The sequence below is a fragment of the Desulfobulbaceae bacterium DB1 genome, assembly GCA_001914235.1.
Taxonomy (GTDB): Bacteria; Desulfobacterota; Desulfobulbia; order Desulfobulbales; family SURF-16; genus DB1.
Genome location: MQUF01000021.1, coordinates 57672 through 115342 on the forward strand (window position 1 = coordinate 57672; position 57671 = coordinate 115342).

Genomic DNA, 57671 nt, shown 5'->3' on the forward strand with positions numbered 1-57671 from the left:
ATGGGTTACGCTGACACCGGCAAGTCCTCTTGTCGGCAAAAGTATTAAAGAGGCTGCCGTTCGCACCAGTACCGGAGCATCCATCGTCGGTATTATTCATGAAAAAATATTTCATTCCAATCCAAAAGCAAATTATTCCTTTCAGGAAGGAGATCTGGTGGCGGTTGTCGGCAATCAACAGGAACGCAATGAATTTAAAAGACTGGCCGGATGTTGCTGACACATCCGGCCCGGGGGAAGGTTTTATGAAAAAGATATGTTTCTTTTTGTTTCTCGCGGTATGGGCCATGGCGAGCAACGTTTCATCCTCGGCCTTTGCCGATGAAACAATAAACTTGTCGAAAGGGCAAACGGTTTATGTGCCCGCATATTCCCACATTTACAGCGGCGACCGTGAACGGCCTTTCTTGTTGACGGTAACGCTCAGTATCAGAAATATTGATCCGGCGCATCCGATTCAAGTCACGACAGTTGATTATTACGAAACGCAGGGCAATCTTCTGAGGAAATTTTTGGATGGATCAGTTACTTTAAAGCCTTTGGAATCAATTCGTTATGTTATCCCGGAAAAGGACAAGGCCGGGGGGTCAGGCGCTAATTTTATTGTTGAATGGAAAGCCGACAAATTCGTTAATCCGCCGGTTATTGAAGCAGTGATGATCGGGACACAATCTCAACAGGGGGTTTCTTTTACCTCTCGCGGTCAGGCTATTATCCCCACAAAGTAAAAAATGCATGCCGCACCACGACATGCGGGGTGACGGCTCAAAAGGCCTTTTTGTCTGCCGCGACCTCGCCGCTGAACCCGGAACATGTGCCGCTTCAGTGCAGGGCAAGGGCGACAACCTCGATGACATCATCGGTGGTGACGATTTTCAGGCCGGCCAGCATGTCTTCCGGAATCTCCCGCAGGTCCGCCTTGTTGGCAATGGGCAGAATGACGGTTTTCATCCCTGCCCGCCGGGCCGCAAGAATTTTATCCCGGATGCCGCCCACCGGCAGTATCCGGCCGCTTAAGGTCAGCTCCCCGGTCAGGGCGACGTCTCTTCTGACCGGCCGCCTGGCCACCAGGGAAACCAGGGCGATGGCGATGGTGAGTCCAGCCGACGGCCCGTCCTTGGGAATCGCGCCGGCCGGTACATGGATATGGATATCGTGTCCTTCGAAAAAATCCTCGTCAATCTGAAAGGTCGCGGCGTTGCTGCGGAGATAGCTGAGTGCCGCCTGGGCCGATTCCTTCATGATATTGCCGAGGGAGCCGGTGAGGATGAGATTTTCCTTGCCCTTCATGATCGTTGCCTCGATAAAGAGTATCCGGCCCCCCGCTTCGGTGAGGGCCAGACCGGTGGCCACGCCGATTCGTTCCCTGTCATCCGCGCTTTCAAAGAAAAATTTCCGCGGGCCGAGATATTTTTCCACCAGCTCCGCCGTGACTTCGATGATCTTTGTCTTGCCGTTGCTGCTCAAAATTTCCCGTGCCGTTTTTCTGCAGATGGCGGCGATCTGTCTTTGAATGTTGCGGAGTCCAGCTTCCTGGGTGTATTCCCGCACGATTTTTCGCACCGCCTCCGGGGTGAAAACCAGTGACCGGGGCGACAGGCCCGCTTCCTCGATTTCCCTGGGGACAAGATAACTGAAGGCGATTTTTTCTTTTTCCTCTTCGGTGTAGCCGGAAAAGTGGAGCAGTTCCAGCCGGTCCAGCAGAGGGGGCGGAATGGGATCAATTGTATTGGCGGTGGCAATAAACATCACCCGGGAGAGATCAAAGGGCAGGTCAAGATAGTTGTCGATAAAATGGGTATTCTGGCTGTGATCCAGCACCTCGAGCAGGGCCGAGGCCGGATCTCCCTTGAAATCCTGGCCGATTTTGTCGATTTCGTCGAGCATGATAACTGGATTTCTGGTTCCGGCCCGACGGATTTCCTGAATGATCCGGCCGGGCAGGGCACCGACATAGCTGCGGCGATGTCCGCGAATCTCCGCCTCGTCCTTCATGCCGCCCAGGGAAATACGGATAAATTGCCGGCCCAGGCATTTGGCAATGGACTTCTGCAGGGAGGTTTTGCCGGTTCCCGGGGGGCCGACGAAGCAGAGGATCGGGCCCTTGGTGCCAAGCTGTTTTTTTTTGTTTGCCAGGGCGCCCGTGAGTGTTGCCCGCAGTTCATCAAGCTGCAGTGGCTTGGCGAGGAAGTGAAATGATCCTTTTTTCATCGCCTCGACCGCCGTTGGAGCCGTCGCATAGCCGGTGACGATAATCACCTCGGTGTGCGGATGGCGGGCCTTGGCCTTTTCCAGTACCTCCATGCCGTCCACTCCCTGCATCTTCAAATCGGTGACAACCAGGTCGAAGCGCTGTTTTTCCAAGAGCCCCAAGGCCTCCGCGCCACTGGCCGCGGTGGCGACATCGTAACCGTCCTTGGTCAGGACATGCTGCATGTTGGCGCAGGCGATTTCATCGTCATCGACCAGGAGAACCGTATGGCGGGACGAGAGCCGGAGGATGCGGACGGCAAGGTATTCCATGATGCGCTCTTTGACGTCTTGGAGGCCGTAATGCTCTTCGTCGAGGATTTTCTGGGCATGATTGATATCAAGATTATCATCGGAAAAAGTGTTCCACGGCAAACTGATCAAATATTCGAGATAATTGACGCCGATACTGTATTCGGTTGCCGAGCTGCTCGTTTTTTCGAGTTTTTCGATTTCCTTCAGGGCCGCTTTTTCGACAAGAGGCGGCATTTCCGCGTGCTGAATTGCCTCGCGTAATTTGTCAATCTCAGGTGAGGCGCATTCGCATGCCTCCTGTTCCGGTTCCTGCCATTTTGTGAACAGACCCATTTCCATCCCCCTGAATTATTGCGGCATTGTTGTCGGAACACCCGCTGCGGCATGGTGCGTCGCTTTATTTCGCCTGCATTGCTTTGAATAACATCTACCGCACTTTCCCCGAAAAGCCAAAAAGTTTTCGTGCGGCGCGGTATCCAACCGGTCAAGGCGAAGAGCATGGACCGGGAGAAGGGGGAAAAAATATTATAATATTGATAATTGTTAATTAATTTTTTTGATTCGGAACACGGGTTGTCGTCCGGGATTGGACGGCCTGGAAACACCATGGTGGGGAAATTTCCCCACCATGGTGTTTTTTTATTTGTTCGCCGGACGATAATGCATCGCGGAAGGCCATGTGTCCCCAATAAATTATTCCGCTTGTGGGGGCATATCGCGCAGCCGGCATCGCGATATGCCCCATGTCCTGGGTGCATGGGTCTAGGTATCCTTGGGTATATGTAGTCACAAATTGATATAATATCCTGATATTATTCGCAATAAATCGGTATATACAATGTGGTACGTTTTATGCTGGTACTTATGCCGGAATAGCCCGATTTGTTAGCTAAAAAGAGGATGGCGGGCGGATAATAATTCACGTGCTGAAATCAGCAGGAAATATGCTGCAACACGCAGCAGGTTTTTCGTAAAAGGAGGGAACGACGGAACAGCAAGCAGGTAACGGATACACGTGATTCAATTTTATGAAATTTTCGAGGAGAAGAAATATGTGAAAGTCAATTTTGTCGATAATTGCGCTGGGCTTGCTTGCTCTGCCGCTCGCAGCAGAACAATCCTTTGCCGCAAAGCCGGTGACCTGCAAGGACACCGATGGCGACGGCTACGGCAATCCGGGTGTGTCCGTGTGCCCGAATGGCAGCGCCACGGACTGCAATAACAACAACGGCAGTATCTTCCCCGGTGCCGTTGAAATCGAGTGCGACGGCATAGATCAGGATTGCTCCGGGGCTGATCTATGCTCCTCCGGCAACCCCCACCAGTCCATTACCGGAACATTTACCACTCCGGCGCAGATAACCGCCAAATGTCTGGAGTGTCATCCGTTCGAAGGCAATGATGTCGTCAATTCCCTGCATGGCATGATGCCTACCGCTGCCCCCAATGTAACCAATGCAACCGGACTCAGCCAGAAACTCGGCGAAATCAACACCTTCTGCAGCTATCCCAACCCTGCGCAGGCGGGGGCAGCCTGTCTCGGCTGTCATCCGACCCTGGGGAAATATGAAAATCTGACTGCGGCGGATATCGACTGTCTGCGCTGTCATAACGACAGTTACAGATCAAGATACGCCGCCGAAACCAATCCGGCTGATTTCATGTATGTCACGGACTGGCAGGGCACACAAAAGACCTATGTGCCGTCGGACAAGGATGCCAATGGTGATTTTTATGTCGAGTTCAACTGGGCTGCCATGCCCGGCTTGACCGCCCTCGATCTGGTGCGGGGCGTTCATCGTCCGACCACAACCACCTGTTTGTCCTGCCATGCCAAAGCAGGCGGCGGCGACTGGGTGAAACGTGGGGACATCGGACTTAATTCCGCAAGTGCCACGGCTGCGCAGGATGTCCATCTGGCCTCAACAGCCAACGGCGGCGCCGGATTAAGCTGCGCTTCCTGCCACACGTCATCACTTCATGAAATTCCCGGCCGCGGCATTGATCTGCGTCCAACGGAGGGCGGCGCCGTGAAAGCGTGTGTTGACTGCCATCCCGGCATGGATGGAGGCGGCGGCCATGCGGCGGCCGGCGCCCGGGTTGAGCCGGACCGCCATGTTGCCCGTGTCGCGTGTCAATCCTGTCATATCCCTGCCTTTGCCAAGGGAGGTGCCACCGAGATGTGGCGTGACTGGACAAATCCGGTTTGGAATGCCGGCCTTTGCAACGGTCAAGGCGCCTGGGCCGGAGAAGAGCACAAAGTTGCCAATGTCGTCCCTGATCATGTCTTCTTCAACGGCACCAGCTATGTTTATGAGTTGGGGCAAACGCTCAACCGCGTTGATCCGGTCAGCGGATACCTGACAATGGCCGATGCCGATGCCGACGGCGGGGTCAACGATGCCCCCGGCGTGAGCAAGCTTGTGCCGATCAAGCGGCATCAGTCCAAGATGGCGGTTCACGACGCCACCGGCCAGGTGATCCCCTTTGATGTCGTCTGGCAGTTCATGACCGGAAAATACAATGAGGCAGCGGCAAACGGCATGGCCTATGCCGGTTTGACCGGACCATATACCTGGAAATGGCTTGAGGCGGAAATGGCCATTAACCACGGGGGGCAGCCCGGCCTCGAGCGTGGCCGCCTGCTCCCAGTGCCATGGTGACGGTTCAATCAATCTGGCAACCAGTTCCAAGCTGGATAAGCAGGGATACGCCCTGAAGGGAACGAAGTCTCAGGTCTGCTCCCAGTGTCATGCGGAGAAAAACCTGCCCCGCACCTGGGACAGGATGCACAGCCATGTCGCAAAAACCGCCGGCGGCAATGCGGGCATTGATTGCTTCTTCTGCCATGACTTCAAGCGTCCCGAGCGTGGCCTTTGCAGTCCCTGCGAACCGTGCGCGAGCTCTTACGTGGATACAACCCCCTTCCCGCATGAGTGCCAGTAAGCCGTCGTTCAAGATGGCCGCAACTTGAAGTGCGGAGTGGTCTCAGGAGCCGTAGCGGAACGACCGGAAACGACAGGTCTTTTCACTCACGGCTCCTGAACGAAAAAAACGGGTCTTCGGGTGTCCGGCATTTTTTTGTCCGGCAGCTTTCATTGAGACCTGTTCAATCATCACCTCACGACACGTCGCGGCAGGAATCATTGCCTTTTGTCGTGCGATAATTCCTGTCGCGCGAGCAGCAGCTCAAAGCCGAAAAAAAAGCGAATCATGGAATCCATGATTCGCTTTTTTTATTCATGCCGTCAATCCCTTCATTCGCTCCATAATTGCTTTCGTCCATATCCCATGGGCTGCAAGGCCCGCATCTGCCTGCGACGGCCCGTTCGGCCCGTCTTTTTTTTGATGCCGTTTTTCCGCAAAAAGCCGCGGCGTTTTTCTTTTCTTTTTTATGTGCGATGATGCAAATTGCAACAATGCTATTTGGAAGTGCAACAATTCATAACTTGCTGTTTTTAGTTGGTTTGTTGGTGTTTTAGTGGGGTCGTGTTTCATGTTGCAACGTTAAGGTAAAATGTGGAGTCTGGGCGGAATTCTTAATGAAAGCCAATAATTTTGATTAGTTGCCCGCTTGTTTTGGGTGTGGCACGGTGGTTGCAAGCAATAAAGGCAAATGCAGCAATCAATAAAATAACAAGCCAATCATAAGGAGGAACAAATATGGCGATGAACAGAAAACAAACATATCTGGACAAAATAATGATGGCGGTCACCTTTGCCGAAGCAGGAGAATACCGCACAGCGAAAAACATGCTTGGTGATGAAATCCGCAAACAGCAACGACCTGACGCGCGGCCGGCAAATCGTCCGTCCATCGATCTGTAATAACGAAACGTAATATCATTTCAAACTTGTAATTCTTTCTTGGAGGAAAAAATCATGGCAAAAGAAGAGAAACGGCTGAACGCCTGGGATAAACTCATGATGGCTATCACCTTTGCCGAGGCAGGTGAGCATGAAACCGCAAAAAATATCATTGATCCGGTTGTCGAGAAAGGCAAGCGTCCGGAAAAAAGAAGTGACGCAAACCGCCCCGAGCTGAGGGTTTGATCCTGCTTGCGGCCGGAAAAAGTACGAAAAAGCTAAAAAAACAGACAGGAAGTCAGCTTGGAGGAAACAATGGCATTCTTCGGATTATTTAAGAAAAATGAGAAAGACCTTGAGGTACTGCTGAAAGAGCGGAAAAAAAATCCCCTGCAGGATGCCGCTGTTGCCGCCGCCTTTGCCGAGGCCGGTGAACATGCAACAGCCCGTTCCATGATCGAGCAGAGCAAGGGAAATCGAAAAATTCTTGTCATCGGGCGTGAAAGCAGCTTTTCTTCACGACTTGTCGAATATGCCCTGGAGATGGCCAAGCGTCTTGACTTTGAAATTCTTGCCGTGAACGTGACCGGGGCGCCTCTTCGTCTCGCCGAGGAAAAGAGAGAAGAGGCAATCGAGCTTTTTCGCAAGGATTGCATGAACCAGGTTGTTTTCATGCGGGAACGGGCGGAAAATGCAGGAATTGCCTTCAGTCATCTGCTGGAAATAGGTCTGCAGGATGAAATCGTGGAAAAGTTGCATGCGGCATATCCCGGCATGCGGTTTGTGCTCACTGAACCGGATCCTGAAGTTGTCGGCATGGTGAAAGACAATGTTGCCATCCCGGTATTTGATCTGGGAAGCTATCATGGCGCGACTGCATAAAAACGGTTGAAACGAGGTATCCGGCACCGGGGACGCGCGTCATCAGGCTTTGCGGCTGGATGACTCCCCCGGTGACCGCTGCTAATGAAATAAATACTGTGAGGGAGCAGTTCCCTGTTTTCCCTTAACAACTTTGCGCATCAGCGGAGAGCACCCTGGCTGGAGATTTTCCTCCACCGGGGTGTTCTGTTGTGTGCGGTATCGAAGGAGAGTAGATGACACCGGAAATAATTCTTGTCATGGCTGTGCTTGGCGTAGCCATTCTTTTGTTTATTTTCGAATGGGTGCGGGTGGATGTCGTGGGCATCATCATGATGGTGGTCCTGCCCCTTCTCGGACTTGTCACCCCGAAAGAGGCCATCAGCGGTCTTTCCAGTAATGCGGTTGTTTCCATCATCGCGGTTATTATTATCGGCGCGGGGCTTGATAAAACGGGCGCCATGAATTCCCTTGCCCGTCTTATCCTGAAATTCGCCGGAAAAAACGAAAGCCGCATCGTGACGCTCATTGCCTCCACGGTTGCCTTTATTTCAAGCTTTATGCAGAATATCGGCGCGGCGGCCCTTTTCATGCCCGCGGCCCGGCGTATCGGCCGGCAGACCGGTATTCCCGTTTCCCGCATCCTGATTCCCATGGGCTATTGCGCCATCATCGGCGGCTGTATCACCCTGATCGGCTCAAGCCCGCTGATTCTGCTCAATGACGTCATGAAAATTTCCAATCCCGATGTGGAGCCCTTCGGCCTTTTTTCCGTGACCCCCATTGGTATTGCGCTTACCGTTTCCGCGCTCCTTTATTTCATCGTGTTCGGCAAAGTGGTCCTGCCGAGTTCCCAGGGGGAGGAGACCGGCGGCCCCATGTCCGCGGTTTTAAAAAATACCTATCGCGACATGGGCACCCTTTTTGAACTGCACGTGCCGGAGGGCTATTCCGGGCCCCGATCCCTTGCCGACCTGGCCATTCGTCCCCATTATTTCACCAGTGTGGTGGCGGTGTCGCACACTGCGCTGAAACAGAAAAATTTTGCCCCCAAACGGGACAGCGAAATCATGCCGGGTGATGATATTGCCGTGGTGGGAACCCGTGAATTTGTCGAAAAACTCGCCTTGAATTTCGGCTGGACCCTGCGCGCCGAACTTGCCACCTTTGCCGAAGACCTGTCGCCGAATAATGCCGGCATCCTTGAGGCGATTATCACCCCGAGATCGGAGCTGGCGCGAAAAACCATGCGCGGCTTTGAGTTCCGCAAACGCTATCAGGTGAATCCCCTGGCGATCTTCCGGGGCAACAAGGTGTTTGTCGCCGGTATTTCAGATATTGTTCTCCAGCCCGGCGATGCGATTCTGCTGCAGGGACGCTGGGAAAAATTTCATATGATCAAGGACAAACCGGATCTGGTCTTTACGGAAGAGGTGCAGGGGGAAATCATCAGGACGGACAAGTTGAAATTTGCCGTGGGCTGGCTGCTTATTTCGCTTGTCCTGATTCTCGGTTTCCAGGTCCAGCTTTCCATCGCGCTGCTCGGCGGTGCGCTGGGGATGATCCTCACCGGCGTCATGAGTATAGACGAAGCGTATGATTCAGTGGACTGGATGACGGTTTTTTTGCTGGGCGGCCTTATTCCGCTGGGCATAGCCTTTGAAAAAACAGGTGCGGCGAAATTTATCGCCGAAACCATCATGACGACCATAGGCACGGTTTCACCCATTGTCCTGTTGACGGTAATCGGCCTGCTCACCTCATTTTTTACCCTGGTTGCGTCAAACGTCGGCGCCACTGTTCTCATGGTGCCGCTTGCCATGAACATGGCCGTTTCCGCCGGGGCGGATCCCCGCATGGCGGCATTGGTCGTGGCGATTGCCTGTTCCAACACCTTTATCCTGCCGACCCATCAGGTCAATGCCTTGATCATGCGGCCTGGTGGCTACCGCACGGTGGATTACTTCCGGGCCGGCTCCGGCATGACCATTCTTTATCTGGTTGTCATGATGGCGATTATTTACTTCTTCTATGGGATTACCGCATAACGGCGTTGTGCGTGCGGATACTTTGTGGAGTGAGGAGAGCTCCACAAGAAGGGCTGCCCGGTTGATCCCGGAGGGCCAATAAAAAAAGAGTTGTCGTTGATAAAACGGCACCTCTTTTTTTTTGTTTGATTCGTCAATTTGCCGGCCGGGGCGACTCGATTTCTTTCTTTTGACATTCGTTTGAGCCGATGATAGAGTCCAGTCCTGCCCGACAACAGGGATTTGAAGTGAGATTTCGGCTACGAGACCGAAAATTGAATTACGTGGACCGGGGAGGTCCGAAAAGTATGAAAAACAGAACTGTCTCCTTTTTTCTGATTGCGTTGTTGGCCATCTTCGCATTCGTCGGGGTGGCGCGCCCGGATGAAATCATGGCCCCCCAGGGCGATCCCCCTGCGGATCAGGACCAGACCAAATTGCAGGTACTGCAATCCTTGAATCAAATTGCAATCTCCTTGACCCATATCATCTCATATAACGATAAAGTGGTCCTTGATCAGGAATATAATACCATCATCAACAACCTCAATTTGAGCAGGATCCCCGACGCTGAAATTATCTCGTTGCTCCAAGAGCTTATGGACCTGCTCGCCAATTCTAAAATTCAGGACCATGATCGGTCCTATCTCGCGCGGAGCTACGAGCGGGACGTCGAAAACGAGCTTGAGAGAAGTGCGACGTCCCGCATCTTAGACCCCGCCGGGTTCATCGCGAATCCGTATACCGGCATCTTGATGGCGGTGGTCAATGCCGGTTCCTTTTATTTCAATTACCGTTTTAAAATCGAGGATTACAGGAAAGCGCGCGAAGAAAAGGCATGGGAAATCGATGAGAAGACCTTGCTGGGGCTTAACAATTTTTACAAAAAATTGCTTAAATCCTCCTGGGAGTTGATGCGCCATTATAATTTGCCGGATGAATGGCGCTTGAATGAAAATCAACTCTCCGATTATACCGCCATTTTGAAAGAGTCCAACCTCGAGTTACGGTATCGCAAATTGGAGCGGATTGAAAACAGCTTCCAGAAATTCCCGCCCTACTGGTACTACCGGGGCCAAGCCGCCCAGGAAATCGGTAACAAACAGGAGGCGTTACGCTGTTTCAATCAATTCCAGCAGATTCATCAGGGCCTCTTCCGAAAAGACCCCTACGCGGCATCCACCGCCATGCGCAAATCCATGTTGCTGGAGGGGCAGGCGACGCCGGATCAGCTCAGGCACGACCTGAAAATCATTGTGGACAACTCGGATGATGAAGACTGGGGGAACATCCTCTTTGCCGCCCTGCAATACGCCCGCATCGGCGATGTGGACAATGCCGGCCGGTTGATTATGAGAAATTTAGATAACGGGCACATGGCCTTTATTGAAAATCCGGAGATGGTCCATGCCGTGGGTCCGGCTTTGCTGCTCAACTCTCGTCCGGACGTGTTTAATCGAATCATGGACACGGTGATGGAAAACGACAAAATCAAAAATTACGATGTGCTGTGGCTTTACGGGCAAATTCGCAATCGTGATATATTAAACCGGATCAAACCCGAATTCGACCGGATCCTCCTGGTCACAGCGAATAAATCCTTGCTGAATCCTCTCAACCTCTTTAAAGGCGACAACCTCACCTTGTTCCTGCCCACCCGGTGGATGGCGGATAACCTGACGATCCGACTGCACCTTGCCACGGAGAATGAGACCCGCGAGTTTCTTCCCTCTGAGATGGGTCCGTTGCCGAAGTTCCCGGAAATAACCGTGCTGACCTTTAACGACGTTTTGTCGGTAAAAACTTACATCAAGAAAAAACGGACGGCCCAAATCGCCATTGACCTTGTCCGGGAAAAGCTTGCCGAGGATAAAACGGATCAGGAGGCTTACTCCATCGCGATGATTTTCAACACCACTTTCGTGCCTTCCGCAGAGAAGTCGGCGAAAGAGAGGGACTATGCCGCGAGCCTCGCAGCCAGCATCGCCGGTGGCGGGAAAGTGAAAATTTTTGACCCCGATGCGTCGGCAGATCAGCAAGCGTCCACCCAAGACCAATCTGCGGAAAAAGAGGAAGACGCCGGCGATCTGGTCTTGTGGCTGGCCAAAGAAAAGCTTGTGGTGAACGGAGAAGCCTTTGGGTGGAGTGATCAAGGGATAATTTTTGAATAGTTTCAATGGACTCACCATGAGCCGGCAACGCCGTTCAGGGATGGCGTGGCGCCAAAGCTGAGAGAGCATGGCGTGTGCTGCGGGAATATTGAGTTGGTTCGGGTGGAAATTTCCAGCTATCTTGCGATAGATTGAGGTGGAACCGATAAGGCGCAGTGGACGCAGCATGAAATCGATACTGTTTGCAAATAAAAAAAGGATCACCGGAATACCGATAATTCTATGATATTAATACTAATTGATGGTCGGGGCGAGAGGATTCGAACCTCCGACCTCCTGCTCCCAAGGCAGGCGCGCTAACCAGACTGCGCTACGCCCCGACGTTCAATGAGTGCAATCAATTAGCATTAACTGCGTTTTGCGTCAAGGAAAAAGCCCAAGTCGGCAGGGGAAAATAGACTATTTGCTAATTTTATTGTTCAAAATGGTTGACGGCGGAAAAGCAAGTTGCTATATTTGCCGCTTCGTTGGGCACCAATATTCCCCGGTAGCTCAGTCGGTAGAGCAGGTGGCTGTTAACCACCTTGTCGGCGGTTCGAATCCGTCCCGGGGAGCCAGATATTCCCAAAAGTGGGCACTCCTGTCGGAGTTCCCACTTTTGTTTTTTGTAGCAAGCCCGCAATCGCTCCGTAGCTTCCTTTCAAGCATATCTGCTTTCCTTCGACTTTAATCTCATCTACCAGATGTTGCAGATACCCCTTTCCGAAATTTGAATCCCTGTCCTGAAATTTCAGTTTAAGCGCTTTACAGAAAACCTCGATATTCTTCGGCCCAGTACTCAAAGCGGGCATTTCTTTTTTTCTTCGCATTCTTGCCATTTCAATGAGGATTTCCTGTCGTCGAGCTTGGTGCTTGTGTGCTCTTTCCTTTAGAGTATGTGAATCGGCATGCAATAATGACCCACTAAAGGGGGAAATCGGCATTCAAAATTGACCCACCTCAGCCCCTGCTCCATACTCTTTGGAAATCTATCAGAGAGAGGAGAAAAGAAAGGAGATGCTGAACGTGGAAACAATCCGTAAAATCCGACAGGCCTATTTTAGAGAGGGGAAAGGAATTCGAGCGATCACCCGCGAGATGAACCTTTCCCGCAACACCGTCAGAAACATCATCCGAAGTGGCATAACCGATCAGAAGTACGAGAGGGTCTCCCAACCCCATCCCAAGTTGGGTTCCTTTATTGAGAGGCTGCGTGAGCTCTTGCATGAGGATGCCGACAAGCCGGTCCGTCACCGTCGGACTGCCCAGTTGCTGTTTGAACAACTGCAGCGAGAAGGCTACGAGGGTGGCTACGATGCCGTCCGTCGTTACGTGGGGATATGGAAGAGGTCGAGTGGCACTGCTATTGTTCAATCCTACGTACCTCTTGAATTTGTTTCCGGCGACGCCTTCCAGTTCGACTGGAGCTATGAACAGGTTGAGCTGGCTGGGGTTCCGGTGGAAGCGAAGATCGCTCAGTTCCGCCTCTGCCATAGTCGCAAACCGTTCTGCATCGCCTATACTCGCGAGACCCTGGAGATGCTCCTTGATGCCCACATCCGGGCCTTTGATTTTTTTGGTGGTGTCTGTTGCCGGGGCATTTACGATAATCTAAAGACGGTGGTCAGCAAGGTGCTGATGGGCAAGGACAGGGTATTCAACCGCCGATTCCAGAACCTGGCTTCCCATTATCTGTTTGACCTTGTGGCTTGCACCCCTGCCGCCGGCTGGGAGAAAGGGCAGGTGGAGAATCAGGTCGGCGTGGTCAGAAAACGTTTCTTTGCCAAGCGCCGCCGCTTTGCCTCCCTTGAAGAACTGAACGAATGGTTGGCGGATGAATGCCGGAATCATGCAGCCACCACCAGGCATCCCGAGCGCAAGGAGCAAACCGTCGCCCAGGTCTTTGCCGAGGAGAAAGACAAACTTCTGGCACTGTCGGCATCACCGTTCGACGGTTACCAGGAAAGCGTTAGCCGTGTATCTCCGCAACTGTTGATCAATTTTGACCGCAACCGTTACAGCGTAGATGCCATGGCGGCCGGCAAGACAGTGTCGGTACGGGCATACGCTGACCGAATCGTCATGGTGATGAACGGTACTGAGGTTGGCAGCCATCGTCGCCATCTCGGTCGCGATAAGGTCATTTACGACCCCTGGCATTATCTGGCCGTTCTGGAGAGGAAACCGGGAGCATTGCGAGACGGAGCCCCTTTCAAGCAATGGGATCTGCCGGAAGCAATAGTCGAAGTCAGGCGAATCCTTGAAAATCGAGTAGGCGGCGATCGGCAGTTTGTCAATATCCTGTCTGTGGTAAGCCGTTATGGCCTCGAATCGGTGGCCGTTGCCTGTGCCCAGGTTGTAGAAGACAAAACCGTCAGCAGTGACATCGTCCTCAGTATATTATCCAGAGAACACGAGGAGCCACCGTCGGAACCGTTGCCGCTGTCAGCCCAACTGCCGCTGATCACGTTAATTCCGGTGGTGGATTGTTGCCGTTACGATCAGCTGCTTTCCGGAGGTGCTTATGGTACTACGTGACCGGATAATGGAGGCAATCGGAGCCATTGGGCTGTACGGGATGAAGGACACCTTTGACGAGATACTGGCCTCGGGCATCAAGAGCAGGGCGACACCCGACAAGATACTCTGTGATCTCCTGGAGGCGGAGTTGGCGGAGCGGCAGGTCAGAAGCATCCGTTATCGTATGGGTCTGGCGAAGTTCCCTGTAGACAAGGATCTGGACCGGTTCGACTTCACGGCAACCCCGGTCAGCGAGATGCAGGTACGCAGCCTTTATGGTGGCAGCTTTCTCTCTGATCACACCAACGTCATCATGGTTGGCGGCACCGGCACCGGCAAAACGCATCTGGCCATTGCCATTGCCAGGCAAAGCATCAGAAATGGCAGGAAAGCCAGATTCTACAATGTGCTTGACCTGGTGAATCAACTGGAGCAGGAGAAGCTCAATAACCGGGGAGGCCGGTTGGTGGAACTCTTGGGCAGACATGACCTGGTTGTGCTCGATGAACTGGGCTACCTGCCATTCTCCAAGAGTGGTGGACAGTTCTTGTTCCACCTGATCTCGAAGCTTTACGAGCGGACTTCACTGATCATTACCACCAACCTGACCTTCGGAGAATGGCCCCAAGTCTTCGGCGACGGCAAAATGACCACCGCTCTCTTGGATAGGGTCACGCATCACTGCGAAATAATCGAAACCGGCAACGAAAGTTGGAGAATCAAAACAAGAATCAATAACTGAAAACTACTGCCTGAGGTGGGTCAATTTTGAACGCCGATGGTGGGTCAATTTTCAATGCCGATTGACAGTGGGGGCAATGGCGTGGGGAATATACCGTCATGCCCGCTCCGAATGAAGCGGGCATGACGTACGCAAGAGCGTTTTTGCATTATTTAGCGGCGGATTCCACCTCCACCAGTTTGTCCTGAACGCCGAAGGGGTCCTTGAATTCCACGTCTTTTTGCAGCATGAGCTTCTTCTTGCCCCGTTCGTTGAGGTACTTGTCAAGTTCGAGATCCACGTTCACCGGCAGATCTTCACCGGCACGGGTCAAGGCCTGGCGCAGAAGGGCTTCCGCCTTCATGGCAAAGGCGGTGGAGTCGCCCAGGATGCGCATCGCCTCGGTCGGGTTATGGAAGCCCACGGAGTTTTCGGCGCCGATATAAAGACTGCGCAGGAAGGCCTCCATGTAGAAATCCTTGGCCTGCGCGTAGAGTTTCTGATCGATTTCCTTACCCGCCGCCTGCAGGACATGCGCCTTTTCGATGAGCTTGGCCACCGTGGCGGTGGCGTAGCCGGAACGGATCATCATGGAGGCGACGCGGTCCTGGATGGCAATGACCTGATTACGCAGCCACTCCGGAGTTTCGGTGTGGCACTGCTGGCAGGCCTTCAGGTCGTTTTTCAGCGGACTGGTCACCCGGTGGTCCGACACCTTGTTCGATCCCACCTTGGTGTAGGGCATATGGCAGTCCGTGCAGGCAACTCCGGCCATCCAGTGCACGCTGTTCCTGGTAAAGAATTCAAATTCGGGATGGCGCATGAAGGGCATCTTGTACCCGGTTACCGTCTGGGTCCATTCGCCCACCGACGTGTCGGTGCGGATCTGCTTGATGATGTTTTCCACCGAAATGTCGCCCCAGGAGCTGCCCTGCCACGGGAAGTAGATGGACACCGACTTGCCGTCCGCCTTGGGGATGTTGTAGGTCACATGGCACTGGGCGCAGACCAGGGAGCGCATATCCTGGTGGGAGAGCTTGGCGCGATCCACCTTCATGGCGTCAAGCGCCTTGCCCAGGGTGAACTCGCGGGAAAGCGCAAGCGACATATCCTTGCTGTCGTGGCAGTCGATGCAGGCCACGCCGAGTTCCTGATGCTTTTCCGGAATCATGGCGCGGACCTCGGCCCAGGTCTTGCTGTAGAAATCCAGCCCCTTTTCCTTTTCAAGTATTGGTGCGTAGGGGGTTTTGCAGGTGAGGCAGACGCCGCCGGCCTTCACCCGGGACGGGTCGATATCCACCTGGTCCTTCAGCATGTATGCGTGACCACGCGGCTCATTATATTCGATGCCGAAGCCCCAGCCGTTGAAAAGCAGGGCCATATAGGGAAATTCGGAGAGCTTGTCGTAGGTGATGCCGTCCGCGTCAAAGCCCCTCTTGTATTTGCTTTTGCCGGGCTCGGTGGGCTCGGCGGTTTTTTTCCACAGATCGTAGTGAACCGGATATGCCTTGCCCCATTCGGCGGGATCGATTTCACCCGCGGCAATCTGTACCGGTCTGACCGCCTCAACCTTTTCCGGAGCGTTGCAGCCGGTCAACAGGGCACCGGCTGTTGCCAGCAGGACCAAGGACACCCCTAATTTCTTCTTCATATTCTCCTCCTCATGTTTTCTTTAGGTTTCTCACAGTGTTTGAATCTGACCGCTTCCGCGATGGGCAACCCGGCGATGGCATTTCCAGCAAAGACGTTCGTGGTCGATGTGGGCAACGGCGCTTTCATGGCAGCGGATGCAATTGCTTTGCAACACCTCCTGGCCGTGGCTGCTGACGACGATCCGCTCCGGTACCCGGCCGGAATAAAAGGCCAGGACATCCTTCATTCCGTCGATACTCTTCCAGACATAATGGACGGCCTTGTTTTGGTTCGGCAGATGGCAGTCGACGCACATCTCGCGACGATGGGCTCCGGCATGGGACCATGCGTCATACTGGTCTTGCATCACATGGCACCCGGCGCAGAAGGCGGGAGTTTCCGATTTTGCCAGCAGCCCGGGCGGCCCCAGCGCCACGAAAATTGCAACAAGAATGATGACTCCGAGGACGGCCGGACCGAACATGCCGATCCCCTTCCTCTTCTTTTTATTCATGGGTGCACCTCCTTTGGTGGATTTCAAAATGAAAACATCCTGGGTCAACGGGAAACAGAGGACTGTATCCTGCACGGAAAGGTATATCGGGCAAAATCGGCTGAGGATTCGCGGGAATCACGGCTCTCTTGCCTTTCGCACCCTGTGCTTCAGGCAACCTATACCGATGATTATAGGACGGCGCTTTGACTTAAGTCAAAAAAACAATTTATTTTTATCAAAACAGCAGCAATGCGGGCGGTGAGAGGGGGAGGCTGTCGGGAAGAAATATCAAAAAAAGCCGTTTCCTTTTTTGACGGAAGCGGCTTTATGGTCGTGAAATTCCGGCTGGGTTAGTTTAAATCCGAAGGAAATGGCCGGTCTCCCGGGTGGAATAGCCGCCCATGGCCTCAACCGTTTTTTTGAAATCATCCTGGTTGATAATATGTAACAGGTGTCTGATCATCGGCAGTTCCAGGAAGCGGCTGGGGATGATCAGGTCATAGCGTTCTTCCGTCACCGGGACAAAATCGAGTTTCAGCGCCCGGGCGGCAGCGAGAATGCCAAGCCCGGCGTCGGCCTTGCCGGACAGCACGCTGACCGCAACCGCCATGTGGGTGTATTCCTCGTTGTCGTAACCGGTGATCGCGTCTGCCTTAAGCCCGGCTTTGGCCAGCTCGTAATCAAGCAGCACCCTGGTGCCGGAACCGGCCTGGCGGTTGATGAAGGTGACGTCGTCCCGGAGCAGATCATGGACATCCTTGATTTTTTTCGGGTTTCCCGGCCGCACCATGAAACCCTGGCGGCGGTAAACCAAGGTGATCAGCGTTATTTCCTGATCGGCCAGATAGCGTTTGATGGAGGAGCGGTTATAATCACCGCTTTCCGGATCGAGCAGGTGGCTGCCGGCAATATGGGTCATGCCTTCCCGGATGGCCATGATGCCGCCCAGGCTGCCGACGTGGGTGGAGCAAAGGGGAAAGGAAGGATGACTTTTTTTGAGGAAATCGTGAATCAGATCCAGGGTGAGATCGTGGCTGCCGGTGCAGAGAATGGTCTTTTCAATCTGGCGCTGGGGGCGCAGCAGCTCCACCTGCACCGGGCTGTTCTTGCTTAGACCCTCGCTTTCCTGGGGGATGCGCAGCATGGAGTTGGCCCGGGTCAGGGTGGTGATGGCGCCTGCCCCTTTTTTGAGCGGCACCGTGACAAAATGATCATCGATCCGGCCGGTAATCATCCGGCGGAATTCCTCCATGCCGGCCCGTGACGGCATGTTTTTGGCCAGTCGGGCGGCGAGGCGTCGGGGCGCTTCATGTTCCTCGCCCTGCATGGCGGCAAGCAGCGGCAGGACGAACTGTTCAAAGGAGATAATGGCGGAGACCGGGTAGCCGGGATTGCCCACCACCGGTTTGCCGTTGACGGCGCCGAGGATGGTCGGCTTGCCCGGCATGATGGTGACGCCGTGCACCAGCACCTCGCCCAGTTCCTCGATGATCCGTACCGTATAATCGGCGCTGCCGGCGGATGAACCCGCATTGATCACCACCAGGTCGGTGGCGGAATCCACCGCCTGCCGCAGATGCCTTATGATATTGTCATAATCGTCAACCACCAGCGGGGTAACCGTCACCCGCGCCCCGGTCTGGCGGGCCATGGCGGCCAGCACGGCACTGTTTGATTCAACCGTTTTGCCGGTCGGGATCTCCTGTTCATTATTCTCCAGGTCGATCAGTTCCGTGCCGGTGGGGATGATGGTGACATGGGGGTGTTTACGTACCGTGACCCTGGCGCAGCCCGCGGTCAGCAGGGCGCCGATGTCGGCCGGGGCGATGCGGTGGTTGGTGGGAAAGAGCAGTTCGGTGGCGACAATGTCTTCCCCTGCCTTGCGCACGTTCTGCCAGGGATAAACCGGTGCCCGGATGACGCCCTGGCTCCGATCGTCGCTCAACAGCACATTTTCGATCATGATCACCGCGTCCTTGCCCGGCGGCAGGGGATGGCCGGTATTGATCGGCAGCGCCTGGCCGCCGGCAATATCCAGGCTGACCGGCGAATCGTCCGAAGCGCCGAAGGTGTCAAGGGCATGCACGGCAAGTCCGTCCATGGCGGCGCCGTGAAAGGAAGGCGAGGAAAAACGGGCGGACACAGGGCACGAGGTGACGCGACCGGCGGCCTGCCGGCTGTCGATTTCCTCTTCGCCTGTTGACAGGGAAATGAATTTTTCGAGGAAAATCTCCCTGGCCTCTTCCAGCGTCTTCATTTTCAAGTAGATTTTTCGTTTCATGGGAATAAAAGCACCTCCGCCTGTTCTCCCTTGTCAAGACCCTCGCAATCGCGTTCGATTTTCAGCATGCCGTCAGCAAGCACCAATGGTTTCAGCAGCCCTGATTTGCCGTAGACCGGAGAGGCCACGGGGAAAAGCGAGTGGGGCTGGTATTCGAGCCGGACCCGTACATACTCCTCCCGGCCGATGGAAGAGGGAATCTGTTCGCCGGTGATGGCGGACAAGCGCTGCAGCATGGTTTTTTCCGCGCCGCACATGCGCAGCAGCAGCGGTCGGACAAAAAGATAAAAAACCACCATGGCCGAGGCCACGTGTCCCGGCAGGCCGAAAAGGGCGCAGTTGCCGCGCCGGGCGAAAATGGTGGGTTTGCCCGGCCGGATGGAAACCCCGTGGGCCAACAGTTCGGTTCCGTCAAGCTCCTGTAGGACCTCCAGGGTGAAATCCCGTTTCCCCACCGAACTGCCGCCGGACAGAAGCAGCATGTCAACCGGTCTGTTCATGGCTTCCCGGCATGCCTGCAGCATGGCGTTGAAATCGTCGCCGATGATGCCGAGCGGCAGGGGGATGCCGCCTGCCTCAAGGACCAGACCGGTAAGGGTTGTGGTGTTAATGTCCCTGATCTGGCCCGGAGCCGGGGTGTGATGGGGCGCCACCAGCTCATCGCCGGTGCTGATGATGCCCACCACGGGTTTTTGGGTCACGGAAATATCGGTGATGCCGAGTCCCGCCAGCACCCCCAAATCCTGGGGCCGCAGACAACGTCCCCGGTTCAGCACCGGGGCATTCCGCTTGAAATCATCGCCGGTCTGGATGACGTTTTCCCCTGGGGCCACGGCCCGGAATATCTCGATGGTGCGGTCGTCGATGGGGTTGGTGTATTCGAGCATCACCACCGCATCCGCTTTTTCCGCAAGCTCGCCGCCGGTCCAGATACGGGCTGTCTCGCCCGGTTTGAGGCAGATGGCGCGTCCGCTTGTGCCCATGCTGATCTCGCCGTTCACGGAGAGCAGGGCGGGTTCCGATTCGCTGCAGCCGAAGGTGTCCCGCGCCCGCACCGCAAAGCCGTCCATGGTGGAGCGGGAAAAAGGGGGGAGGGATTCCGGGGCCAGGACGTCCTCGGCCAGCACCCGGCCAAGTCCTTTGACAAGGGGGATCCGTTCCCCTGCCAGCGGCGTGAAACCGGAAAACAGGTCGGTGAACTGTTGCGAGCTGATGAGATTAAAGAATCCTTTCATCTTTGCGGGCAGTTGTCGCCGTCGGAATCGTTCAGCTTGATGCGGATTTCTATTTCCCGCGCGTTTTCGGTCAACTTGAGTGATTTGACAAAACCTGCCACCGTGCCGGCCAGGGATCTCTGGACAAAATTTTTCAGGGGGATTCTGCTGCCGTTGACCAGCAGGGACACCTCTTCGGCGCCGTTACGGCCGTTTCGCAGGAAACGTTTTTCAATGAAAGCGGCGATCTCCCGGCTTTGATGGGGACGAAAGACGGAGTCCCCGGCAATGTCCTGATCAGTGACCACGGCAATGACGCCGGTCACCGTGTCCCGCAGCAGCTGGTCATGGTTGCGGGCAACCTCGATCTTGGCGACACGGTCGGCCTGCTTGAACCCTTCGCCGATGACGATGTCGGCATCGGCGAAGTAGCGGTGGGCCAGGGTGGTCAGCGCAAGATTGCTGTTTGCGGTCATCAGAACCATCTGGTCCGGGGCGACAAAGAGAACGGAGTCGGCGCCGGCCTGGCGGTGTTTGCCGGTGTCGGTGCCGGGCGCGTCAAAACTGACGCCCGTTTCCTTGCTCGATTTGATGACGGCAACCCGGTAGCCGGCTTCTTTCAGGTGGCTGATCACCTGGGTGGCAAGGGTGGTCTTGCCGCTGTCGTGCCAGCCGATAAAGGTGACGATCTTGGGCATGGGAAAAACTCTTTTGCAAAAAAGAGCGGGTTCCTTTGGCAAGAAAACCCGCTGGGTATTAAATAGGTTAGTTTGGTTGCCGGTCAGCATAAAACAGCTCACCGTCAACCGTCAACCGGAAACTTTGACATCGAGTGGATCCCTTCCGCTTCGGAAGGGCCGGACAGTCGTTTGCTAGGTGATCTTCTTCAGGCCGATGGGGTTCGGCGCTCTGCGCGTGTACCCCTTTTCCTGGGCCACGATGTCCAGCGGCAGGCTGGCCAGATCGGCCAGATCAGCGGTCATCTCCTCCAGTACCCGGCCTTCCGCGACCTTGATATAGGTGTGACAGTCATCGCAGGTACTTATCCGAAATCCCGCTTCGCCGCCTTCAGGCACCAGGGTGCCGAGCTTTGTCGTATTTTCGTTTCCGCAATTCGGGCAGCCGATGAATCGATAGGGACCGGTGGTGCCGCACCAGGAGCAGTGCAGATGGCGGCGGGGTCCTTCCACGATGGAGGCCAGTGCCGGGCGTGCCGAACAAAGTGGACAGCGTCCTCCCTCCCATTCCCGGCCGTCAAGCAGGCAGACCTGGCGCAGGGCAAGAAAAAAGGGCCTGCTCAGCAGAAAAAAAAGAGAGGCCTGTTCCTCCTCGGCGTACGGGAGGGCAAGGGCCGGCATCTCGTCCAGGGGGAGGCGCATGAAGTCAATTTCGTTTCCTGTGAGGGCCTTGGCCAGCGGCGCAAGCTCTTCGTCGGACAGGCCGAAAACGGAGGTGAATGCCCGGAGAAGCGGCACAACGCTGTCCGACGGGTATGCCCTGGAGTCGTCGTTCGGCGTTGATCCTCTTTTCGGCAGCAGGGAGACGGCCTTGCCGTGAAAGTGTTGCCATTTGGCATAAAATTCCAGGGGATCCTTAAGGTGCGGCCGCTGTTCGATGTGGGGTTGGATATTGATGGACATGATCCTCCTTACGGTATCTTGGGATAGGTGAAGGGTAACGGCGCGCCGGTCAACCCTTCTTCCATGAAAATTTTGAGCTGTCGCATTTCCGCCGAGGTGAGCCGCAGGGGCGTGAGCACAATATTGCCTTTGCCGCCGCCGTCGTTAAAAAAATGTATGACCTCGTCCAGGGTGGCGAAGACGCCGTTGTGCATGTAGGGACCGGTCTTGGCGATCTCCCGGAGGGTGGGGGTCCTGAACGCCTTCCAGTCCTTTTGTTCCTTGGTGATCAGATACCTGCCCGGATCCTCGGCCAGGGTCCGGTACTCCTCGAAGTGATAGACCTTGGCGACAAAGCGGCGCGTCGCCGCGATGCGCGGGTCGGTCAGGTGTTCGGGATTTTCGGGGACATGGAGGGCGTGGAAACGGTTGTCGGCGAGATTGACACCGAAGTGGCATTCAGCGCACTTCCCCTTGCCGACAAACAGTTCATACCCGTGCCGCGCCTCCTCGGTGAGGGCGTTGCCGTCACCGGCCAGAAAGCGGTCCAGCGGGGCGTCGCGGGAAACAATGGTCCGCTCAAAGGCGGCGATGGCCATGGCGATGCGCTCACGGGTCACGTCGGCGTCACCGAAGACGCGGGTGAACTCCGCGACGTATTCCGGCACGGAGCGGATCTCTTCCTCCATGAAATCCAGATTCTGATTCATCTCAAAGGCCGACATCATCGGGAAAAGCGCCTGATCCTCAAGGGACGAAGAACGGCCGTCATGGAACAGGTACTGCTGGAAGGCGACGTTGAACAAAGTGGGCGAGTTGCGCCAGTTACGGGTGGTGGGATAGTTGAGCGATATTTCGAGGCCGTCGCTGTACCCTTGCTCCGGATCATGACAGGTTCCACAATTCGTGGTCCCGTCGCCGGACAGCCGCCGGTCGAAAAAAAGCTTTTTGCCCAGTTCAACCTTTGCCGGCGTCTGTGGGTTCAGCGCCGGAATCGGGATGTTTTTGAACGGCTCCAGGTGGCCGGCCAGTCCGGACAACGGCAGGCAGAGCACCCCGAGGAGAATCCACACAATTTTTTTCATTCGCCTACCTTCCGGCCTGGGCCAGTTCCTCATCGATGATCTTCTTGAAATAGCTGAAGGGACGTTCGCCGATAACTTGCCGACCGTTGATATAAAAGGTTGGCGTGTTGTAAAGGTCCATTGACTCGGCAAGCTTCAGATCGCGATCGATCGCCGTCGCATGCGCGCCGCTGTCGATGGATTCGGTGAATTTTTTCACGTCAAGCCCCAGCTCCCCGGCATAGGCGATCAGGCTGCCTCGGTCGAGTTTCGGCGAACGGGCGATGAGGAGGTCGTGCATTTCCCAGTATTTGCCCTGATCCCGTGCCGCCAGTGACGCCTCGGCGGAGATCCGGGCAAAATCACGGTATTTGTAGGGATAATTCTTGATCACCAGCCGGATCTTGCCGGGGTAAGCCCGCAGTATCTGTTTGACGGTCGGACCGGCCGCCACGCAGTGCGGTCACTGGAAATCAATGAACTCGATGATGGTTACCGGCGCGTCCGCCGGCCCCATGGTCGGAGAGTCGCCGACAGCGACTTCGATCCTCTTGTCCCCGGCCTGGGCCAAGGAGAAGAGAAAGAGAAAGACAACGGCAAACAGGCTTGATTTTATCATATGGACCCTAAGAGGGGAGTTCTCCTCCCCTCTTTCCTTGACTCTGATTGAGTTGACGCCGCCTTACATCTTGCCGATCGCCTTCATCCACTTGGGATATCTTTTTTTGGCGACCTCCAGCGGGACCATGCCGTTTACCATGATCTGGAAGGTCCCTGGGTTTGCCAGGGTGCCGAGATAGATATGGACCGGCACGGCGATAATGAAGATGCAGAACGCCACGTTGTGAACCAGGTGGGCAAAAAGTATCAGGCCCGCATTATCCCGGATGAGCCAGATGGCGAAACCCGAAAGGGCAATGGCGATGCCGGCCGCTACAATAGCCAGATAGTATAGCTTCTGGCCGGGGTTGTATTTCCCCATGGGAGGAACCTTCACCTTGTGGGAAAGGTATCCACCCGCGACCTTGAACCATTGCCGGTCATCGGCGTCAAACTCAAGGGCATCCTTGAGGTAATGGCGCATGGAGTAGAGCAGGGAGACGATAAAGACGACTCCCAGCCAGTTGTGCACCGTCTTCATGGTGTCGAAGCCGCCGAACAGGGCGCCGACGGCCTCCAGCTTGAACAGAAAGCCGTAGCCGGAGATGATCAGCAGGATGCAGCTTACGGCCATGATCCAGTGGTTGATGATCTCGTCCGAACTTGATTTTCTTACCATTTCCGCCATGTCACACCTCCTCGTCCTTGTGGGGGCCGACCGCCAGATAATGGACCAGCGATGCGGCAACCACGCCGCCCAAACCGACCACTGCAAACGGTTTTAAGACCGTGTGCCAGAAAATCACGCTGGACGGAAGGGTTGGATTATCTTTCATGCCGTACAGCTTGGGCTCCTCCTTGAAAGCGTAGATAGAGCCCAGGCCGCCGAGGTCGGACTCGCCGTAGATCGTGGTGAATCCTTCTTTTTTGGCGGTGTCGATGAGCTGGTTTCTATCCCCGAATCGCAGGGCGCCGGTGGGGCAGGTCTTGACGCAGGCCGGCGTCATTGACTCGCCTATCCGATCGAAGCAGAGATGACATTTCGTCACCTTGCCTTCCTCGTCGTAGCGAGGGACGTCAAAGGGGCAGGCGTTGACGCAGAGCTTGCAGCCGATACACTTGTCGCGATCATAGGCCACCGCCCCTTCTTTTGTCCTGAACAGGGCGCCGGGAGCGGGACAGATCTTCATGCAACCCGCGTCCTCGCAGTGCATGCACCGCCTGCTGAGAAAGAGCCAGCGCACGGGATTATTCTGCGACGGCACCTCGCTGTACTGAATGATGTTGAAGGCCGAACTCGCCAGGTCCGGCGGGTTCTGGTATGTGCCGTTGTTCTTCGTCTTGATGCCCGGCAGCTGGTTCCAGGACTTGCAGGCAACCTGGCATGCCCGGCAGCCGATGCAGACCTCCGGGGTAACCAGGATCGCCTTACGATTTTTGCTTTCTGATGTTGCCATGGTTCACCCCCTTATGCCTTCCGGACGTTGACCATGAAGGCCTTCGACTCGGGTATCATTGTGTTCGCGTCGCCCACGTTCGGGGTAAGCAGGTTCGCGCTGTCGAACCCGCTGCCGTCCTCGGGAAACTGCCAGCCGAAATGCCAGGTCAGGCCGACCTGGTGGACGGTCGAGTCCGCTATCTTGAAGGGCTTGAACCGTTCGGAAATCATCGCCACCGCCTGCACTTCGCCGCGGCCGGAGACAACGACGACCGTTTCGCCGTTTTTTATGCCCAGCTCTTTCGCCAGTTCCACGCTCATCTCCACGAAGTTCTGCGGCTGCATTTCCAGCAGCCATGAGCAGTGCCGCGTCATGCAGCCGGTCTGCCAGTGTTCCGACGCCCGGTAGGTGGTCGCCACGAATGGATACCGCAGGTCGCAGGAGTAAAAGGCATCCGACTCGCCGCCGAAGATCTTGATGGTCGGGTTGATCCGCTGCTTGGACATGGAGTTTTCCTCGAGCGGACACTCCAAGGCTTCGTAATGCTCCGGGAACGGCCCTTCGTTGAGGCCCGGGCCGAAAATCGAGGCAACGCCGTCCGGCTTCATGATGAAGGGCAGCTTGCCTTCGGTGCCCATGGGCGGCGCCGGGCCGTCGGGAATGTCGCCTTCCCATTTTTTATCCGTTGCATTCCATTTCAGGAGCGGCCGTTTCGCATCCCAGGGTTGCCCTTGCAGATCCACCGAGGCGCGGTTGTAGATGATCCGCCGGTTCACCGGCCAGCACCAGGACCAGCCCGCATAAAGGCCGAGGCCCGTTGGGTCGTCCTTGCCGCGTCGCGCCATCATGTTGACTTCCTTGCCGTCCTTCATGATATAGGAATTGCAGTAGAGCCAGTTGCCGCTGGAGGTGGTGCCGTCGGCCTGCAGGGAGGGGAAGCTGGTGACCAGATCCCCTTTCCTGCCGATGAGCTTGGGCGGCTCCACCTTGGTGTCGTAAACATCCTCAAGGAAGTAGCCGTTGATCTCCTTGGCCACCCTGTGGGTGTCAATGTGCTTGACCTTGCCCGCTGCGTCGCGTTCGCCGTAATCCCAGGTCAGGTTTATGATCGCCTCGGGAAAGGCGCCGCCTTCCTTTTTATAGAGTTCCTTTACCTTGAAATAAAGTTCGTTCATGATCTCGCCGTCGGGCAGTGACTGGCCGGCGGGTTCTACGGCTTTGTAGCGCCACTGCGCCCAGCGTCCGGAATTGGAGATACTGCCCTCTTTCTCCACCGACGAACAGCACGGCAGCATGAACACCTCGGTCTGGATGTCCGCCGGGTTCATGCCTGGACCACGCCAGAAGGAACCGGTTTCGTTGTCGAAAAGATTGACGTTTACCATCCATTTGAGCTTGGACAAAGCCGCTCGCGTTTTGTTGGAGTTCGCTCCCGAGCACGCCGGGTTCTGCCCCCAGGCGAAGAAGCCTTCGAACTGTCCTCCAAGCATCTTGTCAAAAAGCATGAGCCAGGAACAGTTCTGACCGACATCGAGCTTCGGCAGCCAGGCGTAGCCGAAATCGTTTTCCTTGGTCGCTGCCTCGCCATAGATGGCCTTGAGGTAGCTGACGATATACTTGGGGCGGTTGGCCCACCAGTTGACGCTGCGCGGTTCCTTGCTTGTCGGCGTTGTTTTTTCGATGTACGTCGCCAGGTCGACCAGGGATGCGTTCGGAACCGGGTTATAGCCGGTCAGGATGTGGAACAGGATGCCGTGATCCGTGGAGCCCTGCACGTTGGACTCGCCGCGCATGGCGTTGACGCCGCCGCCGGCCACGCCCATGTTGCCGAGCAGCAGCTGGATGATGGCCATGGCCCTGATGTTCTGGGTGCCGACGGTGTGCTGGGTCCAGCCCATGGCGTAGCACTCGGTGCCGGCCCGGTCAGGTTTGCCGGTGGAGCCGTAGAGCTCATACACGGCCTCCAGTTTGTCCTTGGGCGTGCCGGTGATGTTTGTTACCTTGTCCAGGGTGTAGCGGGCATAATGTTTCTTCAGGAGCTGGAAGACACAGTTCGGATCCTGCAGGGTGGGGTCCTTCAGCGGCAGGCCGTCTTCGCCCTTCTGGAAGGACCAGGATGTCTTGTCGTAGCTCCGTTTCTCCGTGTTGTAGCCGGAGAACAGGCCGTCCAGGTCGGACGGACCCTTGAAATCCGGGCTCACCAGGAACGAGGCATTGGTGTAGTTGACAACGTAGTCCCGGAAATAGAGGTTCTTTTCCAGGATGTAGTTGATCATGCCGCCCAGGAAGGCGATATCCGTTCCGGAACGGAGTGGGGCATAGAGATCCGCTTTCGCGGAGGTCTGGGTGAAGCGTGGATCAACACTGATCAGTTTGGCGCCCTTTTCCCTGGCGCGCATGATCCACTTCATTGCAACAGGATGGTTCGAGGCTGGATTTGAGCCCATGGCCAATATGACATCGGCGTTTTTCAGGTCGATCCAGTGATTCGTCATTGCACCGCGTCCGAACGACTCTGCCAGAGCCGCAACAGTTGCGGAGTGTCAGATACGCGCCTGGTGTTCTATGTACACCAGGCCCCATGACCGCATAAGTTTCTGGATGAGGTAGCACTCCTCGTTATCCATGGCGGCGCTGCCGATATGGGCGATGGCGTCCGTCCGGTTGACCGTGACCTCTTTTTCGACCTCCAGCACCGTGCCGTCCGGCTGTGTCTCCTTTACCATGATCTTGGAGGTCGTCTTGAAGTTCTTGTCCCGTGCGTCTTTCACAAGGCGAGCAATTCTGTCCAGGGCCCAGTCCCATTCCACTTCTTTCCAGGCCGTTCCGCCGGGTTCCCGGTACATGGGTTTCTTGACGCGCGTGTCGTTGTTCGCCATCTGCAGCAAGGAAGAACCCTTGGAACAGAGCGTCCCCTCGCTGATCGGATGATCAGGGTCGCCCTCGGATTGAATGACCTTGCCGTTTTCCGCGTAAACGATTATGCCGCACCCCACGGAACAATAGGGGCAGATCGTGGTGGTCTGCTTGGCGTTCTTGATCCTGAGGCCTTGGGCATAGGCCCTGGCAGGATCGAGGTTCACGCCAAGGGATCCGAGCACTACGGTGGTGCCGGACAGCTTCAGAAAATCCCGCCTTGAGACTTCCATTGAACCCTCCTTCATGCTGGTAAGAATTGCTTTTGGGTTGTACTGCTAAAAAAGTATCGCCAAGAACCGTGCAGGTCTGTAGAAATACCTATATGTCTGTAGAATTACCTATATCACAACGGCAAGCCGGACATCAAGGTTTATTAAGAAATTTTTTTTTCAGGATCGGCCAAATCGACATCTCCCCCTCCTTTGTCCCGGAAAACAGGACTGAAGCGTATTGTTTCATCGGGAAATTGCTTGTGATGGAAATATCCCGCCTGATCCCGCTTGCCTGCTCGAGATTTCCCTTGCGCTGTAAGGTGAGGGAGGGCAGAGGAGGGAGGCACGGAAAGAAGGAGAAAATACCGTCGGCCGGCAGAAGTTTGCCGCGCCTTTTCAACCGGGCTTTCCCGCCGCCCATGGTTATAAGGGCGGGACGTGTCGCGGAGACAGGTGCTGCTGCGCCCTGAGCGCAGGAGAGGTGAACGTGAAATGTCTTTGTCATTTCAAAAACCTTGAAACCGCCTGGATCGATTACTCTTGTCAGTCTGCGCACAACGGAAAAAAACAAATCAGACAAGGAGCATGGCCTGTCTGTTGCCCAAGGAATTTCTATGCAATCTCGTTGAATTAAATTATATAAGTAAAACTACCCAAAAGACAAAACAAAAATACAACAACGTGGCATTTTTTTGTTATTCTCGGTGCTTTCAGGTAATTTGCGTGGTTTTTTGTTCGTTTTGCCGCGGGTTCGTTACGCCGCGTATGCGGTTCGTGCCGGCGAGACGGCCATGTTTTTGATTTGCAAAGGTTCTGTGTTTTCAGGGGGAGGATGCCTGTTGTGGAACAAAGTATATGAATCGGTTTTCTATGGGTATTATATCGGAGAAAAAAGGGAAATTACTGATTGTTCGGCGGATGGTTTCCTTGACTTCAGCGCTTTTTTTAAATTCCATGCGGCCCGGCAAGGCAGAAAAGTAAAAATATGATCAAACAGATAACATTGGCTCACTCCACGTTTGTCCTTACCCCGGAAGGGCTCCAGGAGCAGGAGGAAATCGTTGCCATTGAAACCCCGTACAAGGTCGCCTTGAACGACAAGGTGATCGGGGCGTCAATGGTGCTGGAAACCGGACTGGAAGAATTCGGCGCCGGGTTTCTTTTCGGCCAGGGCTATGTCACGACTCCTGATCAGGTCAAGGAGGTGCTGGTCTGTCCGGAAGGGAGAATATCGGTTTATGCCGATGTGGAAGAGGATGCGGCGCCCAAGGAGGTGATTATCACCTCAGGCTGCGGTGGAACGGGAAAGATTTCCCGGGAAATGCTGGAAGGGGCGTTTGATCCCCTGCGGGAATACACGGTCGGTTTTGCCGAAATAAGGGAATTCATTCTCACGACTCTTCATGCCTCGCGGCTCGGACAGGATACCCATTGCGTCCATGGCTGCGGGCTCTGGGCGGACGGCAGGATGCAGGCGTTTTACGAGGATGTGGGGCGTCATAACGCGGTGGACAAGATTATCGGCGCCATTCTGTTAAAAAAGGTAACACCGAGAGGTGCGGTTTACACCACCGGCCGTCTTACTTCGGATATGGTGCTGAAATGCGCCCGCATCGGCATTCCCATTGTCCTGTCACGCACCGCGCCTTCTTCCCTGGGGCTTGCCATTGCCAGGCGCGCCGGTTTGACCCTGGCGGCCTATGCCCGGCCGGAACGGCTTAATATCTTCAATGCGCCGGAGCGTATCCTGCCCTAAGACGGCCGAAGGCGGCTTCTTTTCTTTCCCCGGCATTATTGTAATGCCTTTTCAATGGCTGCGGCAATTTTCTCCATATTGGCCAGGTAATCTCCGGCCAGGGGATCAAGGGCAATGACCACTCCGTCAATGGCCCGGGCAATGGTTTCCGCGCTTTTTGTGGAAAACTGGGGCTGTGCGAAAATCACTTTCACCTTTTCTTCCCGCGCCTTTTCGATGAGCTGGGCAATATGCCGGGCGCTGGGCTGCTTGCCGCCGGTCTCAACTGCAACCTGGCGCAACCCGTAGGCCTTGGCGAAATAGCCGAAAGCGGGATGAAAGACGAAAAAGCTTTTCCCCTTGAGCGGGGCCAGCGCCAGGCTGAGGCGGTTATGCAGGTTGTCAAGCTCGCCGGCGAATCGGATGAAGTTGTTTTCAAAATAAAGACGGCCGGCCGGGTCGATTGCACTCAGGCCATCCCTGATGATGGCCGCCTGCTTTTTGACGAGCAGGGGGTCAAGCCAGATATGGGTGTCAAGATCCTCATCGTGGTGGTGATCGTCTGTGTTGTTGTGGTCGTCCATTTTTTCCAGGACAATTCCCCGGGTGGTATCAATAATCTCGATGCCCGGAACGGCGCTTTGCAGTTTTGGGATAAAGCCGTTTTCAAAAGGCGCGTTGATGCGGAAATAGACTTTGGCCCGGGCCAACCTGACCATCTGCTTCGGGCTCGGGGCATAGGTATGGGGACTTTGGCCGGGCTGCACCATGACGTCCACTGTCACCCTGTTGCCGCCGATCCGCTCGACAAAAAATGCCTGGGGCAGGATGGACACGAAAACAGGGAGTCCGGGGTCGTTTTCCGCCCGTGTTTCCCTGGCCGACAGACATCCGAGAAGGACCAAGATCGTCAAAAGATAAATAATCCCTGCGCCGCGAGCTTGCATTAACTGTCTCCCAGGTAGGTTCGGCCGCCCATGAAACGTGTTTTGAAATAGGCGTTGTCAAGGGAGGCGCTCTGAATGGGCTTCCCCCTTTTCGGGGCATGGATAAATGTGTTGTTGCCGGTGTAAATTCCCACGTGCGACACGGTTCTGCCGCCATTGGTGGCGAAAAAGACCAGGTCGCCTTTTTTCAGTTCATCAACCTGTACCGCCTTGCCGGTACGATACTGCTTCCATGATGTGCGAGGCAGGTTGAGTCCGTTCAACTGGTAGACGGCCATGACAAGGCCGCTGCAGTCAAACCCTTCATCGATGGATTGACCGCCCCATTTATAAGGAATACCGACAAAATTTGCGGCGGTGTTGATCAACTGGTCGCGCAGAAAGGCATCATCCTGCAGGCCGAGGCGGGCAACGGCGTATGATTCCGGTCGGACGACATAATAGTCCGCAATAATTCCGTCCCGCAAAAGAGATTCGGCCTTGTGCTGCGCCTGATCAAGAGAGGGGAAATTGCCGAAGCGCACCTTGTAAAGTCCTGATTCATGGCGGAAATAATAGGCGCTGAGTCCTTTTCGGTTGAGAACGGCGCTCAGTTTTGCGGCATTTTCAACGTCCCCGAAGGCGCCCGCCTGAATGGCATAGCCGAGGCGGGCAATTTTATCACGTTCTGTCGGTTCAAGGGTTTCCGGGCCCGGCGTCGAGGTCGTGCTGCAGCCGGCCAGGGCCAGATGCAGCGCCAGCAGCAGGAGGATGATAAATCGTGAATTGTTTGCTGAGCGTATCTTATTGATCTGCATGGATATTAATCTACATGTTTTAATTGGTGTTCGTAAAGGCCAAAAAATGATAAACTCGCAAAAAAAATTAGAAATGAAGAGCGGGGGAGCAGGTTTTGCTGGGACAACTTAGCGGAATAAAATGATTTCTTCGTGATCCCCTGGTGAAAAAGACTTTTTGCGTCGCCCGCACGGATGGTATTGGATCGATGGAAAAAACTCATGTCGCGGCCCGAATGTTTTTTGCCGCCGCGGAAATTGCTGCTGTCAGGCCCTATGGGACGGGCAAGGTGAATGACACCTTTCTGGTTTCCCTGAACGGCGAAGACAAGCAGTCATATCTGTTGCAAAGAATCAGTTCACGGGTGTTTCCCCGTCCCGAATGGGTCATGGAAAATCTCCGGGTTGTCTGCGATCATGTCGCGGCAAAGGGAGAAGCGCTGCCCGGCCGCCGCTGGGAAATGCCCCTTCTCCGGCAAACCCTGTCGGGCCGTGATTTTTGGCGTGATCCCGAGGGGGGCTGCTGGCGGGTGCTCCATTTCATCAAGGACAGCCGGTGTTTTGAGGAACTTGATAGTGTGGAACGGGCCCATGAGGTGGGTTTTGCCCTGGGTCGCTTCCACCGCCTGATCAACGATCTTGATCCGCGCCGCCTGCATGACACCCTGCCGGGCTTTCATGTCGCGCCCCTTTACCTGGCCCGTTACGACCTGGTCCGGGCCGCCGGGCGGGGGGAGGACTCGATTGACAGCCGTTTCTGCCGGGATTTTATCAACCAACGGCGAGAGGCGATAGCCGTGCTGGAAAAAGCAGCCGACCAGGGAAAACTTCTCGTGCGACCCATTCACGGCGACCCCAAACTGAGTAACATTCTCTTTGACGGCAAAAGCGGGCAGGCGGTGAGCCTGATCGACCTTGACACGGTCAGGCCGGGGCTGCTGCTCTATGATATCGGCGACTGTCTTCGGTCAAGTTGCAACACCTCAGGGGAAGAGAGTGCGGCATCCGACCTTGTTTTTTTTGATGTTGATCTGTGCCGGGCCATTCTGCGGGGATATGCGGCAGAGGCGGGAAGGCTGTTGACCACGGGAGATGTTCATTTCCTCGCCGATGCGGTGAAGCTGATTGCCCTTGAGTTGGGCATGCGTTTTTTCACCGACCATCTGGAAGGCGACATCTACTTTAAAACCGCTTTCCCTGGTCAGAACCTGCAGCGCGCCCTGGTTCAGTTCCGTTTGGTCGCGAGCATTGAAAAACAGCAAAAAAAAATCATCGCCATCCTGGCGGAGATGTCGAATTTATTTTAAGCAGGCGGTCCTTGTCAAACGATCCGGCAATTTGATAAGCTTGAAAAAGGTGTGAAATCATATTGAAGACAGAGGAGGTCTTATGAAAAAAATGATTTTTTTTCTGTTTCTGTTTCTGCTGCTTCCGGCGTTGCCGCTTCTGGCAGGCGGAAATCCGGCCGGCTCCGTGAAGAATGTGCAGGGCACGGTCACCATCGAGCGGCAGGGTGATGTTCTTCCGGCTGAAAAGGGAATGAAGATTTATGCCCGGGATATCCTCATCACCGGCGCGGATGGGGCGGTCGCCGTCATCCTGCAGGACAACACCATTTTTTCCCTTGGGCCCGACAGTCAGCTTGCCTTGGAGGAGTATGTCTTTTCTCCGGACCAGGGCCGTTTTTCTTTGCTGGCGAAAATGATTAAAGGCACCTTTGTCTATCTTTCCGGGGTCATGGGCAAACTTTCGCCCGAGTCCATCAAGCTGGAAACGCCGGTGGGCACCATCGCCATCCGCGGCACCCGCTTTGCCGCCAAAATTGCCGGAAATTAATCCGCCGAAAGGAGAGTGTTTATGAAAAGCGCTGTTCATATCCTGTTCTGTCTTGTTCTGGTCGGGATCCTTTCCGGCTGTTCCTCAAAAAATGTTGTTGTCCTGCTTCCTGATCAGGACGGAAAAGTAGGCAGTATCGAGGTTGTCAACGACAAGGGAAGCATGGCCATCGATGCGGCGGGTGACACCATTGAAGTTGCCGGTCCACACAGCGCGCCCACGGCGGCTCCGCCCATGAGCGACGAGGAGTTCAACCGTACCTTCAATGCGGCGCTGGCGGTGGAGCCGCGCCAGCCGCAAAGCTTTCTCCTGTATTTTCAGCGGGGATCAAACCAGCTGACGGACCAGTCGGCCTCTTTGCTCCCCGAGATCCTTGAATCCGTCAGTGCGAAAGACTCCCGGGATATAAGCGTCATCGGCCATTCCGACCGCGTTGGGTCGCCGGAAGACAATTTTGCCCTGTCAACAAAGCGGGCCGAACATATCCGGGACCTGCTGGTGGAAAAGGGTGTCGATGCCGCGCTTATCGCAGTCTCTTCCCACGGAGAAGGCAACCCTTTGATTCCAACCCCGGATGAGGTGGATGAACCGAGAAACAGGAGGGTTGAGGTTGTCGTTAAATGATAATCCGCCATCGGCACTCCCGCGGACGAGGACTTCTCCTCCTCTGCGGCGCCGCGGTCACCCTGCTGTTCTGCCTGGCCTGTATCTATCGACCTTCCCTGCTGAACTTGGTGGGGCTCAAGGTTTACGATTCCATGATTCGCGCCCTGCCCCGGGAGACGGGAAAAAATGGTCCGGTTCTTGTCGACTTGGATGAAAAAGCATTGGCGGAATTCGGCCAATGGCCCTGGCCCCGTTACCGGGTCGCCCTGCTGCTCGACAAACTGAACAGCCTGGAACCGGCGGCCGTGGGCCTGGATATCCTTTTTGCCGAGCCGGACAGAACTTCCCTGCATATCCTGCGGCAGGAGATGAAACGCGACTTTGATGTCACCCTTGCCCTTGAGGGATTGTCGCTGCCTCCGGCAAACAATGACCTGACGCTGGCCAAGTCCCTCGCACAGGGGCCTTTTGTCGCTGGTTTTAAATTCCTTTTTGACGGCGATGGGGATGCCGTTCACGAGGAGCTGTTGCATCCCATTGATATTGTCTATCGTCAGGGGCCAAGCGTGTCGGCTGACTCGCGTCTGTTCAAGGCCGGGGCGGCGATCACCAATCTTGCCGAACTTTCCCGGGCGGTCGAATCATCCGGTTTTCTCAATTACCCGGCCGACGAGGATGGGGTTCTGCGCCGGGTTCCTCTCCTTATCACCTATCGGGGAAAATTATATCCCAGCCTGGCCCTGGCAACGGCCATGCGGGCACTGGGCAGGAAAAGCCTGATTCTTGACCTGGAAAATGATCGGCTGCAGGCAGTGCTGCTGGACAGCCGCCGTATTCCGGTTGATGAGGCGGGAAACCTCCTGCTCGCCTACCGGGGCAAAGGAGGTTTTTTTGATTCTGTTTCGGCGGCCGACATCTTCAAGAATCAGGTGGCAAAAGAGCGCATTCAGGGAAAAACGGTGCTTGTCGGCACATCGGCCGCGGGCCTGATGGACATGCACCCCACATCTCTTGATCCCCACTATGCCGGGGTGGAGGTGCACGCCACCATCATCGAAAATATCATGAACCGTCATTTTCTTTCCCGTCCCTTGTGGGCCGGCGGCGTCGAACTCGGCATCGTTTTCCTGTTCGGTCTGTTTTCGACCTTGATTCTCGCCGTGGCACGGCCTCTTGTCAGTGTTCTGTTTCTTGTCATCGGCGGCGTTGGGGTATGGTACGGCTCGTTTTTCCTTCTCAGGGAACACGCTTTTTTCGTCAATCCTCTTTGGCCGGCGCTGCCGCTTTTCGGCAATTTTGCCGTTTTGAGTTTGATGAAGTTCCGGCAGGAGGAGGGAGAGGTGAGGCGGCGGACCAGGGAATTGCTGATCGCCCAGGATACAACCATCCTCAGCCTGACTGCCCTGGCCGAGACCCGGGACAATGAAACCGGAGGACATATCATGCGGACCCAGCATTATGTCCGGGTGCTTGCCGAGCATCTGGCCACTCTGCCGAAGTATGAAAAGGCGCTTGACTGGGACACCATCGATATGCTTTTCCGCTCGGCGCCGGTACATGATATCGGCAAGGTGGGGGTGGCGGACAGTATCCTGCTCAATCCCGGCAGGTTGACCCCGGAAGAATTTGACGCGATGAAAAAACACACTCTTTACGGCCATGAAACCCTGCGCAAGGCGGAATCCCGTTTGCCTGACCAGCGGGGCCATTCTTTTTTGCGGGTAGCCGGGGAGATTGCCTACACGCATCATGAGAAATGGGACGGATCGGGCTATCCGAGGGGGCTGCGGGGAGAGGAGATTCCCCTTGCCGGACGGTTGATGGCCTTGGCCGATGTCTACGACGCCCTTATCTCGGCGCGGCGCTACAAACCGGCTTTCACTCACCGGGAGGCCTTGCGGACCATTCAACAGGGCAGCGGCAGCCATTTTGATCCGGATGTGGTAAAGGCCTTTATCGCCATGGAGGAATCGTTTCAGCTGATCGCCCGGCATTTTTCCGATGAAAAGGCGTCCGGATGGATGCCGCTTGAACCGCTGAATATTTGACGATTTTTTGGAAGAACTGGAAGGAGAGCTCAGAACTCACAAAAAAATGTAAAATTAATTTTCTGTGAACTCTGTGCTCTCCGTGGTGAATTTTATTTCAAAGCTGCTCGTATCCGTTCCATGGCCCGGGTTACGTTTTCAAAGCTGTTAAAGGCGGAAAGCCGGATATAGCCCTGGCCGCAACGGCCGAAACCAGCGCCCGGAGTGCAGACCACCCCTGCCTTGTTGAGCAGCATGTCAAAGAATTCCCAGGAATCACGGCCCCGGCCGTCGATCCAGATGTAGGGGGCGTTGTCGCCGCCCACCGAGTCAAATCCAAGGGCGGTGATCTCCTGTTTGATGAGGGCCGCGTTTCGCATGTAATAGTCGGTCAGTTCCCTGACCTGGAGCTTGCCGGCCGGGCTGTAAACCGCTGCCGCCGCCTTCTGGATCGGATAGGAGACGCCGTTGAATTTGGTGCAGTGGCGCCGATTCCACAGCGGGTGGAGAAACTGCGGATTGCCTTTGCCGTCAAAGGCGCGGCATTCCCTGGGCACCACCGTAAAGGCGCAGCGGGTGCCGGTGAAGCCGGCGGTTTTGGAAAAACTGCGAAACTCGATGGCCACCTCTTTCGCCCCTTCCACCTCATAAATCGATTTGGGCAGCGATTCGTCGCGGATAAAGGCCTCATAGGCGGCGTCAAAGAGAATAAGCGCCTTGTTGGCCCTGGCATAATCGACCCAGGTTTTCAACTGCTCCCTGGAAATGGTGGAGCCGGTGGGATTGTTGGGAAAGCAGAGGTAGATGAGGTCAACCGGCTGCTTGGGCAGGTCGGGGATAAAGTTGTTGCCCTTCACCGAATCCAGATAGGTCAGCCCCTGGTAGCGGCCGTCGGCAAAGACGCCGGTGCGGCCCGCCATGACGTTGGTGTCGAGATAGACCGGGTAAACCGGGTCGGGGATGGCGATTTTCGCTTCGGTTGAGAAGATTTCCTGGATATTGCCGGTATCGCATTTGGCGCCGTCGCTGATGAATATTTCATCAGCCGCGATGTTCGCGCCCCTGGCCTGAAAGTCATGTTCGGCAATGGCCTCCCGCAGGAAGGCATATCCCTGCTCCGGCCCGTAGCCGTGGAAGGTTTTTTCCGCGGCCATTTCATCGGTTGCCTGATGCAGGGCTTCGATACAGGCGGCGGGCAGGGGGCGGGTGACGTCGCCGATGCCCAGTTTGATGACGTCGCGGTCGGGATTGCTCTGCTGAAAAGCGGCCACCCGCTTGGCAATATCGGAAAACAGGTAGGAGGCCTGCAGTTTCAGGTAATTCTCGTTGATGGTGATCATATTTTTCCTCTTGGAGTTATAGTAAAGAAGTAGACAGATGATCTATAAATCAATGTGCTTTTTCTGTCAATTGTCGCCGTGGAAATCAAAGGGAGTTGCGGGCCGGAAAAAAGACAGGTATTGTTCAAGACTCAAGACTCAAGACTCAAGACTCAAGACTCAAGGGTCAAGGGTCAGGAGTCAGGAGTCGGGAGAATTTTTTATCACGGTGTACAGGATATGATCACGTTACTCGATTATGGAGCAGGCAATGTGCGCAGCGTGCGCAATGCCATTAAAAAACTGGGCTTTGAGGTGCGGGACGCGAAGAGCCCTGACGATATCCGCCGGGCGGAACGGCTGGTCTTCCCCGGCGTCGGCAGCTTCGGCAAGGCCATGGAACGGCTGCGCGACATGGGCTATGTGGAGCCGCTGCTCCACCATATCAGAAGCGATAAGCCTTTTCTCGGCATCTGTCTCGGCTTGCAGACCCTTTTCGAAGGCAGCGAGGAGTCGCCGGGCGTGGCCGGGCTCGGCATCATTCCCGGCCGGATCAAGCGTTTTCAGCTGACGGATCTTTCCGTGCCGCAGATCGGCTGGAACGGTATCAATATTCGGAAGGGTTCTCCTCTTTTCATCGGCTACAAGGGGGAAAAGCTCTACTTCGTCCATTCCTTTCGCGCCACCCTGCAAGACGACAGCCGGGAGTGGCTGCTGACCACCACCGATTACGGCGAGGAATTTGTCAGCGGCGTGCAGAAGGGCCGGGTGGCGGCGGTGCAGTTCCATCCGGAAAAGAGCGGTGAGGCGGGGTTGAATATTCTCCGGAATTTTCTGCGGTGCGATGATCTGGGGGCTTTAATTCATGCCCCGGGCAGCGGCAATATCGTAAAAACCAGGATGGCCAAGCGGGTCATCGCCTGCCTGGATGTGCGCAGCAACGACAACGGCGACCTGGTGGTGACCAAGGGGGATCAGTACGATGTGCGGCAGGAGGGGGAAGTGCGCAATCTGGGCAAACCGGTTGAGCTGGCCCGCCGTTATTTTGAAGAGGGCGCCGATGAGGTGACCTTCCTCAACATCACCGGCTTCCGCGATTTTCCCATGAAGGACCAGCCCATGCTCGACGTGCTGAAAAGCACTTCGAAAAATGTCTTTGTGCCGCTTACCATCGGCGGCGGCATTCGTGAGTTTACCGATTCGGAAGGCAAACATTATACCGCGTTAGATGTGGCCTCCGAATATTTCAGAAGCGGGGCGGATAAGATTTCCATCGGCAGCGACGCGGTTTTCACGGTGGAGGAGTTTCTGCGGAGCGGTATAAAAACCGGCAAAAGCTCCATTGAACAGATTTCCCTTGTGTATGGCGCCCAGGCGGTGGTGATTTCCATTGATCCCCGGCGGGTCTATGTGGCAAGCCCGGAGGAGACGGGGCATCACACCATCCGCACCGCCTTTCCCGGACCAAACGGCGAAGAGTATTGCTGGTATCAGTGCACGGTCAAGGGCGGCCGGGAAGGCCGTGACGTGGATGCGGTGCAGCTGGCCCGAACCTGCCAGGAACTGGGGGCCGGTGAGATCCTGTTGAACTGCATCGACAAGGACGGCACCAACAGCGGCTTTGATCTCGAGCTGATCAACCAGGTGAAACAGGCGGTCACCATTCCGGTGATTGCCTCAAGCGGCGCCGGCCGGGTGGAGCATTTTTCCGAGGTGTTCGCGAAGACCGCTGCCGAGGCGGCCCTGGCCGCAGGAATCTTCCACCGCAAGGAAGTGCCCATTGCCGCAGTGAAGGAGCACATGCGGAAGAAGGGGATCGAGACGCGGTAGTTGTGGGAAAGAGAGTGGTGAGGAGATTCGGTTCGTTTAGGCAGAAGATCATCTGAGAGAGCGAGGGTGTAAAATAGTTTGTGTAAATGGCTATGACTGAGTAAGTCAAAAAACTACCCTTTAAAAAGGAGCTCATATGGCCATTGATAAAGAAATTTTGGATCGTTTACTTGCCGACTACAATTACCAGAAGCCCGAAGAACTGATCGGTGAAAACGGGCTGCTCAAGCAGCTCACCAAGGCCTTACTGGAGCGGGCGTTACAGGCGGAAATGACCGTCCACCTGGGCCACGAAAAACATGGAACCATCGTCACCAAAGGCGGTAATGCCCGAAATGGTAACTCTGCAAAGACCATCAAGGGCGACTTCGGTAAAATGCCGATTGAGGTCCCGCGCGACCGCGACAGCAGTTTCGATCCGGTCATCATTCCCAAAGGGCAAACCCGCTTTCCCGGCTTTGACGACAAGATTATCTCTCTCTACTCCCGAGGGATGACTACCAGGGAGATTCAGGGGCACTTGGAAGACATTTACGGAGTTGATGTCTCTCCCACCCTGATTTCAACGGTCACCGATGCCGTTGCTGACGAGGTTAAAGTTTGGCAAAATCGCCCGTTGGACCCCATTTATCCCATTGTTTACATGGACGCTATCCGGGTTAAGGTGCGCGACAATGGGCATGTTAAGAACAAGGCGGTCTATCTGGCTATTGGCATCACCATGGACGGCGTCAAGGATGTCCTGGGAATGTGGGTTGCCGAAAACGAGGGCGCCAAGTTCTGGTTGCAGGTAGTGACTGAGCTAAGAAACCGTGGCGTGCAGGATATTTTCATTGCCTGCGTCGATGGCCTCAAGGGTTTTCCTGAAGCCATTGAGACGGTTTTCCCCTTCACCCAGGTCCAGCTCTGTCTCGTCCACATGGTGCGCAATTCCCTGAAATATGTCTCATGGAAACAGCGCAAAGAGGTGGCTGCGGATCTCAAGGCCATTTACCAATCGCCAACAGCCGAGCAGGCCGAAATGGAACTGATGACCTTTGAAGAAAAATGGGACAAAACGCATCCGTCCATCGGCCAATCCTGGCGAAGAAATTGGGAAAGAATCACCCCATTTTTTGCGTATTCGCCCGAGATACGCAAGGTGATATATACCACCAATGCTATTGAGTCGTTGAACATGTCACTGCGCAAAGTTACCAAGAACCGGGGTTCATTTCCCAATGACGAGTCGATGCTTAAACTGCTTTACATGGCGCTGAACAATATCGCCAAAAAATGGACTATGCCAATCAGAGACTGGAAGGCTGCCTTGAACCGCTTTTCAATCTTGTTCGGCGACAGAATGCCTGCATATTGAAAATTAAAAATGAAAACCGTTTACACAAAATTCTTTACAGGCCCGAGAGAGCTTGAAATTTTCATGTTTCTCCATTCTTCCCTATTTTTTACATTTTTTTGACTTCATGCTTTCAACAGCTCTCTCCCCGTGCTCTTTCATCGAATCGTAGGTACCAGAGGCAAAGTCAGCCGCTTTTACTCTTTGTTCCTTCATCGCTTCACAGGCACCTGAGACACAGTCCGCAGTTTTTTCAATTGCATCACCAGTCGTTTTCTTAACTTTATCGAAAGTATCAACGACTTTATCGATGAGCTTTTTTGTCACATCATAAAGTGTCTTCCCGAATTTTTCTGCTGTCGAGCTTATGTATGTCTTAATTTCATCGAGATTCTTTGACGTCAACAACACCTTCGTCTTATCGATGACATAATGAATTACGGATCGGATCATTTCGATCCCAATCTCCAACCCACGACTAATTTTTTCGAGCATTTCGTTTCGCTCTTGATCAGTCAGCGCACCCCAACCGTAATAGAGAGCACCGACCGCTGCGCAAGTCATAGAGATTGGATTTATTGGTGCAGTCACAATAGTGCCGGCTGCCAACAAAGGATTTCCGAGTATCATTTGTCCAGCAGCGATGATTGCAACAGGAGTAATGAAGCCAATTCCGAATCCAAATTTTGCCATCTCTAAAATACTGCCGGTTCGAGAGACAGTGGGATTCTCGGCCCTTTTCATCTCTTCAATGTGATCGTTTAGAAAATCGTTAATACTTTTGGCCGTGCCATAGAGAATTCGGATAGAATCAACCATTCCGGTCGCAATCGTAGCACCGGCAATCCACGACGTGGCAATCGGGGTCATGATTTCCTCCTTCGTATTCTTCCAAGTTAGTATCTATTTCTTGGTGTCTACTTCAGCCTAATATTTTTGACAAGCGAAATATGGAGTATTTTACACATTTTCTAATCCGATATCATTCATCAGAAATAAAAAAGGCAAAGCCAAATGAATGACCCTGCCTTGGTGTGTCTATGCTGAAAGATGAGATTGTGCTTTCTTTTTTCTGCGTGCGGTGATGATTCCAGCCAACCCTGTTCCCATCAAGAGCATGGTGGCTGGTTCAGGTACGGGTTCCGCCGCAACATCACCATCACGGACAGCCCAAACAAAAAAGTCATTTCTTTGCCAGTAATCACACTGCGTACCCCCGTTAAAATTGAATCCTATAGCGCCGGGATCGTAGGATGGATAGGAATTGACCGTGAGGCTGGTCCAGTATACGTAGTCCTGTACGTTCCTGAAAAGATCTAAGTTCGCTGTATCACTAACCATGTAGACTGAAGACCCTCGTTCGGCACCTAATTCTTCAAAGAAGAGATGTCCAATTTCACCGTATGTGCAATCCCATTCATATGAACAATTCGGTTCCGCAGTCGGCAAACGCCAATCATCGAAACCCGCGAAAATGAGAGTGTCAGCCCAAGCTATCGCATTGTCCCAAGTCATTCTACCGTCTGTGGTTGATCCTCCATTGTCATAGGCTGATCCCGCACCGAGGTTCGTGTCTTGGAGCCATGTAATGTTGAGATCGGTATCGTAAATCAAGCCACCTCCTCGATCAATGAGTGTGGCTTGGGCAGCGGTGGCAAAGAAACTGAGAACTGAGAGCAGGGTGATGGCGGTAAACGAGTGTTTCATGGGAATCCTCATTTTTGAGAGAGGTGGGATAGAAGTAGTCGGTTTTTTGAATTGGAGAGTCGAAATAAACGATCGTGCTCGGCCCCTTTTCATCTTCGAAACCTTCAATGTGACTACCAATGATTGTTAAGTAATAGCCGGAAATTCTTTCGAAATCAATATAATTGTTATGCCGCATTCCCAGTATATTTTGAAGTAGTCGTTCCCAAGACACAGTTCCAAGATTAACACCGTTTTCTAACAAGAAGGCGAGTTTTTATGCGTTAGCCCCTTTGGCCATCTCGGTCATTGGGGCTTTTTTTTTATTCCCCAACATAAAGGAGAATCTATGCAACATGAAGAAATCGTCACTCAACTTCCCGCCAACCCCTCAGAGATCGTCTATGCGATCACCATGGAGACCCTCTTGGCAGCAATTGTACACCGCCTGGGTGAGGAGGCCCTTACCCTGACCGAGGAGGATTTGGCTGAATTTGGGGGACACCTTACCTGTAATTTCCCATCTCTGGTGTATGTGCAGCCCCAGCACTTTGAACTTGACTTTCTTTCGGCAAGTCCATATTTTGTACCGAACGGTTGGTTTTTTTTGAGTTCAAGGGGAAGGCATGACGGCAAGCAAGGGCGAGATAACCCGAAATCACATACTGAAGACAACCAGAAAACTGCTGATTGAAAAAGGCTTTTATCATACCGCTATCAGTGAAATAATTCAGGCGAGTGGAGTAAAAAAAGGCAACCTCTATTATCATTTTGCCGGCAAGGAAGAGCTGGGCCTGGCGGTTCTCCAGGATGCCCGGGATGAGTTTTTTGTTTTTCTGGAAAAGTCTTTTCAGGGGGATGATCCCATTGAAAAGGTTATTCGTTCCTGCGAGGCGATATTGACGGAACAAAAAAAGAATAATTTCGTGGGCGGTTGTCTCTTCGGCAACACGGCCCTGGAGATGAGTGACAATAACGACAGGTTTGCCGTGGTCATCAACGAAGTCTTTTCCGTTTGGACGGATGTTCTGGAGCATTATTTCGAGGATGCCCGGAAGCGGGAAATTCTTTTGAGTCCCATTCCTTCCCGGCTTCTGGCCAAAACAGTGGTCGCGGTTATTGAGGGGGGCATCATGATGTCGCGGGTGAGCAAAAAGGAAACCGACCTGGCTGATTGCGTCCGGTCATTGAAAATGATCTTGGGGAAGTGACTTTTTGGGCGGGAAAAAGGAGAAAAATGGGTCGAAATCGCATGTCGAATATTGGAAAAAGAGAACAAGGAAGGTCGGCGATCACATTGCGGCACAATAAATTACGTCACTTTTGCTCAGGAGGTGGAATCATGAAGAAAATCGTCGTGGCGGTCTGTCTGCTCGGTTGTGCGTTTGTTTTTTCCGGGTGCGCCCTGAAAAACGGCGCCGGTCCCCGTTTCGTTCCGCTTAATAAGGGAATTTGCCGGGACACGGTCAGCGGTCGGATGTGGCAAACTGAAAAGGGCAGATATGCAAAAAGCCTTCAAGAGGCCAATGACGTCATCGCTGAACTCAACAGGACAAGCGGCTATACTGACTGGCGCTTGCCCTCCGTTGCCGAACTTTACGATCTGAATTACCTGTTTGATCTGCATCAGAACGGTGAATGCACCCTGGATCGGGAGGGGTCATACTGGTCGGTGGACAAAAGCGGAGAAGGCGTTGTCGGCGCGTGGGAAATTTCTGATCAATGCGATCCGCAACGGAAGTACGCTCCGGGGACAAAGGGCTATGTGCGGGCGGTGCGGCCTTGACGGGGCGAGCGGGCAAGATGAAGGAAACGCTTTTGGGGTGAAGGGAATTCTTGCCCGTCACCCGCCGTTTTCCCGTTTCTTTTTTTCCCTTTTGCACTGGTACATGACCTCGTCTCCGCGGGCCAGCAGCTCCTCGATGGTACATGGTTCGTCAAAGGAGTAGGAGACCATGCCGACACTCATGGAAAGTTCATAGGCGCGGTCCGGTTCCAAGTTGATCTCCGCAATGTGCTCCTGCATCCTTTTGACCACCGGATGCTCACAGATTGTCCCGGGTTCGCCCAGCATGAGCACGGCGAATTCGTCTCCCCCCAGTCGGCCGATGCCGATGACATCGGTTTTGCGGAAGGTGGATTTCAGCACCCCTGCCGCCTCAATCAAGGCCTGATCACCGACGGCGTGACCCAGGTTGTCGTTGATCCATTTCATTTTATCCAGATCCATGTAAAGCAGAAACAGGGATTTGTCGAGCCGTTCGGCAAGATGCAGCTGGTTTTCCGCCATCTCAAGGAAGCCGCGCCGGTTCAGCAGGCCGGTCAACTCGTCGGTGACGGACATCTCCTTCAGCCTGTTTTCCATCTCCTTGCGCTCGGAAATATCCCGGAATGACTCAACCACCCCGACAAGATCGCCTTCCACGTCATGGTAAGGATATGCGGTGATGAGGCAGGGGATGACTTTGCCGTTGCGGTTGGCGATGTTCTTTTCGCACTCCACCCGTGTTTCACCGTGAAGAACTCTGGACACCGGGCATTCCGGGGTATTGCAGGACGGGCTGCCGAGCACCTCATGACAGGGAAGCCCGATGATATCTTCATCGGTGAGGCCCATCAGCCGCTTGAAGGTGCGATTGACCCGCAGGACTATGTAATTTTTATCGACAACCCTGATGCCGTCGGCCGCGCTGTTCAGGATCTGGGCAAGCTCGGCATTGGCGTCGGCCAGGGCCTTGGCCGCCTTTTCCCTGGCTTTCACCTCGTAGCCCAGTTTGGTCATGGCCTGCTGCAAATCCTTTGTCCGCTGTTCAACCCTGAGTTCCAGCTCATCCCTGGCCTTGAGCAGCAGTTTTTCTCCGTCGATGATTTTGGCAATGGTATTTCTCGTCAGTTTGATCATGAGAAAAACGAAAAAAGCCCCGCCCAGAAAGACAATGCCGGTAACCAGATCGGTGGGCAGGGGCAGTTGCCTGATCTGGATGATGATAAAGGTGAGATAGCCGACAAGAAAAAAGGCCATCAAGCCGGTCAAGGTTTTCCAGCTCCGTTGATAACTTGACGGAACATCCTTGCCGGCTTTTACGCCCAGGATGATTGAGGCGCCCATGAAAAGCGCGCCCATGAGCACCATGACTATTGATAGGGATTGCCAGGAGTTCATTCAGTGGAAATAGTTGAGTTTGTATTGTAACTAATTGAATTTGTTGATTTAGTATGTTGTCGATTATTATATCACATCAGCCGCTTATTGGGAGAAGTTTTTCTCATTAATGCACAATCACGTGAATTCATTGACGATAGACAAGAAAAGATGGGACGGGCGGAGATTTTTATTTGATTTGACATATTGGCGTGTGCACAGTTAAATGTGGGTGTCGTCAAGTAGCGATTTTTAAATTTGTCTTGTTTTTTTAATAAGTTATAGATTGTTTGGGAAGACGTTTTCATGTTTTCAATGCAAATACCCAAAAAAATTTCCACCGTACTCATTTACGGCAGGCCGCCGCTGGTCTTCTGCGCCATGCTCTGCGCCCTCGGCACCATGTGGAACAACAGCCCGACCCTGTATGTCAGCGGGGTGTCCCTGCTTTTTGTTTCCATGATTTTTGACCTGATGGACGGCTGGTTCGCCGTCCGCTTCCAGCCGCACCCGGTGCTGGCGAGCCTTGCGGAGCGGCTCATGGACAAGGTGGTTTATTCCATCAATTTCCCCCTGGTGGCGGTGGGTACCATGTGGCGGCTGCTGCAGCAGGGCGGGGAGTACAGCAGGGGAGATCTGCTGCACGCCATTCTGGTGCTGCTTCTCTGCATCGCCGTGCTCATTCGCGATCAGTTCGCCCATTTTATCCGACGGCACAGTCTGCAGGACGAGATCGGCGCCGAGTCAAAGGAATTTACCCGGTTGCGGGCCATTGTCGCCGCGCCGGTCGGTCTGCTGCTTTATACCTATGTCTTTTATGTTCCGGCCGGCACCGCCTCCTATCTGCACGGACTGACGGAGGTTTTTGCCTCCATTCCGGTGCGCTGGCTGTTTGTCGTCGAAATACTCTTTCTTATCATCAATTTCGGTTCAATCGCCGCCCATCTCCGGAAATATGGCGGAGCCTGCCTTGACGAACTCTGCCTGGATGATGATGAGTTGCGGCGCCGTATTCTTTCTTTTTTCCCCAATGCGCTCACCGTAATGAATGCCATGATGGGTATTCTGGCCGTTTTTTTTGCCTATCAGGGGAGAATGCGGGATGGATACCTGATTTTAATCGGAGCGGCCATATTCGATAAACTTGATGGGGCACTGGCCAGGCGGCTGGGGCTCACCGATACCGGGTCGACAACAGCGATGGGAAGTCGTTTCACCCTGGGCGGTATTCTGGATGACATTGCCGACGCAGTCAGCTTCTGTATTGTGCCCGCGGTGATTTTTTATATCAATCTGGTCGCTTTCCCTTCGCCTCTTCCGGGGGTGTCGGTGGGTTGGGTGGCTTTTCTTTATGCCCTGTTGGGGATCGTCCGGCTCATCTATTTCACCCTGGATCGGACACCCATCCCCGGTTATTTCAAAGGCATGCCGACGCCCGCCGCCGCCTTGCTGGTGGTGGCGCCGCTGGTGCTTTACTGTCAGGCGGGGATGGAGCACGATGTTTCTCTCGTTCGCTTCTGGGGAGCGGTCAGTTTCTGGATGATGCCCGTTGTTTCCCTGCTGATGAATTTTTATCCTGTTCATTATCTGCATTTCGGCCGTTACGTGGACCGTCATCCCTGGTTTGCCCGGTTTTGTTTTCTGAGTTTGCTGTTCTCGCTTTTTACCCCCTATTTTGCCCACCTCGCCCTTTTGTATCTCGTTCTCTATCTTTTGTCGCCTCTTGTCAGTTGGCGCTATGAGCCGGGCCGGGGGGCCTCGTCCGAGGGTGGGGGGCGGTAGGGAATATTCTTTTTGCCATCCGGCTCGCTCCAATAAAAAAAGGCTGTCCCCCATGCGCGGGACAGCCTTTTTTTTATTGGTAAAATTTTGTTGTTAGAACTTATGGCATTTTACGCACTGATACCCTTTCTCAAGATGTTTTTCGTGCAGTTCGTTGCTCTTCCAGGATTTCGAGCCGTGGCAGTCGTTGCAGAGGTCGCTTTTCGGTTTGACCAGGCCGGCCGGTTCCGTGGTATGACAACTGACGCAGAAGAGGCTGGCTTCGCCGCCGGTGTGTTCGCGGTGCATGGCGGTCCAGGAAAGCGATTCCCTCTCGTGGCACAGGGTGCAGTTTTTCACCTTGGCGGGCCAGGTGTGGTAGCCGAGTTCGCCGAAAGGCAGCATGCCGCCGCCGTCCGGGGTTTCACCGCTGCCGTCGTGGCATTCTTTGCAGGACGGGGCCATGGAGGCGGGCTCGACCCCATGTGAGATCAGCATTTCCGCGTCAACGTCAACCATCTGGTAGCCGCCGGTCATGCCCTGCTCTTCCATGCCTTTTTGCACGGCCAGATCAAAGTCGCCGGTCATGAACATCCACATGATGGAGGGTGGGATGATCTTTCCACTTTCGTGCAGCGGCATGAGGGAGAAGTGGCGTTTGATCGGCACGATCTTGGCTTTTCCGTCAAAAGGCGCTCCGTTGGCCTCGGCCATGGGATAGATGCCGCGTTCGTCCGGCCTGATGGTTTGGCCGACGCTGTAAACCTTGGAGGTGCCGTCAAACCAGACGTATTCCGGCTTGACATTGGAAGCCTCGACCTCTTCGCCGACAAATCCGCCCTGGCCTGAGCAGAAGGAGGGGTTCCACACCGGATTCAGCCAATCGCGGGACATCTCGGTTGCGCCGCCCTTGCCGAACTTTCTGATATGGCAGACCTGGCAGGAGAGCTGCCCCTTGGCGTGGCGGTTCAGTGTCGCGTTATCGTGGGGTGAAGCGGAATGGCAGCCCGTGCATTTCGGGTTGGGTGCTTCGGTTTGGCGGAGATCGATGCCGCGGCCGCCGATTTTGTGGTCTTTTGCGCTATGGCAGGCCGTGCAGCTGAGATCGGCGCCACCGGCATCCGCCGACATATGGACGTCTTCCTTCAGGCTGGGGGCCGCGGTACTTTGTCCCATGTCGCCCCGCTTCGTCCAGTCGCCGCCGCCTGCCTTGGCGTGGCAACGGAGACAGGACTGACGGGTGGGCAGGTGGACGTTGCGGGCCAGGTCAACCATGGTGGTGCCGGCCGGCATTTTGGCGAAATCAGGCTCGGTTTGGTAGTTTCCTTCCTCGTCGACCAGGCCGAACAGATAGGTTTTCGTTTCGCCGTTAATGTTGGTGACCGTCTCGGTGTTGTCCGGGTCAGGGACAAATGTTCGCTGATAGGTGTCGCTGTGGCACATCAGGCAGTCCACATCGGTCAGTTCCGGCGGATGGGGTGCATTGCCGTCCGCCCGGACATGGCAGCTGTAGCATGCGCCCTTTGACGAGGGGGCATAGGTGCAGAAGGTGTTGATGCCGTTGACGGCCTTGCCGTCATTGCCGCGGATGTTGGTTACATTCGGAGTGGGGCCGGACCATTGCATGTGAAGGCTGTCCAGCATGTCTTGCGCTTCGATTTCGTGGCAGGCGATGCAGGTTGCCGGGCCATCATAGGACTGAATGGACTGGTGGGCTGCGACCGGTTCCCGTGTCCCTCCGTTTTCGGTCGCTTCGGCCATGACTTGAAACTCGATCCTTTTGGCGGCTTTGTGTTTTTTGGCATCTTGCAGCCGGCAGCGATAATCCCATTCGCCGGTCATTTCATCGGAAGGGATGCTGAAGTTGTATGTCGCGGTTTTCCCTTTGATTTTCATTTTGCCGTTTGTAACGATCCTGGTACCTGATTCGTCCCAGATATCGATCAGGGCGCTTTTCAGGCCTCCTTCCCAGCTGCCTGTGCCGGTGCAGACAAAACGTGTTTTGTCGCCAAGCACGGTGGGAACCGGGTTGATTGACATGTTGATTCCCCTGGCCGCGGCGAAAGCGTCAGTGGAGGAAGCAAACAATGTGACAATGGCGGCGGTGACTAATATTTTTTTCATGCGGCACCTTGTGTAAAGGTTGAGTGAATGGGGTGATGTTGCTTGTTTCTTTGTGACAATGTGGTAGTCAGCATATTTGGTGCCAAGTGTGTTCTTGTGGTGAAATAATGCAATATCTGTATCTAATGTATTGATATGTGAAGAGAAAAAAGATTGAGAGGGTGCGAGCGCGGATTGCTTTCCGGGAATGCGTTTGTCGTAAAAAGGAGACATCGCCCTTGTTTCAGGTGCGACAAAATGCCGCACCTGAAACAAGGGGAACAGGCTGGGATAAAAAGGAAATTTGGTATTTGGGGAAAACGAAAAAACAGGTTGTATTCGTTTGCAGACAGGGTTAAAAAAAATGGCTCCTGTTAGGAAAAAATATAATAATTTTTACTGATGATTTGCAAACGCCCTGTTTTTTGAATGAAAATTTTTTAATGGCAAATCGAAATGAATATTTACAGGGTTGCGGTTGCCTTAGCTGGTGGCCGGATGGGGCGATGTCTGTAAATTTTCGAGCAAAGACGCAAGATTGTGCTCATCAAGGGTCTCTTTTTCAAGCAGGGTCGTGGCGCTTGTTTCCAGGATTTCCCTGTTGTTTTGCAGAATTTTGCTTGCTCGGTCATAGCAGTCGGCAATGATTTCCCGCACCGCCACATCAATTTCCCGGGCCGTTTCTTCGCTGACGGTGCGGGAAAGGGCGGGAACGCGGCCGCCGAGAAAGCTATCGTTGCTGCCTTCGTCGAGATCGACAAAGCCCAGTTTTTCGTTCATGCCGTATTTGACCACCATGCTGCGGGCGATATTGGTGGCGCGGCTGATATCATCGGCCGCGCCGGTGGACAGATGGGAAAAAACGATTTCTTCCGCCGCCCGGCCGCCGAAAAGGACGGTGATTTTGTTTTCCAGTTCATCGCGGGTCATGAGGAAACGGTCTTCGGTGGGGCGCTGGATGGTATAACCGAGGGCGCCGATGCCGCGAGGAATGATGGACACCTTGTGCAGTTTCTCCGACATGCGCAGCCCGGCCCCGACAATGGCGTGGCCCATTTCGTGGTAGGCCACCACCCTTCGTTCCTTTTCGTTCAGCACCCGGTTGCGTCGTTCCAGTCCGGCGACAATGCGCTCGATCGCCTCGTTGAAATCCGCGGTCGTCACCTGCTGACCATTTCTCCTGGTTGCGACCAGGGCAGCCTCGTTGACCAGGTTTTCCAGGTCGGCGCCGCTGAAGCCCGTGCTCATGGCGGCGATGGCGTCAAGGTCAAGATTCTGGTCGATATTTTTGATGTTTTTCAAGTGAACCTTGAGAATGGCGACACGTCCGATCTTGTCCGGCCGGTCAACCAGCACCTGGCGGTCGAATCTGCCGGCGCGGAGCAGGGCCGGATCAAGCACCTCCGGCCGGTTGGTGGCGGCGAGCAGCACAATGCCGGTGGAGGAGTCAAAACCGTCCATTTCCACCAGCAGCTGGTTGAGGGTTTGTTCCTTTTCGTCATGGCCGCCGGAGAACTGCGCCCCGGCTCGCGTTCTGCCGAGTGCGTCAAGCTCATCAATAAAGACGATGCAGGGTGCCTTGGTGCGGGCCTGTTCAAAAAGGTCACGCACCCGGGCCGCGCCGACACCGACAAACATCTCGACAAATTCCGACCCGCTGATGGAAAAAAAGGGGACTGCCGCCTCTCCCGCCACCGCCTTGGCCAACAGGGTCTTGCCGGTGCCGGGAGGACCGACCAGCAGGATCCCCTTGGGCATGCGTGCCCCCAAGCGCCCATAGGTTTCGGGATTTTTAAGAAAATTAACCACTTCGATCAGTTCGTCCTTGGCCTCGTCGGCCCCGGCCACATCCTGAAAGGATTTTTTGGTGTCCGTTTCAACGTAAACCTTGGCCTTGCTTTTGCCTACGGTCATGAAGGAGCCTCCCATGCCGCCTTTTTTGGCAAAATAGCGCATGGCCAGCACCCAGATACCGACGAAAATCAGGGCGGGCACCACCCATGACAGCAGATCATGCAAAAAGGTGCTTTGCACCACGCCGGTCATCTTGATGTTTTTTCCGGCAATGCGATCAGCCAGTTTTTCGTCAACCCGCACGGTGACAAACTGTTGTTTTTCGTCTCCCTGGGGGTCGCGGATGGTGCCGGACAAGGATTTGTCCGTGACATAGAGTTCCGCGATTCTGTCCTCGTCAAGAAGCTCGAGAAACCTGCTGTATGGAATGGTTTCGATCTGGGTAAACCCCACCCACAGATCATGCAGGATCATCACGCCGAAGAGTGCCAGCATGACATATAACATGGTGAAACGATTTTCCTGGTTCATGGGGTCTCCTGCCCGTCAAAAAAAGGATGGAAATGGCCGAGATGGGTCACAGTTTTTTTGCTTCAAACCAGCGAAAAAGCACGATCCCTCCGGCAATGCAAAGGGGAATGATGATCCAGTGGTTGATGCCCAGAGCCTGGGGCAGGGTGATTTTACCGAAGTCGCCCCAGGTGAGAACCGTTTTTTTCATCAACGGGTATGCCTCGGCATACAGCATGCCGCCGGCCAGCATGCCGAGCACGCCCCAGATCGCGTCCCACCTGCCTTCGCCGATGGCGCCGACCTGGGTGCCGGGACAGTATCCCAGCAAGGCCCAGCCGATGCCGAATATCAGACCGCCGACGGCATTGCCGCCGATGCTGGTGGTCTTGATGTCCATTTTTGTTATGAGGCCCAAGTCGTGGCAGAGGTAAATACCCACCATGCCGACCAGCACGGCGCTGAGCATGAATTTGATGATGGTCATGTCCTGCAGCCGCAGGGCGCCGATCTGCTTGTCATAGCGCAGCACCCGGCCGCGCTGCAGAAAAAAGCCGAAAATGATGCCTGTTGCCAGTCCGTATATGAGTTCCATTATCTGTCTCCTCCCCGGTAAAGAAGATAGGCGATGGGCACGCCGCCGATGAAAAAGCAGGCGAGCGCGATAAAGCCGCTGATCGAAAGCTGCATGACGCCGCTCAACCCGTGGCCGCTCGGGCAGCCGTCGGCCAGCCGGGCGCCGAAAATGGCGATGGCGCCGCCGACAAAGGCGAAAAGGGCGCGTTTCCCTTGAGAGTTGCCGAAACGACTGACCCACATGTCCGGCGGGTTCTGGATGCGGAAGCTGTTGGAGGTGATTGCCGAGAAAAAGGCGCCGATCATGATGCCGGCGACGAACATCCACTGCCAGTCGATTTTCGGGGAGACCTTCTGGAAATAGTCGAGTGCGGCGACATGTTCCGGAGCAAAGATTTGTTCAACCATGGCGGCGGAACGGGCAAAGGTTGTTGAAGCACCCAGAAATTTGCCGGTGATCAGGACAGAAAGCACGCCGAGCATGCCGGTGAGCGCGCCGCCCAGATAGGGGTTCCATGCCTTTCCTTCCTTCATTTTTTCCTCCTTGTGTTGTTATTGGTTCAATGGTAAGGAAATTTATATTTTATTACAAAAAAATGATTATTACAGGTATGTTATATGCCATTTTAAGCATCGGAGCAGGGGGAGGCAAGGACTAATTGCGGAATGTGCTGATTTGCCGCGGAACCGGCATGGCCGATCCCGGCAAGCCACCCCCAATCCTGTGCGAACATCCGTGCTCCGGCAGGGATGTTCGCACAACCGTCTTTTGCGGATTGAGACAAGGAGGGTGCCATGAGTCCCCATTTCGGCATGATGGATGAAACAAAAATGAGCAGGGAGGATGCGCTGCTGCTGCGCACCAAGCTGCACTTGCGTTGCGGGGTGCGGCGGATGCGCGAAAACAAGGCGTCCTCGGGGCTTGCCACCCTGTACGATGCGCTGCTTTCCGCCATGCGCTGGTATATTCTCGTTAATCTGCGCCATGAGGTCGGCGCGGAGGATGAAAAAATTGAAAATGAACGGTATGTTTTTTCCCTGCTGCGTCGACACGGCATGCTTGACGGGTCGCTTGATTTGCAGCTGCTGGAGGAGGTTGTCGACAAGGCGTTGATGGAGGAGGATGTGAGTCGCGATCAGGAGAGAATCCTTGCGCAGCTGCAGGCTTTCCTTTATCGCCTGGGCGTGCTGCCCTTTGATGAGTCGGAGCTCCCCGACGAGGATCCGTCCACCTTCTAGGGGGTATGCGGATATCATGAAAAAAAAGAGCCGGGAACTGCCGGGAGAACTTTATCGTCCCGGCGTGCATGACGCGACATCTCCCGCCGACGCGGATGTGAATGATCTCTACCGTTTTGTCTTTGACAACATGAAAAGCGGTGCTGTTGTCTATCGTGCCTTGGAGAACGGGAAAGATTTCGTCATCGTCGACTTGAATCGGGCCGCGCAAAACATGGAAGGAGTGGCGCGGCATGAAGTGATGGGCAAGCGGGTCACCGAGGTTTTTCCCGGGGTCCGCGAGTTCGGTCTCCTGAATGTCTTGCGTCGGGTCTGGCGTACCGGCACGGAGGAGCATCATCCGGTTTCCCTCTACCGGGACAGCCGCATTGCGGGATGGCGCGATAACTGTGTTTACCGCCTCGCTTCCGGTGAAATCGTCACTGTCTACGAGGATGTCGGCGGACGGAAGATGATTGAGGATGAGTTGCGGAAAAAAAAGGAGCTGCTTGATACGATTGTCAATACCATTCCGGATATCATCTGTTTGAAAGACGGAGAGGGGAGATGGCTGCTGGCCAATCAGTATGATCTGGATTTGTTTGCGCTCACCGGCGTCGACTATGTCGGAAAAACCGATGCCGAGCTGGCCCCTTACAGCCGTTTTTACCGTGACGCCTTTCTTGCCTGCATGGATACCGACAACCAGGCCTGGGCGCGGAAAACCCCGTCGCGGGGTGAAGAGCTCATTCCACGTCCGGATGGGCAGGAAAAGGTCTTTGATATTGTCAAGATCCCCCTTTTTAACCCGGACGGCAGCCGGCATGCCCTTGTTGTCGCGGGCAGGGACATTACCGAACGGATTGCCATGCAGGAGTCGTTGCGGAAGAGTGAAGAGTTTCTGCGCATGCTGATTGAGACAACCTCCGAGGGCTATATCCGCATTTCATCGCGCCAGGTGATCATCGAGGTCAATAAGTCTTTGTGTGACATGCTCGGCTTTGCCCGGGAGGAGCTGATTGGCGGCAGTGCGCCGGCCATTGTCGACGAGGCGCACAGGGCCAGGTTCGCCGGATTGCTGACCGAACCGTCGACAACGCACAAGAATTATTCCATTGTCCTGCGGAAAAAAGACGGGGAAAAGGTTTTTACCCTGTGCAGCCCGACCGTGCTTCCGGTTCAAAATGGAGATTCCCCTGGGGCTTTTGCCTTTTTTACCGATATCACCGAGCGAAAAAATGCCGAGATGCGCAACAGGGAAAATGAAAAGCGCTTTCGTCTCCTGTTTCATAATCTCCCCTTTCCCTATCAATCCCTGGATGAAAACGGCATCCTGATCGATGTCAATCGCAAGTGGCTTCGCTCTCTCGGCTATTGCCGGGCGGAAGTGCTGGGAAGGCCGTTTAAGGATTTTCTTGCGTCACCCTTCCGGTCTCATTTCGAGCACAGCTTCGCCATGTTGAAAAAAGAAGGCGTTGCCCGGGATGTGGAGTTCGCCATGGTCAAACAGGACGGATCAACCTTTCTTGTTTCCTTTGACGGTCGTGTTTTGCGGCGGCAGGATGGCGGCATTGAAAAGACTTTTTGTGTTTTTCGCGATATCACCGTGCAGAGAAAGCTTGAGGAGATGCTGGTTTCTTCCCATCATGTCCTGGAGCAGGAGGTGCGGAAGAGAACGGAGGAGTTGCGGCGAAAAGGACACGAGCAGGAGAAGACATTGTTGATCCTGAAGCAGAAGTCGCAAGAGCTGCAGGAAGCAAATACCGCGCTGAAGGTTTTGCTGGAGCAGAGCAGCAGGGCACAGCAAAGCAGCGAGGAAAAGATCGCCGCCAATATAAAAGACCTTGTGACGCCCTATCTCGACGAACTGGAATTACAGTTGTCCGACCGGCGGGCCGCTGTTTATGTTGATATTCTCCGACAGAATATCGCCACAATCACCTCTTCCTTTCTCCGGACCGTTGCCTCGAAAACAGTCGGCCTGACCCCCCGCGAACTGCAGGTTGCCGACCTGATCCGCCAAGGGCGAAGCAACAAGGAGATCGGTGAACTGCTGCGACTGTCTGCGGGAACAGTGGGGGTCTACCGCAACAACATCAGGGAAAAGCTTGGCATCAAGTCCAAGAAGATCAATCTGCGTTCCTTTCTTCTCAGTCATGAATGATGCCGTCGACGCGGCGGGAGATTTTTCCCGGCCGCGTCGTTTTCCGACCTCGGCGGCTTGCCTTTTTTTCTTTTCTTCCAGGGTGTTGCGTGTCCTGTTTCTGCTTTCTCCTTTCTCTCTTTTTTCGCGAGTTTTTCAAAATAAAGTATATTTCTGCTATATGTTTTTTATGTCTTTTTGCTATGTTGACACAAAGTGATAATTGTTGTTAACTGCCCGGCGTGACGGGCTGCCGCCGAAGGCAAGCCTTGCGACGCGGCTATCGCGTTTCGGTTTTTGATGAGATGAAGTGCTGTTGTGGACAGGCGTGGAAGAATGAGTGAGAAGAGTAAGGCGATAAGTATTGTTTTTCTGGTTATCAGTGTTTTGTCATTGTTTTTCATAGTTCTCGGTATTCGGTTTCATAACCGGACAATTGATGAATTTATCGAAAAAGAAAAAAAAGAAATCGATACCCTCATAGCAAGCCAGCATGATTACGGGCTTGGTCCGTATGAACATCGGATATCAAATTTGCTGCAGACGAGTGAAAATATCGTGGGCAGCTTCGCCGCCCGGGACCGGGAGGCTCTCCGCGCCACGGCCCTGCCGAAATTTGCCGCCTTGAAACGGGAGAATGCCGCCTTCAGGATAATGCATTTTATTCTGCCGGACGGCTCGAGTTTCCTGCGCCTGCATGATCCTCTCCACTTTGGTGATGACCTGCGGCACAAGCGGCCGATGATCGATGCCGCCTGCTCCTCTTCCGTCAAGCTGACGGGCTATGAAACCGATGAATACGGCACCGCCTATCGTATCGTTTGTCCGGTGCTGTCCGGCGGCGCCTGTGTGGGATTTCTGGAGTTCGGCATAGATATCTGCGGCATCACGCAAGCCCTTGAACGAAAGACCGGCTCGGCCATTGCCGCTTTTCTTTTGCCCGGCGGGGAAGGAGAGGCAGAGCGTTGCTCGACCCATTCCTGTTCACTGGCCGACGGGAAAGTGATCATCAGCAACCCGCAGCTGTTTGCCGGCTTTCCGCCTGATTTCGATTTCAGTCAGGACGGTCGCGAAATCGACGTCGGCGATAAAGATTACATTGTGCACTCCCATGCCGATTTTGTCGATTTTTCCGGCCGGATCATCGGCGGGGTGATCGCGCTCCAGGACATCACGAGCGGGGTGAGGCAAAAAAAGCTCTTTATCGTCAAGGCGGTGGTGGTCAGCGTGATGCTCCTCAGTCTGGCCCTCGCCGTGCTCTATGCGTCCTTCGGTTCCTTGCTTGACAAGCTGCATCAGTCCCGGCAGGAGCTGGGCGGTATGGTGCGCAAGTTGTCGGATGAGATTGCCGCCCGTGACAAGGTGCAGGAAAAGCTTGAAAACGCCCAAAGAAGCTGGGTGAAAACATTTGATGCGATTTCCGATATCGTCACCCTGCAGGATGAGGGGATGAGGATTCTCCACATCAACCGGGCCGGCTGCGACCAGTTCGGCGCTCCTGCCGCGGAGCTGCGCGGCAAGCTCTGTTACGAGCTGTTCTGCAACGGGGATGTCCCCTGCGAGGGGTGCCCAATCCGCTATGCCTGGCAAAATCACCTGCCCTATACGGCGGAAATAAGGCACGCCAGTCTGAAAAAAATCTTTCTCGTGTCTGCCACGCCCATCGCCGGCGAAACCGGGGGGATCGAAGGGGTTGTGCACTTTGCCAAGGATATCACTGCCTTTAAGGAAATGGAAAATCAGCTCTTTCAGGCGCAGAAGATGGAATCCATCGGCAGGCTCGCCGGCGGCGTGGCCCATGATTTCAATAATATTCTGAGCGCCGTCATCGGCAATGCCCAACTCAGCCTGTTGAAGATGCGCGAGGGCGGGGAGGTGACGGAGGAGATCAATATCATTATCAAGGCGGGCGGCAAGGCGGCGCGGCTTGTCAAGCAGTTGCTGGCATTCAGCCGCAAGCAGGTCAACAAGCCGGTTTTGCTGGATTTGAACAAGGAGCTGCGCGATACCTGGGAAATGCTGCGGCGGCTGGTGGGCGAAAGCATAGAAAGCACTTTTCTGCCGGGGACAAATCTCTGGCCGGTGCTGGCCGATCCGACCCAGATCGAGCAGGTGATCGTCAATCTTGCCGTCAATGCCAGGGATGCCATGCCGGCCGGCGGCAGATTGACCATGGAGACGGCAAATTACATTGCCGGTGAGGCGGGATCAGATGGTGAAAGCTTCCTGAAGCCCGGCCTGTATGTCCGGCTTTCCGTT

General features: G+C 54.6%; 47 protein-coding genes, 2 tRNA genes and 1 pseudogene (2 of these 50 cut by a window edge). 26 read left to right on the forward strand and 24 right to left on the reverse strand.

Annotated features, from left to right (window positions below):
• A protein-coding gene (locus BM485_15635) for a portal protein (GenBank protein ID OKY74048.1) crosses the window boundary here: on the forward strand, nt 1-220 show its final stretch. The gene continues 1742 nt to the left of window position 1, outside the view; the window shows 220 of its 1962 coding nt (coding positions 1743-1962); its start codon lies beyond the left edge, outside the window; it ends in the stop codon at nt 218-220.
• A 25-nt stretch (nt 221-245) separates the two neighbouring features.
• Nucleotides 246-728, forward strand: coding sequence for a hypothetical protein (locus BM485_15640; GenBank protein OKY74100.1), 483 nt, complete (start codon nt 246-248; stop codon nt 726-728).
• A gap of 94 nt (nt 729-822) precedes the next feature.
• Here the strand turns inward: BM485_15640 and BM485_15645 are convergent, their stop codons facing one another.
• On the reverse strand, nt 823-2838 hold the full coding sequence (locus BM485_15645) for an endopeptidase La (GenBank protein OKY74049.1): 2016 nt from the start codon (nt 2836-2838) through the stop codon (nt 823-825).
• A 734-nt stretch (nt 2839-3572) separates the two neighbouring features.
• On the opposite strand from BM485_15645, the gene BM485_15650 reads away from it, so the two are divergent.
• The 6 genes from BM485_15650 to BM485_15675 all read left to right on the forward strand — a co-directional run bounded on the left by BM485_15650 (nt 3573) and on the right by BM485_15675 (nt 11371).
• A complete protein-coding gene (locus BM485_15650) occupies nt 3573-5168 on the forward strand; it encodes a hypothetical protein (GenBank protein ID OKY74050.1) in 1596 nt (531 codons plus the stop codon).
• Nucleotides 5140-5451: a hypothetical protein gene (locus BM485_15655; protein OKY74051.1), complete on the forward strand. Its 312-nt coding sequence runs from the start codon at nt 5140-5142 to the stop codon at nt 5449-5451. The genes BM485_15650 and BM485_15655 overlap by 29 nt, the downstream gene beginning before the upstream one ends.
• Nucleotides 5452-5727: 276 nt before the next feature.
• Nucleotides 5728-5910 carry a hypothetical protein gene (locus BM485_15660; protein ID OKY74052.1) on the forward strand — a complete coding sequence of 61 codons (183 nt, stop codon included), beginning with the start codon at nt 5728-5730 and terminating at the stop codon, nt 5908-5910.
• 705 nt (nt 5911-6615) lie between these two features.
• Nucleotides 6616-7194: a hypothetical protein gene (locus tag BM485_15665; GenBank protein ID OKY74053.1), complete on the forward strand. Its 579-nt coding sequence runs from the start codon at nt 6616-6618 to the stop codon at nt 7192-7194.
• Nucleotides 7195-7409: 215 nt separating this feature from the next.
• Nucleotides 7410-9221: an SLC13 family permease gene (locus BM485_15670; GenBank protein ID OKY74054.1), complete on the forward strand. Its 1812-nt coding sequence runs from the start codon at nt 7410-7412 to the stop codon at nt 9219-9221.
• 287 nt (nt 9222-9508) lie between these two features.
• On the forward strand, nt 9509-11371 hold the full coding sequence (locus BM485_15675) for a hypothetical protein (protein OKY74055.1): 1863 nt from the start codon (nt 9509-9511) through the stop codon (nt 11369-11371).
• A 242-nt stretch (nt 11372-11613) separates the two neighbouring features.
• Here the strand turns inward: BM485_15675 and BM485_15680 are convergent.
• Nucleotides 11614-11691, reverse strand: a tRNA-Pro gene (locus tag BM485_15680).
• Nucleotides 11692-11852: 161 nt separating this feature from the next.
• Here BM485_15680 and BM485_15685 point away from each other — a divergent pair.
• From BM485_15685 to BM485_15695, 3 genes are all read left to right on the forward strand, one after another.
• Nucleotides 11853-11928, forward strand: a tRNA-Asn gene (locus BM485_15685).
• 439 nt (nt 11929-12367) lie between these two features.
• A complete protein-coding gene (locus BM485_15690; GenBank protein OKY74056.1) occupies nt 12368-13888 on the forward strand; it encodes a transposase in 1521 nt (506 codons plus the stop codon).
• Nucleotides 13875-14612: an ATPase gene (locus BM485_15695; GenBank protein OKY74057.1), complete on the forward strand. Its 738-nt coding sequence runs from the start codon at nt 13875-13877 to the stop codon at nt 14610-14612. The genes BM485_15690 and BM485_15695 overlap by 14 nt, the downstream gene beginning before the upstream one ends.
• 148 nt (nt 14613-14760) lie before the next feature.
• Here the strand turns inward: BM485_15695 and BM485_15700 are convergent, their stop codons facing one another.
• From BM485_15700 to BM485_15755, 12 genes and pseudogenes are all read right to left on the reverse strand, one after another.
• Nucleotides 14761-16242, reverse strand: coding sequence for a cytochrome C nitrite reductase (locus BM485_15700; GenBank protein OKY74058.1), 1482 nt, complete (start codon nt 16240-16242; stop codon nt 14761-14763).
• 30 nt (nt 16243-16272) lie between these two features.
• Nucleotides 16273-16737, reverse strand: a complete 465-nt coding sequence (locus tag BM485_15705) for a cytochrome c nitrite reductase small subunit (GenBank protein OKY74059.1) — start codon at nt 16735-16737, stop codon at nt 16273-16275.
• A 337-nt stretch (nt 16738-17074) separates the two neighbouring features.
• Nucleotides 17075-19000, reverse strand: a complete 1926-nt coding sequence (locus BM485_15710) for a molybdopterin biosynthesis protein (GenBank protein OKY74060.1) — start codon at nt 18998-19000, stop codon at nt 17075-17077.
• Entirely contained in the window at nt 18997-20235 is a 1239-nt protein-coding gene (locus BM485_15715; protein ID OKY74061.1) for a hypothetical protein, read from the reverse strand. The genes BM485_15710 and BM485_15715 overlap by 4 nt, the downstream gene beginning before the upstream one ends.
• Nucleotides 20232-20912 (reverse strand): molybdopterin-guanine dinucleotide biosynthesis protein B, encoded by a 681-nt coding sequence (locus tag BM485_15720; protein ID OKY74101.1) that lies wholly within the window; start codon nt 20910-20912, stop codon nt 20232-20234. Before BM485_15720 ends, BM485_15715 begins: the two co-directional genes overlap by 4 nt.
• 174 nt (nt 20913-21086) lie before the next feature.
• Nucleotides 21087-21854: a hypothetical protein gene (locus tag BM485_15725; protein OKY74062.1), complete on the reverse strand. Its 768-nt coding sequence runs from the start codon at nt 21852-21854 to the stop codon at nt 21087-21089.
• Between the two features lie 8 nt (nt 21855-21862).
• Nucleotides 21863-22918, reverse strand: coding sequence for a hypothetical protein (locus BM485_15730; protein OKY74063.1), 1056 nt, complete (start codon nt 22916-22918; stop codon nt 21863-21865).
• Nucleotides 22919-22922: 4 nt separating this feature from the next.
• Entirely contained in the window at nt 22923-23351 is a 429-nt protein-coding gene (locus BM485_15735; GenBank protein OKY74064.1) for a hypothetical protein, read from the reverse strand.
• 228 nt (nt 23352-23579) lie between these two features.
• Nucleotides 23580-24185 (reverse strand): formate dehydrogenase subunit gamma, encoded by a 606-nt coding sequence (locus BM485_15740; protein OKY74065.1) that lies wholly within the window; start codon nt 24183-24185, stop codon nt 23580-23582.
• Nucleotide 24186: 1 nt separating this feature from the next.
• Entirely contained in the window at nt 24187-24954 is a 768-nt protein-coding gene (locus tag BM485_15745) for a 4Fe-4S ferredoxin (GenBank protein OKY74066.1), read from the reverse strand.
• 11 nt (nt 24955-24965) lie between these two features.
• Nucleotides 24966-28085: pseudogene (locus BM485_15750) on the reverse strand (formate dehydrogenase-N subunit alpha).
• A 133-nt stretch (nt 28086-28218) separates the two neighbouring features.
• Nucleotides 28219-28488, reverse strand: a complete 270-nt coding sequence (locus BM485_15755; GenBank protein OKY74067.1) for a hypothetical protein — start codon at nt 28486-28488, stop codon at nt 28219-28221.
• A gap of 310 nt (nt 28489-28798) precedes the next feature.
• On the opposite strand from BM485_15755, the gene BM485_15760 reads away from it, so the two are divergent.
• Nucleotides 28799-29056 (forward strand): hypothetical protein, encoded by a 258-nt coding sequence (locus BM485_15760; protein ID OKY74068.1) that lies wholly within the window; start codon nt 28799-28801, stop codon nt 29054-29056.
• The gene (locus BM485_15765; protein ID OKY74069.1) at nt 29053-29823 is read left to right on the forward strand and encodes a formate dehydrogenase family accessory protein FdhD; all 771 of its coding nucleotides are present in this window, start codon (nt 29053-29055) and stop codon (nt 29821-29823) included. The genes BM485_15760 and BM485_15765 overlap by 4 nt, the downstream gene beginning before the upstream one ends.
• Before the next feature lie 35 nt (nt 29824-29858).
• Here BM485_15765 and BM485_15770 read toward each other — a convergent pair whose 3' ends face one another.
• Both BM485_15770 and BM485_15775 read right to left on the reverse strand, forming a co-directional pair.
• Entirely contained in the window at nt 29859-30749 is an 891-nt protein-coding gene (locus tag BM485_15770) for a hypothetical protein (GenBank protein ID OKY74070.1), read from the reverse strand.
• Nucleotides 30749-31546 (reverse strand): hypothetical protein, encoded by a 798-nt coding sequence (locus BM485_15775; GenBank protein ID OKY74071.1) that lies wholly within the window; start codon nt 31544-31546, stop codon nt 30749-30751. Before BM485_15775 ends, BM485_15770 begins: the two co-directional genes overlap by 1 nt.
• 188 nt (nt 31547-31734) lie before the next feature.
• On the opposite strand from BM485_15775, the gene BM485_15780 reads away from it, so the two are divergent.
• From BM485_15780 to BM485_15795, 4 genes are all read left to right on the forward strand, one after another.
• Nucleotides 31735-32832 carry a hypothetical protein gene (locus BM485_15780; GenBank protein ID OKY74072.1) on the forward strand — a complete coding sequence of 366 codons (1098 nt, stop codon included), beginning with the start codon at nt 31735-31737 and terminating at the stop codon, nt 32830-32832.
• 82 nt (nt 32833-32914) lie between these two features.
• Nucleotides 32915-33361, forward strand: coding sequence for a hypothetical protein (locus BM485_15785; protein ID OKY74073.1), 447 nt, complete (start codon nt 32915-32917; stop codon nt 33359-33361).
• A gap of 21 nt (nt 33362-33382) precedes the next feature.
• Nucleotides 33383-33985 (forward strand): hypothetical protein, encoded by a 603-nt coding sequence (locus tag BM485_15790; GenBank protein ID OKY74074.1) that lies wholly within the window; start codon nt 33383-33385, stop codon nt 33983-33985.
• Nucleotides 33982-36015, forward strand: a complete 2034-nt coding sequence (locus tag BM485_15795) for a hypothetical protein (GenBank protein OKY74075.1) — start codon at nt 33982-33984, stop codon at nt 36013-36015. The genes BM485_15790 and BM485_15795 overlap by 4 nt, the downstream gene beginning before the upstream one ends.
• Nucleotides 36016-36107: 92 nt before the next feature.
• Here BM485_15795 and BM485_15800 read toward each other — a convergent pair whose 3' ends face one another.
• Nucleotides 36108-37334 carry an LL-diaminopimelate aminotransferase gene (locus tag BM485_15800; GenBank protein OKY74076.1) on the reverse strand — a complete coding sequence of 409 codons (1227 nt, stop codon included), beginning with the start codon at nt 37332-37334 and terminating at the stop codon, nt 36108-36110.
• 219 nt (nt 37335-37553) lie between these two features.
• On the opposite strand from BM485_15800, the gene BM485_15805 reads away from it, so the two are divergent.
• Together BM485_15805 and BM485_15810 are read left to right on the forward strand one after the other, a co-directional pair.
• Entirely contained in the window at nt 37554-39143 is a 1590-nt protein-coding gene (locus BM485_15805; protein ID OKY74077.1) for an imidazole glycerol phosphate synthase subunit HisH, read from the forward strand.
• Between the two features lie 136 nt (nt 39144-39279).
• Complete coding sequence (locus tag BM485_15810; GenBank protein OKY74078.1) at nt 39280-40500, forward strand: IS256 family transposase; 1221 nt, start codon at nt 39280-39282, stop codon at nt 40498-40500.
• 81 nt (nt 40501-40581) lie between these two features.
• On the opposite strand, the gene BM485_15815 is transcribed toward BM485_15810, so the two are convergent.
• Together BM485_15815 and BM485_15820 are read right to left on the reverse strand one after the other, a co-directional pair.
• A complete protein-coding gene (locus BM485_15815; GenBank protein OKY74079.1) occupies nt 40582-41349 on the reverse strand; it encodes a hypothetical protein in 768 nt (255 codons plus the stop codon).
• Between the two features lie 168 nt (nt 41350-41517).
• Nucleotides 41518-42186 (reverse strand): hypothetical protein, encoded by a 669-nt coding sequence (locus tag BM485_15820; GenBank protein ID OKY74080.1) that lies wholly within the window; start codon nt 42184-42186, stop codon nt 41518-41520.
• 605 nt (nt 42187-42791) lie between these two features.
• On the opposite strand from BM485_15820, the gene BM485_15825 reads away from it, so the two are divergent.
• Both BM485_15825 and BM485_15830 read left to right on the forward strand, forming a co-directional pair.
• Nucleotides 42792-43376 carry a hypothetical protein gene (locus BM485_15825; protein ID OKY74081.1) on the forward strand — a complete coding sequence of 195 codons (585 nt, stop codon included), beginning with the start codon at nt 42792-42794 and terminating at the stop codon, nt 43374-43376.
• Between the two features lie 131 nt (nt 43377-43507).
• Nucleotides 43508-43951: a hypothetical protein gene (locus tag BM485_15830; GenBank protein ID OKY74082.1), complete on the forward strand. Its 444-nt coding sequence runs from the start codon at nt 43508-43510 to the stop codon at nt 43949-43951.
• Between the two features lie 57 nt (nt 43952-44008).
• On the opposite strand, the gene BM485_15835 is transcribed toward BM485_15830, so the two are convergent.
• Nucleotides 44009-45298, reverse strand: a complete 1290-nt coding sequence (locus BM485_15835; GenBank protein OKY74083.1) for a hypothetical protein — start codon at nt 45296-45298, stop codon at nt 44009-44011.
• Nucleotides 45299-45622: 324 nt separating this feature from the next.
• Between BM485_15835 and BM485_15840 the strand changes: the two genes are divergently transcribed.
• Nucleotides 45623-47089 carry a CDP-alcohol phosphatidyltransferase gene (locus tag BM485_15840; protein ID OKY74102.1) on the forward strand — a complete coding sequence of 489 codons (1467 nt, stop codon included), beginning with the start codon at nt 45623-45625 and terminating at the stop codon, nt 47087-47089.
• Nucleotides 47090-47182: 93 nt separating this feature from the next.
• On the opposite strand, the gene BM485_15845 is transcribed toward BM485_15840, so the two are convergent.
• From BM485_15845 to BM485_15860, 4 genes are all read right to left on the reverse strand, one after another.
• A complete protein-coding gene (locus BM485_15845; GenBank protein ID OKY74084.1) occupies nt 47183-49192 on the reverse strand; it encodes a hypothetical protein in 2010 nt (669 codons plus the stop codon).
• A 462-nt stretch (nt 49193-49654) separates the two neighbouring features.
• Nucleotides 49655-51496 carry a cell division protein FtsH gene (locus BM485_15850; protein OKY74085.1) on the reverse strand — a complete coding sequence of 614 codons (1842 nt, stop codon included), beginning with the start codon at nt 51494-51496 and terminating at the stop codon, nt 49655-49657.
• Nucleotides 51497-51542: 46 nt separating this feature from the next.
• Nucleotides 51543-52070 carry a YeeE/YedE family protein gene (locus tag BM485_15855; GenBank protein ID OKY74086.1) on the reverse strand — a complete coding sequence of 176 codons (528 nt, stop codon included), beginning with the start codon at nt 52068-52070 and terminating at the stop codon, nt 51543-51545.
• Complete coding sequence (locus BM485_15860; GenBank protein ID OKY74087.1) at nt 52070-52585, reverse strand: YeeE/YedE family protein; 516 nt, start codon at nt 52583-52585, stop codon at nt 52070-52072. The genes BM485_15855 and BM485_15860 overlap by 1 nt, the downstream gene beginning before the upstream one ends.
• A gap of 261 nt (nt 52586-52846) precedes the next feature.
• Between BM485_15860 and BM485_15865 the strand changes: the two genes are divergently transcribed.
• From BM485_15865 to BM485_15880, 4 genes are all read left to right on the forward strand, one after another.
• Nucleotides 52847-53290, forward strand: a complete 444-nt coding sequence (locus tag BM485_15865; protein OKY74088.1) for a hypothetical protein — start codon at nt 52847-52849, stop codon at nt 53288-53290.
• Between the two features lie 16 nt (nt 53291-53306).
• Nucleotides 53307-55433, forward strand: a complete 2127-nt coding sequence (locus BM485_15870) for a hypothetical protein (GenBank protein ID OKY74089.1) — start codon at nt 53307-53309, stop codon at nt 55431-55433.
• Nucleotides 55426-55632: a hypothetical protein gene (locus BM485_15875; protein ID OKY74090.1), complete on the forward strand. Its 207-nt coding sequence runs from the start codon at nt 55426-55428 to the stop codon at nt 55630-55632. Before BM485_15870 ends, BM485_15875 begins: the two co-directional genes overlap by 8 nt.
• A 116-nt stretch (nt 55633-55748) precedes the next feature.
• A protein-coding gene (locus BM485_15880) for a hypothetical protein (GenBank protein OKY74091.1) crosses the window boundary here: on the forward strand, nt 55749-57671 show its 5' portion. The gene runs 633 nt beyond the window's last position; the window shows 1923 of its 2556 coding nt (coding positions 1-1923); its start codon is at nt 55749-55751; the stop codon falls past the right edge of the window.

Bases quoted from the DNA above. Each gene is read 5' to 3' on its own strand.
- BM485_15725 (OKY74062.1), bottom strand. From the start codon at position 21,854: ATGTCCATCAATATCCAACCCCACATCGAACAGCGGCCGCACCTTAAG.
- BM485_15850 (OKY74085.1), bottom strand. From the start codon at position 51,496: ATGAACCAGGAAAATCGTTTCACCATGTTATATGTCATGCTGGCACTC.
- BM485_15710 (OKY74060.1), bottom strand. From the start codon at position 19,000: ATGAAACGAAAAATCTACTTGAAAATGAAGACGCTGGAAGAGGCCAGG.
- BM485_15795 (OKY74075.1), top strand. From the start codon at position 33,982: ATGATAATCCGCCATCGGCACTCCCGCGGACGAGGACTTCTCCTCCTC.
- BM485_15840 (OKY74102.1), top strand. From the start codon at position 45,623: ATGCAAATACCCAAAAAAATTTCCACCGTACTCATTTACGGCAGGCCG.
- BM485_15740 (OKY74065.1), bottom strand. From the start codon at position 24,185: ATGGCGGAAATGGTAAGAAAATCAAGTTCGGACGAGATCATCAACCAC.
- BM485_15715 (OKY74061.1), bottom strand. From the start codon at position 20,235: ATGAAAGGATTCTTTAATCTCATCAGCTCGCAACAGTTCACCGACCTG.
- BM485_15845 (OKY74084.1), bottom strand. From the start codon at position 49,192: ATGAAAAAAATATTAGTCACCGCCGCCATTGTCACATTGTTTGCTTCC.
- BM485_15720 (OKY74101.1), bottom strand. From the start codon at position 20,912: ATGCCCAAGATCGTCACCTTTATCGGCTGGCACGACAGCGGCAAGACC.
- BM485_15675 (OKY74055.1), top strand. From the start codon at position 9,509: ATGAAAAACAGAACTGTCTCCTTTTTTCTGATTGCGTTGTTGGCCATC.
- BM485_15785 (OKY74073.1), top strand. From the start codon at position 32,915: ATGAAAAAAATGATTTTTTTTCTGTTTCTGTTTCTGCTGCTTCCGGCG.
- BM485_15695 (OKY74057.1), top strand. From the start codon at position 13,875: ATGGTACTACGTGACCGGATAATGGAGGCAATCGGAGCCATTGGGCTG.
- BM485_15815 (OKY74079.1), bottom strand. From the start codon at position 41,349: ATGACCCCGATTGCCACGTCGTGGATTGCCGGTGCTACGATTGCGACC.
- BM485_15830 (OKY74082.1), top strand. From the start codon at position 43,508: ATGAAGAAAATCGTCGTGGCGGTCTGTCTGCTCGGTTGTGCGTTTGTT.
- BM485_15810 (OKY74078.1), top strand. From the start codon at position 39,280: ATGGCCATTGATAAAGAAATTTTGGATCGTTTACTTGCCGACTACAAT.
- BM485_15645 (OKY74049.1), bottom strand. From the start codon at position 2,838: ATGGGTCTGTTCACAAAATGGCAGGAACCGGAACAGGAGGCATGCGAA.
- BM485_15835 (OKY74083.1), bottom strand. From the start codon at position 45,298: ATGGTGCTCATGGGCGCGCTTTTCATGGGCGCCTCAATCATCCTGGGC.
- BM485_15825 (OKY74081.1), top strand. From the start codon at position 42,792: ATGACGGCAAGCAAGGGCGAGATAACCCGAAATCACATACTGAAGACA.
- BM485_15875 (OKY74090.1), top strand. From the start codon at position 55,426: ATGAATGATGCCGTCGACGCGGCGGGAGATTTTTCCCGGCCGCGTCGT.
- BM485_15860 (OKY74087.1), bottom strand. From the start codon at position 52,585: ATGAAGGAAGGAAAGGCATGGAACCCCTATCTGGGCGGCGCGCTCACC.
- BM485_15780 (OKY74072.1), top strand. From the start codon at position 31,735: ATGGAAAAAACTCATGTCGCGGCCCGAATGTTTTTTGCCGCCGCGGAA.
- BM485_15755 (OKY74067.1), bottom strand. From the start codon at position 28,488: ATGGGCGGCGGGAAAGCCCGGTTGAAAAGGCGCGGCAAACTTCTGCCG.
- BM485_15855 (OKY74086.1), bottom strand. From the start codon at position 52,070: ATGGAACTCATATACGGACTGGCAACAGGCATCATTTTCGGCTTTTTT.
- BM485_15640 (OKY74100.1), top strand. From the start codon at position 246: ATGAAAAAGATATGTTTCTTTTTGTTTCTCGCGGTATGGGCCATGGCG.
- BM485_15700 (OKY74058.1), bottom strand. From the start codon at position 16,242: ATGAAGAAGAAATTAGGGGTGTCCTTGGTCCTGCTGGCAACAGCCGGT.
- BM485_15765 (OKY74069.1), top strand. From the start codon at position 29,053: ATGATCAAACAGATAACATTGGCTCACTCCACGTTTGTCCTTACCCCG.
- BM485_15865 (OKY74088.1), top strand. From the start codon at position 52,847: ATGAGTCCCCATTTCGGCATGATGGATGAAACAAAAATGAGCAGGGAG.
- BM485_15775 (OKY74071.1), bottom strand. From the start codon at position 31,546: ATGCAGATCAATAAGATACGCTCAGCAAACAATTCACGATTTATCATC.
- BM485_15660 (OKY74052.1), top strand. From the start codon at position 5,728: ATGATTCGCTTTTTTTATTCATGCCGTCAATCCCTTCATTCGCTCCAT.
- BM485_15790 (OKY74074.1), top strand. From the start codon at position 33,383: ATGAAAAGCGCTGTTCATATCCTGTTCTGTCTTGTTCTGGTCGGGATC.
- BM485_15705 (OKY74059.1), bottom strand. From the start codon at position 16,737: ATGAATAAAAAGAAGAGGAAGGGGATCGGCATGTTCGGTCCGGCCGTC.
- BM485_15690 (OKY74056.1), top strand. From the start codon at position 12,368: ATGCTGAACGTGGAAACAATCCGTAAAATCCGACAGGCCTATTTTAGA.
- BM485_15800 (OKY74076.1), bottom strand. From the start codon at position 37,334: ATGATCACCATCAACGAGAATTACCTGAAACTGCAGGCCTCCTACCTG.
- BM485_15805 (OKY74077.1), top strand. From the start codon at position 37,554: ATGATCACGTTACTCGATTATGGAGCAGGCAATGTGCGCAGCGTGCGC.
- BM485_15820 (OKY74080.1), bottom strand. From the start codon at position 42,186: ATGAAACACTCGTTTACCGCCATCACCCTGCTCTCAGTTCTCAGTTTC.
- BM485_15770 (OKY74070.1), bottom strand. From the start codon at position 30,749: ATGCAAGCTCGCGGCGCAGGGATTATTTATCTTTTGACGATCTTGGTC.
- BM485_15745 (OKY74066.1), bottom strand. From the start codon at position 24,954: ATGGCAACATCAGAAAGCAAAAATCGTAAGGCGATCCTGGTTACCCCG.
- BM485_15670 (OKY74054.1), top strand. From the start codon at position 7,410: ATGACACCGGAAATAATTCTTGTCATGGCTGTGCTTGGCGTAGCCATT.
- BM485_15730 (OKY74063.1), bottom strand. From the start codon at position 22,918: ATGAAAAAAATTGTGTGGATTCTCCTCGGGGTGCTCTGCCTGCCGTTG.
- BM485_15870 (OKY74089.1), top strand. From the start codon at position 53,307: ATGAAAAAAAAGAGCCGGGAACTGCCGGGAGAACTTTATCGTCCCGGC.